At 53.7% G+C, this 56,501-nt stretch carries 57 protein-coding genes (1 of these 57 cut by a window edge); 36 read left to right on the top strand and 21 right to left on the bottom strand.

Annotation, left to right across the window (positions count from 1 at the left end; genetic code table 11):
• Positions 1–33: 33 nt before the first annotated feature.
• Genes EDF78_RS02005 through EDF78_RS01980 form a run of 6 tightly spaced genes read left to right on the top strand, consistent with a single transcriptional unit; the run spans position 34 to position 7,929 of the window.
• Positions 34–1,284 carry an efflux RND transporter periplasmic adaptor subunit gene (locus tag EDF78_RS02005; RefSeq protein ID WP_133822391.1) on the top strand — a complete coding sequence of 417 codons (1,251 nt, stop codon included), beginning with the start codon at positions 34–36 and terminating at the stop codon, positions 1,282–1,284.
• 58 nt (positions 1,285–1,342) lie between these two features.
• Positions 1,343–2,059, top strand: a complete 717-nt coding sequence (locus EDF78_RS02000) for an ABC transporter ATP-binding protein (protein ID WP_037033254.1) — start codon at positions 1,343–1,345, stop codon at positions 2,057–2,059.
• Position 2,060: 1 nt separating this feature from the next.
• Positions 2,061–4,490, top strand: coding sequence for an ABC transporter permease (locus EDF78_RS01995; RefSeq protein WP_095925393.1), 2,430 nt, complete (start codon positions 2,061–2,063; stop codon positions 4,488–4,490).
• A 47-nt stretch (positions 4,491–4,537) separates the two neighbouring features.
• The gene (locus EDF78_RS01990; RefSeq protein ID WP_095925392.1) at positions 4,538–5,950 is read left to right on the top strand and encodes a sigma-54 dependent transcriptional regulator; all 1,413 of its coding nucleotides are present in this window, start codon (positions 4,538–4,540) and stop codon (positions 5,948–5,950) included.
• Positions 5,943–7,256 (top strand): ATP-binding protein, encoded by a 1,314-nt coding sequence (locus tag EDF78_RS01985; RefSeq protein ID WP_133822390.1) that lies wholly within the window; start codon positions 5,943–5,945, stop codon positions 7,254–7,256. The genes EDF78_RS01990 and EDF78_RS01985 overlap by 8 nt, the downstream gene beginning before the upstream one ends.
• Positions 7,213–7,929 carry a 4'-phosphopantetheinyl transferase superfamily protein gene (locus EDF78_RS01980; RefSeq protein WP_133822389.1) on the top strand — a complete coding sequence of 239 codons (717 nt, stop codon included), beginning with the start codon at positions 7,213–7,215 and terminating at the stop codon, positions 7,927–7,929. The genes EDF78_RS01985 and EDF78_RS01980 overlap by 44 nt, the downstream gene beginning before the upstream one ends.
• Here EDF78_RS01980 and EDF78_RS01975 read toward each other — a convergent pair.
• Genes EDF78_RS01975 through EDF78_RS01960 form a run of 4 tightly spaced genes read right to left on the bottom strand, consistent with a single transcriptional unit; the run spans position 7,909 to position 10,376 of the window.
• Entirely contained in the window at positions 7,909–8,565 is a 657-nt protein-coding gene (locus tag EDF78_RS01975) for a DUF2807 domain-containing protein (protein ID WP_095925389.1), read from the bottom strand. The two genes, EDF78_RS01980 and EDF78_RS01975, sit on opposite strands and share 21 nt — an antisense overlap.
• A 15-nt stretch (positions 8,566–8,580) precedes the next feature.
• A complete protein-coding gene (locus EDF78_RS01970; protein ID WP_242675622.1) occupies positions 8,581–8,982 on the bottom strand; it encodes an LLM class flavin-dependent oxidoreductase in 402 nt (133 codons plus the stop codon).
• Positions 8,948–10,093 (bottom strand): diaminopimelate decarboxylase, encoded by a 1,146-nt coding sequence (locus tag EDF78_RS01965; RefSeq protein ID WP_243839407.1) that lies wholly within the window; start codon positions 10,091–10,093, stop codon positions 8,948–8,950. The genes EDF78_RS01970 and EDF78_RS01965 overlap by 35 nt, the downstream gene beginning before the upstream one ends.
• Complete coding sequence (locus tag EDF78_RS01960; RefSeq protein WP_095925371.1) at positions 10,074–10,376, bottom strand: hypothetical protein; 303 nt, start codon at positions 10,374–10,376, stop codon at positions 10,074–10,076. The genes EDF78_RS01965 and EDF78_RS01960 overlap by 20 nt, the downstream gene beginning before the upstream one ends.
• Before the next feature lie 281 nt (positions 10,377–10,657).
• Here EDF78_RS01960 and EDF78_RS01955 point away from each other — a divergent pair, with 281 nt between their 5' ends.
• The 3 genes from EDF78_RS01955 (at position 10,658) to metQ (ending at position 13,678) form a co-directional block, all read left to right on the top strand.
• Positions 10,658–10,993, top strand: a complete 336-nt coding sequence (locus tag EDF78_RS01955) for a multidrug efflux SMR transporter (protein WP_095925370.1) — start codon at positions 10,658–10,660, stop codon at positions 10,991–10,993.
• A gap of 423 nt (positions 10,994–11,416) precedes the next feature.
• The gene (locus tag EDF78_RS01950; RefSeq protein ID WP_133822388.1) at positions 11,417–12,628 is read left to right on the top strand and encodes an MFS transporter; all 1,212 of its coding nucleotides are present in this window, start codon (positions 11,417–11,419) and stop codon (positions 12,626–12,628) included.
• Between the two features lie 237 nt (positions 12,629–12,865).
• Complete coding sequence (gene metQ, locus EDF78_RS01945; protein WP_095925368.1) at positions 12,866–13,678, top strand: methionine ABC transporter substrate-binding lipoprotein MetQ; 813 nt, start codon at positions 12,866–12,868, stop codon at positions 13,676–13,678.
• A gap of 71 nt (positions 13,679–13,749) precedes the next feature.
• Here the strand turns inward: metQ and EDF78_RS01940 are convergent, their stop codons facing one another.
• The 3 genes from EDF78_RS01940 to EDF78_RS01930 all read right to left on the bottom strand — a co-directional run bounded on the left by EDF78_RS01940 (position 13,750) and on the right by EDF78_RS01930 (position 14,885).
• Positions 13,750–14,109 (bottom strand): hypothetical protein, encoded by a 360-nt coding sequence (locus EDF78_RS01940; protein WP_131694344.1) that lies wholly within the window; start codon positions 14,107–14,109, stop codon positions 13,750–13,752.
• Positions 14,110–14,244: 135 nt separating this feature from the next.
• Positions 14,245–14,580: a nuclear transport factor 2 family protein gene (locus EDF78_RS01935; RefSeq protein WP_095925366.1), complete on the bottom strand. Its 336-nt coding sequence runs from the start codon at positions 14,578–14,580 to the stop codon at positions 14,245–14,247.
• 125 nt (positions 14,581–14,705) lie between these two features.
• Entirely contained in the window at positions 14,706–14,885 is a 180-nt protein-coding gene (locus EDF78_RS01930) for a DUF2158 domain-containing protein (protein WP_095925365.1), read from the bottom strand.
• A gap of 135 nt (positions 14,886–15,020) precedes the next feature.
• Between EDF78_RS01930 and EDF78_RS01925 the strand changes: the two genes are divergently transcribed.
• The 20 genes from EDF78_RS01925 to EDF78_RS01830 all read left to right on the top strand — a co-directional run bounded on the left by EDF78_RS01925 (position 15,021) and on the right by EDF78_RS01830 (position 34,993).
• A complete protein-coding gene (locus EDF78_RS01925; protein ID WP_095925364.1) occupies positions 15,021–15,452 on the top strand; it encodes an OsmC family protein in 432 nt (143 codons plus the stop codon).
• A 281-nt stretch (positions 15,453–15,733) separates the two neighbouring features.
• On the top strand, positions 15,734–16,609 hold the full coding sequence (gene nifH / locus EDF78_RS01920) for a nitrogenase iron protein (RefSeq protein ID WP_133822387.1): 876 nt from the start codon (positions 15,734–15,736) through the stop codon (positions 16,607–16,609).
• A 73-nt stretch (positions 16,610–16,682) separates the two neighbouring features.
• Positions 16,683–18,131, top strand: a complete 1,449-nt coding sequence (nifD, locus tag EDF78_RS01915; RefSeq protein WP_133822386.1) for a nitrogenase molybdenum-iron protein alpha chain — start codon at positions 16,683–16,685, stop codon at positions 18,129–18,131.
• Positions 18,132–18,187: 56 nt separating this feature from the next.
• Positions 18,188–19,756 (top strand): nitrogenase molybdenum-iron protein subunit beta, encoded by a 1,569-nt coding sequence (gene nifK / locus EDF78_RS01910; RefSeq protein WP_133822385.1) that lies wholly within the window; start codon positions 18,188–18,190, stop codon positions 19,754–19,756.
• Between the two features lie 75 nt (positions 19,757–19,831).
• Entirely contained in the window at positions 19,832–20,047 is a 216-nt protein-coding gene (gene nifT, locus EDF78_RS01905; RefSeq protein WP_119825839.1) for a putative nitrogen fixation protein NifT, read from the top strand.
• A gap of 14 nt (positions 20,048–20,061) precedes the next feature.
• Positions 20,062–20,736: a NifB/NifX family molybdenum-iron cluster-binding protein gene (locus tag EDF78_RS01900; protein WP_133822384.1), complete on the top strand. Its 675-nt coding sequence runs from the start codon at positions 20,062–20,064 to the stop codon at positions 20,734–20,736.
• Positions 20,737–20,908: 172 nt separating this feature from the next.
• The gene (gene nifE, locus EDF78_RS01895) at positions 20,909–22,282 is read left to right on the top strand and encodes a nitrogenase iron-molybdenum cofactor biosynthesis protein NifE (protein ID WP_119825843.1); all 1,374 of its coding nucleotides are present in this window, start codon (positions 20,909–20,911) and stop codon (positions 22,280–22,282) included.
• A gap of 49 nt (positions 22,283–22,331) precedes the next feature.
• Positions 22,332–23,717: a nitrogenase iron-molybdenum cofactor biosynthesis protein NifN gene (gene nifN / locus EDF78_RS01890; protein ID WP_119825845.1), complete on the top strand. Its 1,386-nt coding sequence runs from the start codon at positions 22,332–22,334 to the stop codon at positions 23,715–23,717.
• A complete protein-coding gene (locus tag EDF78_RS01885) occupies positions 23,704–24,168 on the top strand; it encodes a NifB/NifX family molybdenum-iron cluster-binding protein (RefSeq protein WP_119825847.1) in 465 nt (154 codons plus the stop codon). The genes nifN and EDF78_RS01885 overlap by 14 nt, the downstream gene beginning before the upstream one ends.
• Positions 24,169–24,321: 153 nt before the next feature.
• Positions 24,322–24,660, top strand: a complete 339-nt coding sequence (locus EDF78_RS01880; RefSeq protein WP_119825849.1) for a hypothetical protein — start codon at positions 24,322–24,324, stop codon at positions 24,658–24,660.
• 17 nt (positions 24,661–24,677) lie between these two features.
• Entirely contained in the window at positions 24,678–25,505 is an 828-nt protein-coding gene (nifU, locus tag EDF78_RS01875) for a Fe-S cluster assembly protein NifU (protein WP_119825851.1), read from the top strand.
• A gap of 58 nt (positions 25,506–25,563) precedes the next feature.
• On the top strand, positions 25,564–26,769 hold the full coding sequence (nifS, locus tag EDF78_RS01870) for a cysteine desulfurase NifS (RefSeq protein WP_119825854.1): 1,206 nt from the start codon (positions 25,564–25,566) through the stop codon (positions 26,767–26,769).
• A gap of 14 nt (positions 26,770–26,783) precedes the next feature.
• Positions 26,784–27,986, top strand: a complete 1,203-nt coding sequence (nifV, locus tag EDF78_RS01865; protein WP_119825856.1) for a homocitrate synthase — start codon at positions 26,784–26,786, stop codon at positions 27,984–27,986.
• Position 27,987: 1 nt separating this feature from the next.
• Positions 27,988–28,326 carry a nitrogenase-stabilizing/protective protein NifW gene (locus EDF78_RS01860; protein ID WP_119825858.1) on the top strand — a complete coding sequence of 113 codons (339 nt, stop codon included), beginning with the start codon at positions 27,988–27,990 and terminating at the stop codon, positions 28,324–28,326.
• Positions 28,323–28,766 (top strand): nitrogen fixation protein NifZ, encoded by a 444-nt coding sequence (locus EDF78_RS01855; RefSeq protein ID WP_119825860.1) that lies wholly within the window; start codon positions 28,323–28,325, stop codon positions 28,764–28,766. Before EDF78_RS01860 ends, EDF78_RS01855 begins: the two co-directional genes overlap by 4 nt.
• Complete coding sequence (gene nifM, locus EDF78_RS01850) at positions 28,763–29,557, top strand: nitrogen fixation protein NifM (protein ID WP_119825862.1); 795 nt, start codon at positions 28,763–28,765, stop codon at positions 29,555–29,557. The genes EDF78_RS01855 and nifM overlap by 4 nt, the downstream gene beginning before the upstream one ends.
• Positions 29,558–29,849: 292 nt before the next feature.
• Positions 29,850–31,337, top strand: a complete 1,488-nt coding sequence (gene nifL, locus EDF78_RS01845) for a nitrogen fixation negative regulator NifL (protein ID WP_119825864.1) — start codon at positions 29,850–29,852, stop codon at positions 31,335–31,337.
• A complete protein-coding gene (nifA, locus tag EDF78_RS01840; protein ID WP_119825866.1) occupies positions 31,334–32,890 on the top strand; it encodes a nif-specific transcriptional activator NifA in 1,557 nt (518 codons plus the stop codon). The genes nifL and nifA overlap by 4 nt, the downstream gene beginning before the upstream one ends.
• 193 nt (positions 32,891–33,083) lie before the next feature.
• Positions 33,084–34,478 (top strand): nitrogenase cofactor biosynthesis protein NifB, encoded by a 1,395-nt coding sequence (nifB, locus tag EDF78_RS01835; RefSeq protein ID WP_133822383.1) that lies wholly within the window; start codon positions 33,084–33,086, stop codon positions 34,476–34,478.
• Positions 34,478–34,993 (top strand): nitrogen fixation protein NifQ, encoded by a 516-nt coding sequence (locus tag EDF78_RS01830; RefSeq protein ID WP_133822382.1) that lies wholly within the window; start codon positions 34,478–34,480, stop codon positions 34,991–34,993. Before nifB ends, EDF78_RS01830 begins: the two co-directional genes overlap by 1 nt.
• Before the next feature lie 131 nt (positions 34,994–35,124).
• Here the strand turns inward: EDF78_RS01830 and EDF78_RS01825 are convergent, their stop codons facing one another.
• Both EDF78_RS01825 and nifJ read right to left on the bottom strand, forming a co-directional pair.
• Positions 35,125–35,658: a flavodoxin gene (locus EDF78_RS01825; RefSeq protein WP_119825872.1), complete on the bottom strand. Its 534-nt coding sequence runs from the start codon at positions 35,656–35,658 to the stop codon at positions 35,125–35,127.
• Between the two features lie 65 nt (positions 35,659–35,723).
• A complete protein-coding gene (nifJ, locus tag EDF78_RS01820; RefSeq protein ID WP_133822381.1) occupies positions 35,724–39,248 on the bottom strand; it encodes a pyruvate:ferredoxin (flavodoxin) oxidoreductase in 3,525 nt (1,174 codons plus the stop codon).
• 233 nt (positions 39,249–39,481) lie between these two features.
• Between nifJ and EDF78_RS01815 the strand changes: the two genes are divergently transcribed.
• Positions 39,482–39,706 (top strand): hypothetical protein, encoded by a 225-nt coding sequence (locus EDF78_RS01815; RefSeq protein WP_133822380.1) that lies wholly within the window; start codon positions 39,482–39,484, stop codon positions 39,704–39,706.
• A gap of 45 nt (positions 39,707–39,751) precedes the next feature.
• Here the strand turns inward: EDF78_RS01815 and EDF78_RS01810 are convergent, their stop codons facing one another.
• Positions 39,752–42,151, bottom strand: coding sequence for a phosphoketolase family protein (locus EDF78_RS01810; protein WP_133822379.1), 2,400 nt, complete (start codon positions 42,149–42,151; stop codon positions 39,752–39,754).
• Between the two features lie 160 nt (positions 42,152–42,311).
• Between EDF78_RS01810 and EDF78_RS01805 the strand changes: the two genes are divergently transcribed.
• Entirely contained in the window at positions 42,312–42,509 is a 198-nt protein-coding gene (locus EDF78_RS01805; RefSeq protein ID WP_095925362.1) for a hypothetical protein, read from the top strand.
• A gap of 51 nt (positions 42,510–42,560) precedes the next feature.
• Here the strand turns inward: EDF78_RS01805 and EDF78_RS01800 are convergent, their stop codons facing one another.
• Positions 42,561–42,833 carry a CsbD family protein gene (locus EDF78_RS01800; protein ID WP_095925361.1) on the bottom strand — a complete coding sequence of 91 codons (273 nt, stop codon included), beginning with the start codon at positions 42,831–42,833 and terminating at the stop codon, positions 42,561–42,563.
• 82 nt (positions 42,834–42,915) lie between these two features.
• Positions 42,916–43,515, bottom strand: coding sequence for a tellurite resistance methyltransferase TehB (gene tehB, locus EDF78_RS01795; protein ID WP_133822378.1), 600 nt, complete (start codon positions 43,513–43,515; stop codon positions 42,916–42,918).
• A 195-nt stretch (positions 43,516–43,710) separates the two neighbouring features.
• Here tehB and EDF78_RS01790 point away from each other — a divergent pair, with 195 nt between their 5' ends.
• Positions 43,711–44,952, top strand: coding sequence for a diguanylate phosphodiesterase (locus tag EDF78_RS01790; RefSeq protein WP_133822377.1), 1,242 nt, complete (start codon positions 43,711–43,713; stop codon positions 44,950–44,952).
• A 110-nt stretch (positions 44,953–45,062) separates the two neighbouring features.
• Here EDF78_RS01790 and EDF78_RS01785 read toward each other — a convergent pair whose 3' ends face one another.
• The 5 genes from EDF78_RS01785 to EDF78_RS01760 all read right to left on the bottom strand — a co-directional run bounded on the left by EDF78_RS01785 (position 45,063) and on the right by EDF78_RS01760 (position 48,071).
• Positions 45,063–45,320, bottom strand: coding sequence for a biofilm development regulator YmgB/AriR family protein (locus EDF78_RS01785; RefSeq protein WP_095925358.1), 258 nt, complete (start codon positions 45,318–45,320; stop codon positions 45,063–45,065).
• 86 nt (positions 45,321–45,406) lie between these two features.
• On the bottom strand, positions 45,407–45,685 hold the full coding sequence (locus EDF78_RS01780) for a biofilm/acid-resistance regulator YmgB/AriR (protein ID WP_232770914.1): 279 nt from the start codon (positions 45,683–45,685) through the stop codon (positions 45,407–45,409).
• 515 nt (positions 45,686–46,200) lie between these two features.
• The gene (ycgZ, locus tag EDF78_RS01770; RefSeq protein WP_095925355.1) at positions 46,201–46,440 is read right to left on the bottom strand and encodes a regulatory protein YcgZ; all 240 of its coding nucleotides are present in this window, start codon (positions 46,438–46,440) and stop codon (positions 46,201–46,203) included.
• A 160-nt stretch (positions 46,441–46,600) separates the two neighbouring features.
• Positions 46,601–47,128: a GNAT family N-acetyltransferase gene (locus tag EDF78_RS01765; protein ID WP_133822375.1), complete on the bottom strand. Its 528-nt coding sequence runs from the start codon at positions 47,126–47,128 to the stop codon at positions 46,601–46,603.
• A 28-nt stretch (positions 47,129–47,156) separates the two neighbouring features.
• On the bottom strand, positions 47,157–48,071 hold the full coding sequence (locus EDF78_RS01760) for a LysR family transcriptional regulator (protein WP_133822374.1): 915 nt from the start codon (positions 48,069–48,071) through the stop codon (positions 47,157–47,159).
• A 114-nt stretch (positions 48,072–48,185) separates the two neighbouring features.
• Here EDF78_RS01760 and EDF78_RS01755 point away from each other — a divergent pair, with 114 nt between their 5' ends.
• Together EDF78_RS01755 and EDF78_RS01750 are read left to right on the top strand one after the other, a co-directional pair.
• Positions 48,186–49,598, top strand: coding sequence for an MFS transporter (locus tag EDF78_RS01755; protein WP_133822373.1), 1,413 nt, complete (start codon positions 48,186–48,188; stop codon positions 49,596–49,598).
• Positions 49,570–49,959 (top strand): DUF4440 domain-containing protein, encoded by a 390-nt coding sequence (locus EDF78_RS01750; protein WP_095925352.1) that lies wholly within the window; start codon positions 49,570–49,572, stop codon positions 49,957–49,959. The genes EDF78_RS01755 and EDF78_RS01750 overlap by 29 nt, the downstream gene beginning before the upstream one ends.
• 56 nt (positions 49,960–50,015) lie before the next feature.
• Here EDF78_RS01750 and EDF78_RS01745 read toward each other — a convergent pair whose 3' ends face one another.
• The 4 genes from EDF78_RS01745 to EDF78_RS01730 form a co-directional block, all read right to left on the bottom strand.
• Positions 50,016–51,296, bottom strand: a complete 1,281-nt coding sequence (locus EDF78_RS01745; protein WP_095925351.1) for a cytochrome c — start codon at positions 51,294–51,296, stop codon at positions 50,016–50,018.
• Positions 51,297–51,302: 6 nt separating this feature from the next.
• A complete protein-coding gene (locus EDF78_RS01740) occupies positions 51,303–53,072 on the bottom strand; it encodes a GMC family oxidoreductase (protein ID WP_133822372.1) in 1,770 nt (589 codons plus the stop codon).
• 45 nt (positions 53,073–53,117) lie between these two features.
• On the bottom strand, positions 53,118–53,843 hold the full coding sequence (locus tag EDF78_RS01735) for a gluconate 2-dehydrogenase subunit 3 family protein (RefSeq protein WP_120163306.1): 726 nt from the start codon (positions 53,841–53,843) through the stop codon (positions 53,118–53,120).
• Between the two features lie 509 nt (positions 53,844–54,352).
• On the bottom strand, positions 54,353–55,387 hold the full coding sequence (locus EDF78_RS01730) for a LacI family DNA-binding transcriptional regulator (RefSeq protein ID WP_131693918.1): 1,035 nt from the start codon (positions 55,385–55,387) through the stop codon (positions 54,353–54,355).
• A 345-nt stretch (positions 55,388–55,732) separates the two neighbouring features.
• Here EDF78_RS01730 and EDF78_RS01725 point away from each other — a divergent pair, with 345 nt between their 5' ends.
• The gene (locus EDF78_RS01725; RefSeq protein WP_133822371.1) at positions 55,733–56,053 is read left to right on the top strand and encodes a PTS sugar transporter subunit IIB; all 321 of its coding nucleotides are present in this window, start codon (positions 55,733–55,735) and stop codon (positions 56,051–56,053) included.
• A gap of 122 nt (positions 56,054–56,175) precedes the next feature.
• On the top strand, positions 56,176–56,501 hold the beginning of the coding sequence (gene chbC / locus EDF78_RS01720) for a PTS N,N'-diacetylchitobiose transporter subunit IIC (RefSeq protein WP_095925346.1). The gene runs 1,033 nt beyond the window's last position; the window shows 326 of its 1,359 coding nt (coding positions 1–326); the start codon lies at positions 56,176–56,178; the stop codon falls past the right edge of the window.

Genomic DNA, 56,501 nt, shown 5'->3' with positions numbered 1-56,501 from the left:
CATCAGTAAGGAGTTATCAGAGAAGGTATTATTATGGACATTTCAATCCCGCAACCCGGGAATAAATTCATACTGAAGCGATACCGCAAATTTTTGGTTGCGGGAGCACTTTTTTTAGCCACGCTGGCGGCAATCTATAATTACCGGTTTTCGCCTTATCAGATTTCCCGCGGGAGTATCGCCGTCGGACAGGTGCAATATGGAAATTTCTCGGTAGAAGTGAGGGGCAACGGAGTACTGTTACCGCGTGATATCAATTGGGTTGCCGCCAATGTTGATGCCCGTGTGGAAGAGGTTATCTACAAACCCGGAATGAAGGTGAGTAAGGGGCAGTTATTGGTGAGAATGAGTAACCCTACGCTGGAACAGAAATTACAGGAAAACCTGCTCGAGCTGGATGCCCGCCGCGCTGAAACTGATGCGACGAATGCAGAATTACAAAATAAAATTCTGAGTCAGGAAGCGCTGGTTCTGGATGCAAAAAGCCGGCTACTCAGCTCTACAATGCGGCTTGCTGCGCAAAAGAAATATATAGCGGCAGTGCCGATGCTGGAATACGAAACAACCCGTATTAATACTGAACAATATCGTCAGCAGGTTGTGCTTGAGGAAAAACGATTAAAAACGCTCAAGCTGAGTATTGATGCTGATATCAAAGCCAGTGCGATGCGTCTTAACAAACTGGAATCGCTGGTGCTGCTGAGCCAGCAGGAAGTCGATTCGCTGAATGTGACCTCACCCATCGAGGGAATTTTGCAGGATGTGAAAGTCCAGGTCGGGCAGCGGGTCACCACCGGAACCAGTATTGCCCGTCTGGCGAAAGAGAAGGAACTTTATGCTGAACTCAAAGTGCCAGAATTACAGTCCCGCGATCTTGCCGTCGGGCAACAGGTGACCATTAACACCGGGCGCAGCCAGTTTGCCGGCGTGTTATCACGTGTTGACCCTGCGGTGACCAATGGCACCGTTAAAGTGGATGTGACATTTACTCAGCCGCTGCCGCAAGAAGCCCGTCCTGATCTGAGCGTGGATGGTTTAATCGCAGTGACAAAAATTAATGATTCCCTGTACGTTGAGCGCCCACCGTTCGCACAGAATAATTTACCTTCGATGCTTTACCGGCTCGATGACAAGGAACGTTCAGCCACTAAAATGAAGGTCAACTTTGGGCAAGGATCTGCGGATTATATTCAGGTGACCAGCGGGTTGCGTGCGGGAGATAAAATTATTCTCAGTGACGGCAGCGCCTGGCAAGGGGCAGATCAGATTGAGATTACTAAATGATGCCGGCTCACCTGCAAAAGACGCCTGCAAACTGTATAAAGCGATGGAGATAAAAATAATGGAATCACTGGTAGAACTCACTGATGTGAATAAAATATTTTTGACGGATGAAATTGAGACACACGCCCTGAGCAAGATCACGCTGAGCATTTCCAAAGGGGAATATGTGGCGATTTCCGGGCCGTCAGGCTGTGGAAAATCAACGCTGTTGTCGATTCTGGGGCTGCTGGATGTGGCCTCTACCGGTACTTATCAGCTGGCCGGGCATAATGTAGAGAATATTTCTAAAAAGCAGCGTGCTCTGGTAAGAAATCGCGATATCGGCTTCATCTTCCAGTCATTTAATCTCATCAGCGATTTAACCATTGAGGAAAATGTCTCCCTGCCACTCACTTACCGCAAGGATATCTCTAAGACTGAACGACAGCAGAGGGTGGCGGAGGCTTTAGACAAGGTCAATATGTCCCACCGTGGACGGCATTATCCTTCACAGCTTTCCGGCGGACAGCAGCAGCGTGTGGCCGTCGCGCGGGCTATCGTGGGCAATCCTTCCATTATTCTGGCGGATGAACCGACGGGTAACCTGGACTCCCACAATGCCGAGGCGGTGCTGAATATACTCGATAAGCTGCATCAGGAAGGGGCCACTATCTGCATCGTAACCCATGACCCGCGTTCAGCCGAACGGGCGCAACGCAGCATTGTGCTCTCTGACGGACAGGTCGTCGGAGACGGACATGTGGCACGGGAACTGACCCTGATAAAGGAAGCATAAAATGCTTTTTGATATCCGATATGCCTTACGCCTGCTACTCAAAAGTCCGTCATTTACCTTCATCACGGTGCTGATCATGTCCTGTGGTCTGGCACTGACGCTTTATATGTTTTCAGTGATTAATACCATCATGTTTACGCCACTTCCTTACCCGGACGGGAAAAACATGGTGTTAGTTAACCCGACAGTTAATGGCGTCAGTCTGAGTGATTCCGGGGTCAACTTCCTGGACTACAAGGACATCAAGGCGCGCAACACCACGCTCAATGATGTTGGTTATTTTTATGCGGAACGTGCCGATATCAGTGACGGTACGAAAGCGGTTTCCTATATGGCTATCCGTAATACGCCGGAGATGTTTTCTTATGCTGGCGTCCAGCCCTATCGTGGCAGGGTGCTGAACAGTGAAGATGTCCAGCCTGGCGCGACGCCTGTTGCTGTCATCAGCTATGGTATGTGGCAAAACTACTTTGCTGCCGATGAACAGCTTATTGGCCGGGATGTACTGGTTAATGGCATACATACACGCATTGTGGGGATCATGCCCGCCAATTTTGCCTTTCCCTTCTTTCATGATCTCTGGCTGCCTTCTAAGCTGGATCCCTCACAGTATCTGGTGCGCAAAGGCGCGCCGGAAGTGTCGGTTTATGCCCGCCTGAAACCCGGTGTTCCGCTCGCTGACGCTGACCGCGATCTCGCTCAGGTGATGCAGTCGCTGGCCTCTGAGTATCCTGAAAGCAATAAAGGGCTATCGGCTCAGGTACTGACATTCCAGGAAAATTTCATGGGTGAAGAGACCATGCCGATATTCATCGTCATGCTTTTTGCCGTCGCTTTTGTTCTTGTGCTGGCGTGTTGCAATGTCGGCAACTTGTTACTGGCCAGAACCACAGAGCGTTCAAAAGAAATCGCTATCCGTGTCGCCCTGGGGTCACCTTCCGGTCGTCTGGTCATGCAAATGATGTGGGAAAGCTTATTTATCTGCACCTTCTCGGGCGTCATCGCCGTTCTGCTTGCGGCGTGGGGACTGGAGATCACCAATACATTACTCCCGACTTTCGTGCCGAACAAAATTCCGTTCTGGTGGCACTTGTCACTGGATAACGTCATGATCCTCAATGCCTTAGTGCTGGTCATCATGACCGCTGTCGTCACCAGTGCGTTGCCTGCCTGGAAAATCACCCACGGCAATTTCAACGATGTGCTGCGGGACGGAACGCGTGGCGCACAAAGCCGCGGAGCGGGCAAGGTTTCCCGTATTCTGGTGACGTTTGAAGTCGGATTATCCTGTTCCATTTTGTGTATCAGTGCGTTGCTGGCGCTGCTGGTCTACCAGGCAACCCGGGCCGATTACGGGGTGGTGACGCAGGGCTATCTAACCGGTCAGATTAATCTCAATGCCAACCAGTATCCTGATGATGCGAGCCGGATCCTGTTCTACCAGCGACTGCAGTCGTCCCTCAGCGGGATACCTGGCGTTGAAAAAACGGCCATCACTACCAGTGCCGTCGGACAATTTACCGTTCCCCGTCAGGTGGATATCGATTCGTCGGGTAACAACAGCAAAGACCGCTGGTCTTATCCTCTCGTCAATGATGTACAAGTGATGCCGGGAAGCCTGGTGGGAATGGGCATCACGCCGGTAGCCGGAAGGGAGTTTGCCAGCAGTGACACGCAGGACTCGCAACCCGTTGTGGTGGTCAGCCAGTCGTTTGCGGAGCAGTTCTGGCCCGGTGAGCGGGATGTGATCGGTAAGCGTCTGCGTTTTCGTGATTCGGATGATCAGCGCTGGTTCACGGTTATCGGTGTGGTGCCTAACGTTATTCATGGCCGGCCTTTCAGCGCGTTTCGTCAGCGGGTCACGGTTTATCGCTCGCTGACGCAAATACCGGCGGCTTCATTAACGCTGGTGCTCGGCGCTCAGAATCCTGATACGTTAGGCCCTGCGCTGATCAATGCGGTACGTCAGATTGACAGCACGCTGTCGGTCAATCAGGTGCAAACGCTAAATCAGCGTCTGGCCAGAAATACCGCCGGGCTGCATTTCATCGCTAACCTCTTTATGCTGTTTGGCGTGGTCGCGGTAATACTGGCCGCTACCGGTATTTATGCGGTGATGCGCAATGTGATAAATCAACGTATTCAGGAGATCGGTGTGCGTATGGCCATGGGGGCCACGGAAGGGGTTCTGTTGCGGATGCTGATGCTGCAGGGCAGTAAGCAATTAGGCATTGGCCTGATTATCGGGCTGCCTCTGGCCTTCTTTGTCGCACCCAAGCTGACGCGTATATTGGGCAACGGGCATACATCCTTTGCACTGCTCTTCTGGGGCGTAGCCATTATGATCTCTTTGATTGTGGCGTTAGCGGTGTGGTTGCCTTCCCGACGCGCCATTCGTATGTCGCCTGCGGATGCCATTCGCTACGAATAATTTGACGCCGCGCCTGACGGGTGCGGCGGCACAAGCCGGATGCTTTAATGAACGAAAAAAAACGTATTCTTGTTATTGATGATGATGCAGGCATTCTGACCAGCCTTGACATGCTGCTCCGTCTGGAAGGGTATGACGTGACGCTGGAAACGCAGGCTGACCGTTTATTGTCACATTTGTCCGCAAAGCCCTTTGATCTGGTGTTGATGGACATGAACTTTCAGAAAGACACCACCTCGGGTCTGGAAGGTTTGCAACTGCTGGATGAGTTAAAGAAATTTGATGACTGCCTGCCTGCCGTGGCAATGACCGGTTGGGGAAGCGTTGACATCATCGTCAGCGCCATGCGGGCCGGCGCGGCGGATTTTATCCAGAAACCCTGGGATAACGAACGCCTGTTAAGCATTGTTCAGCAACAGATCGCATTGAGTCAGGCAAGACGTTCCGGGAATTGCCTCAGAGAAGAAAATAAGCTGCTGAAAATGGCGCTTGAAGATGACATGGGCAATGAATGGGTTGTCCGTTCTCAGGCCATGAAACAGTTGATCAACGTGGTTGAAACGGTGGCGGCTACGGATACCAGCATCCTGATCCTGGGTGAAAATGGCACCGGCAAAAGCCTGCTCGCCCGCTATATACATCAGTTATCCTCCCGCCGTGATCACAGCATTGTTGAAGTCAACATGGGGTGCATCAATGAGCAGTTGTTTGAAAGTGAAATGTTCGGACATGTGAAAGGCGCGTTTACCGATGCGCGGGAAAACCGCATTGGCCGCTTTGAACTGGCCGATAAAGGCACATTATTCCTCGATGAAATTGGCAATTTGCCGTTGTCCCAGCAGGTAAAATTACTGCGCGTCCTGGAAGAACGGCAGTTCGAACGCGTGGGTTCATCGCGCACACAAAGCACCCAATGCCGGATCATTGCGGCCACCAATACGGATCTTGAAAAAGCCGTGGTGGAAGGGAGATTCCGGCAGGATTTGCTTTACCGGCTGAATGTCATACAAATTCCGTTACCGCCGCTACGTGAACGGCAGGAAGATATTGAGCCGCTGGCCGAACGTTTCATGCAACGCTTTGCCCGCAAGTACAATAAACCTAAACCGATATTATCGGCGATGGCGCGGCAAGGACTGCATGAATATTCATGGCCGGGCAATATCCGCGAACTGAGTCATCTGCTTGAGCGAGGTGTATTGCTTTGCCGTAATAATACGATCGACCTGGCGGATCTTTGCCTGCCACTGCCGGTGAAGGAGCAAAATACGGGTCATGCGTTACAGCATAAGCCGGTGACGCAACTCGAGACGGGCACGCTGGCAGAAGTGGAAGAAACGGTGCTTTTACAACGCCTGCGTCACTATGACGGAAATGCAGTGAAAGCGGCAGAATCGTTAGGGCTGAGTCGCAGCGCTTTTTACCGACGACTGGATAAATTAAAAATCTGTCATGAGTAAACTTTTTCGATCCTTTGAGACGCGTCATTTAATCCTGTGCAGTTTGTCCCCGCTCGGGGGCGTTGTTGCCTATCTGCTGCTGTGGTGTTTCCCGCAGCAGTCTTTCTACCTGAAATGTCTCACGCTCTTTATCCTGTGCGTCACGTTAGTGTATTTTTCCTATCACTTTTTCCAGCAGCTTCTCTATAAAATCAATGTGATTTCTAACCTGTTAGAAGCCGTTGAGCAGGAAGATTTTAGCCTTCGCGGTGTGACCAGCGGGGAAGGGGTGTTTGAAGGCGTCATTGAACAGATCAATGCGATTTCTGGTCAGTTATCACGCCACCGCCAGCAGCAAAGAGAAATGGATTTTCTGCTGCAAAAAGTGATTTCCAATATCACTGTGGCCATTTTCGCGATTGACGGCAATAACCGGCTGGTCTGGTGTAACAATGCGGCCTCGCGGATGCTGGGTACCTCGCTGGAAAAGCTGATCGGCGAGAAATCCAGCCACTGGCAACTTGATACGCTGTTGCAAAATGCCAACCGGGAACAACCGGTGGAGTCTCATCATGAAGGGCGTCCGGGGCGTTATAAAGTGTCCAGTGATACCTACATGGTTGACGGGATCCAGAACGTGTTGCTGTTTGTCAGTGACGTTGATGACATGCTGCGTCAGGAAGAACAAAAAGCCTGGCAAAATCTGCTGCGCGTGATCAGCCATGAAATAAACAATTCACTGAGCCCGATTGCCTCTATCAGCCAGATGCTCCAGCAGCACTATCGCCGCCATACAGAAAACCTGCCGGAGGGCTTTGCGGAAGGTATCGATCTTATCAACCGCCGGGCTAAAGAGCTTATCGCGTTTGTCAGCAGTTACCGCCAGCTAAGCAAGCTCGCGCCGCCCGTTAAAGCACCGCTTGATGTCGCCGCCCTGATTGCGGAACTGCCGCTGTTGTTCGCGCACCGTAAAATTACCCTGAAAGGCCCCGCGCCGCTGATAGTGGATGTCGACCGGGTGCAAATCCACCAGTTGCTCATCAACCTGATTAAAAATGCCGATGAGGCAATGAGCGATACCACGGCGCCGGTTTGCATTGAATGGTCAGAGGAAAAAGGGCGGCTGTTTGTGACTATTCTTGACCAGGGGGTCGGGCTGACCAACCCCAAAAACCTGTTTGTTCCTTTCTATACCACCAAACCCAACGGCAGTGGCATCGGACTGATTTTGTGCCGGCAAATCGCTGAAAGTCATGGCGGGTATCTGTCTCTGGAGAATCGCCATGATCGCACCGGTTGCCGTGTTACCCTCAATTTACCACGGTGATCCCCTCCCTGAACTGAAGACAGGCGAAGGATTTTGCCTGATCCGTCACTTTGCGCCTTCGCTGTCGGGAAAACTGCTGCGACAGCAGGCGCATTGCTGGCTGCGTCAGATACTGACGAGCTGCTTACCGGTGACCGATACGCAGTTAATTATCGCAAGAACCCCTGAGGGTAAACCCTGGCTGCCTGATTTTCCTCAGTGGCACTTTAACTTATCCCACAGCGGAACATCGGCGGCGATAGTGCTGTGTCGCGGGGCCGAGGTCGGGGTCGATCTGGAAAAAGTCAGCGGCAAAGTGGAGGTGAAAAAAGCCATCGCCCGCCGGTTTTTCCACCCAGATGAACAGCGCTGGCTGGCAGAAGATGAGGCCAATTACCTGCTGCGGTTTACCCGGTTGTGGAGTGTGAAGGAAGCCTGGCTCAAAGCGCGGGGAACCGGACTTACGCAGTCGCTGGCCGGTTTTTGTGCCATCCCTCAACACTGCGGCATTGCGCAGGTGTCCGGTGCGCATCAGGCACAAACCGGCCTGTTACATCACCAGCTGATTGAAAACGACGGCGTATATTGCCTGGCGTATGGTGCCTGTTCTGCGCAAAAAGACCTGCCGGTCAGATGGCAGGTCTTTGTTTATCTGGCAGACGTTAAGCCGTCATTACGCGCAGCCGGAATTTGAAATCTCGCTGGCAAACGAGCTGGCAGCGCCGGTATCCACCTGCGCAGAGGCGCTGACGGAAACGCGTGCGCCTGCCGCCAGCGTGCCCTGAATTTTGGGAATATGACACAGCGAAGATTCCGCGCCCATGCTCATGCGCACGTTAGCCGATTCCGCCGTAAAATCCTGCGGCTTCTTGTTAAAACTCCCGCCCATGGCCAGATCCAGATTCAGCTCAGCCGTTTTGCCTTCAGCCCGGATGTCCGTGCCCATGCTGCCGGAAACGGCCAGTGTTTTAGGATCCACCGCACAGGCCGGCACCGCTATTTTAACACCGGCTTTTCCGGCCAGGCTGTTCAGCGGGCCGCTGGTGTACAGGGTGATATCCAGCGTATGCGAGATAAAACGATCATTTTCGGCGGCGTCATTGACCAACAATAACGCGTGACTGTTATTGGTGACTTTCAATTTATTCAACGAGTCTTGCGAACCGGAAACCACCATAGACGGTGTCGCGGCACACTTAATGGTGAGATTAATGCCCTGTCTGGCTTCTACTGCGCTAAAAGCTTCCAGGGGAAATGTTTTGTCTGCGGCGAAGGCAGAATTGCTGGTGACACAGACGAACAGGGTAAGCGCCAGGAGGGTCTTTTTCATCATAATTCCTTGATTTCATAATAATGTAGCAAGTGTACGAAGCGTTTGTTCCACACTTGATTGAGGCATTCCAAAATCCATCAGGCACGCAACTTCATCGATGCCTTCCTGCCTGAGCCGGGCAAGCTGATCCGCGCATTCTTGTGCCGAACCAAATAAACCGCAGTGGTTGAGATATTTCTCCACTCCCCATTTCAGTGTGTAGGCTTGCTTCTTCTCATTTTGCTCCGCATCGGTGGCCGGTGATTGACTGAGATTGTCGGAAAGCGCCATAAACGCCCGCAGATATCCGGTGAGTGCCGGTCTGAGGCGTGGCAGCAGTCTCTTTCTTTCTTCTCCGGCCTGCGTGTGCAACATCAGCGTGACGGTGCCTTGTGCGGGATCAAAACCCGCCTGACGGCGTGCGAGACGATACACCGCGCAGTTCTCCATCAGTTTTTTCACCTAATAAATCGGTGGGTGTACACAGCGGGCCGGTCACCTGATACCGATGTTGTGTACCGGCAGGGGTTTCACCCAGACGGGCCATCGGGAAATTACGCCGGATCAGCGAGTTGATGCCTGCCGCACTGCCGTGACAGTTGGCTCCGCCATCACATACCGCGAACCATTCATCACGTGAGGGTTTGAGATAATTAACGCGGGTGACAAAAATGCCTGCGCGGGCAATCAGGTATCTGCCCAGTTCGACGATGATCTTACAGCGCGGAAATTTGTCATGATAATTGTGGATAACCGGAGCCAGTGCCTCACCCAGCGCAACAATATCCAGCGGCTTTTCTTTATCGAAATACCTGACGCCGAAACCGCCGCCGACATCGACAAAATCAAAATCAATCTTGTAGATATCCTGCAAAGATTCAGCCAGTGACAGAATATTCAGCGTATTTTTGGCCAGCGCCTGCCAGTCGAGGATCCGTGTACCGAGATAAATGTGGATCCCTGCAAGTCGTACATTGCTTTGCTGCCCGACACAGGCAAATGCCTGCGGCAAAAGTTGTTCATCTATGCCAAATTGCCGCGGTTTGCCACTCATCACCAGTTTGGCTTTTTCGCCAGTAAAGTCAGGATTGATACGCAGGGCGATGGTTTGTATGACGCCCATGCTGGCAGCGATATCATTAAGAAGCTTTATTTCTTCAATGGATTCGATGACGACAGCTTTAATACCAATGCGACAACATTGGGTTAATTCAGCAATATGTTTACCGGGACCAACAAAAATAATATCCCCCGCGGGGATCCCCTGACGTATTACTGTTTCCAGTTCCGCCAGGGAACACACTTCACAACCCGTTCCTTCCCGGCTTAACAACTGAACGATTGTTTTATTGGGATTGGCTTTGAGCGAATAGAAATAATGAATCTCATCAGGAAGTGATTTTTTTAAAGCTGCAAAGTCTGCCTTTATTTGCGAGGCACTGTAGGCATAAAACGGCGTCGGAACCTTGTCAGCCAGACGCTGATAAGGAATATCGTCGATATTTTCTGCGCTAATAAACTGGCTATCAGGAGGAAAAGCTGACATCGCTAAACCTCCGGAATAACAGGGATTCAATCTGATGAATATTGCGGAAGTTTTCGAAAAGATCGCCATCGAGGATATCGAAAAAGCTCTCAGAAGCATTGCTTCTGGCTTCCAGCCATTCGCCCATCTCTGCGATAAAACCCACCAGATGGATCGAATCCAGCAGCCCTTCAGGCCCGTAGATTTCAGCGCCTTCTGCAATAGCTGCCAGCTTCCTATTGTCAACACCCACTTTTTCTAATGAGGAGAGTATAAAATCTTTCGTCGCCGATGAAATAGTCATTAGTTTCGCCACGTTAAAAACTTCGTGCCGACATCTTATCCGGCCTACTCAGAAAGATTTGCTTGAAATTGCGTCCGCAATAAAAGAAGAAATTAAGGGACGGGATAAGTTCACCTGTGTCATGACGGCTCACTGACATAATAATTGGGGGGATTCGAGGAATTCGTATTCGGTTATTTTATGAAGACAGTAAAATCAACCATGATTGCCGTCAGGACTATTTAATGTAAGACTCTGCGGGGTAAAGCTTTATTTTTCAAATCTCATATTCAGAAGGTCATATGTTCAAAATATATCTCATCCTTGCCGTTTCTATCTGCGCCGAAACGCTGGCGACCACGATGATGAAAGCCTCCAACGGATTTACCCGCCTGATCCCGAGCATTATTGTCGTCGTGGGGTATTCAGTCTCGTTTTATGGCCTTTCTCAGGTCGTCAAAGTGATGAATATCGGTATCGCCTATGCTATCTGGGCGGGGATGGGGATTTTCCTGGTCTCTGCCATGTCATTCTTTTTCTACAAACAACGGCTGGATACGCCCGCGCTGATCGGCATGGCGTGTATCGCCATCGGCATCATCATTATTCAGCTCTGTTCCAAATCGGTAACACATTAACATTTCCTGATATTACTCCCCGCAAAATGATCGCTGCCGGCCTGACGGCCGGTTTCTTCACTGCGTAGCAACTTAGTTACAACATACCTAAATGTGGAAGGATTTTCTGATCGGCGTTATCTGTATGTGCCTTTTTCGTTTGCGGCGCCGGATGCCTCTGTAGCCCGCATCGCAGGCGGGGACTGGCTTATTCGTCCGACAGATAAGAAATACCCTAACAGTCATTATGAAAATGCCTTGACCCTGTGATAGTGATCACGTTTATTACGTTCTAATAACAAAACAACATACCCGAAATAATTCGAATTGCAGGAAGGCGGCAAGCGAGTGAATCCCGATGAGCTTACTAAAGTAAGTGATTCGGGTGAGCAAGTGCAGCCAACGCATCTGCAATTTGAAGAATGAAGGGGATAAGGATAATAAATGACTGAGTGCACATCAGCTGACACCCGGCCAGACACGTCTGCTTTCCGCCGCTGGCTGGCGGTCTTTTCACTCGCTTGCGGCACGTTCGTGCTGGTTAATACTGAATTTCTGCCGATCGGCTTGCTTTCGCCGATCGCGCAGTCTCTGGGCGTAACCGAAGGTCACGCCGGGCTGGCGGTCATGCTGCCCGGCATCATTGCGGCGATTTCCGCCCCCCTGATTATGCTGTTCGCCAAAAAAATGGATCGCCGTACCTTGCTGTTGCTGCTTTCAGCCACGGTGATCCTGGCAAACGGGATTGCGGTGATGGCGGAGTCGTTCAACATTTTGCTGATCGGACGCATTATTCTCGGCGTCGGGGTCGGCGGCTTCTGGTCGTTTGCCATTCCGTCAGGGCGGCGGCTGGTGGCGGAAGAGCAGGGCGCACGCGCCATTTCGCTGATCACCGCAGGCGTGGCCGTCGGCACCGTCGCGGGGGTGCCGGCAGGCGCCTTTATCGGCGATCTGTTCGGCTGGCGGATGGCGTTTACGCTTAACGCCATGCTGGCGCTGGTGTTCTTCATCCTGCAATGGCTGGCGCTGCCTTCGTTACCGGCGCAGCAATCCATCGGCCTGCGTGCCATGCTGGGCGTCACGAAAGTGGCAGGGATCCGCTATGCGCTGATCATCGGCGTCTTTATGGCGGGCGGCCATTTCGCGGCCTACACCTACCTCGAGCCGTGGCTGCGGTTCAACCTGCAACTCTCTGCCAGCAATATTTCTCTGCTGCTGATGGGGTACGGCGTCGCCGGGCTGATCGGCACACTCACCACTGAAATTACCGTGCGGGAATTCGGTGTGAAGCGGGCCTTTATGCTCAACATGCTGCTGCTCAGTCTCTCGGTTCTGGTGCTGTCGCTGTTTAACGTGCCGTTGCCTCTGGCCAGTGCGCTGGTGATTTTGTGGGGACTCGCGTTTGGCGCACTGCCGGTGTGTCTGAATATCTGGACGTATCAGGCGTCGCCTGCCTTATTTGAAACCGGTTCGGCGCTGCTGGTGTGTGTGTTTCAGACGTCACTGGCGCTGGGCGCGCTGTTTGGCGGGATCCTTGCGGACAGCGCCGGTGTCAGCAGCGCCTTTTTGCTGGGAGGAGTACTGACCCTGCTGGCGGGCATCACGATTTTCCTGTCGCGCCCGCAACCGGTCACCCTGCACGGGGCGAAAGAATGATCTGACGGACGATCAGGAAATCTTTCCACATATCAATATTTGTCCTTCTGAAGCCCGCGCATTGCGGGCTTTGTTGGATATCAAACTCTCTCTTTCGCATAGTGCCGGTAAATAACGCCATTTTTTCATTAGGTTATTTCTTTTTCGTATTTGCTCAACGTGTAGTGCTTTGAAACACTGGGGTCTTTGTTGAAGCGACTTCAACGTTTTCATTATTCACGGAAAGAGTAAACCTGTATGCGCATAGCAATAAAACTTTCAGTTCTGGCGTTATCTCTGGTTGGCGCACTGGCGCTGAGTGGTTGTGATCAAAAATCTAATGAGCATCACATCAAGGTCGGTATCAGTGCCGGTATCGATCAGCAAATGTGGGAAACCATCAAGAAAACCGCCAAAGACAAATACAACCTCGATGTCGAAGTGGTCACCTTCAACGATTTCGTGTTACCTAACTCTGCGCTGAGCAGTGGCGATATCGACGTCAATTCTTTCCAGCATCGTCCGTACCTGGATAAGCAAGTCAAAGAGCGCGGCTACAAACTGGTGGAAGTGGGGAAAACCTTCGTTTATCCGATCGCCGGTTACTCCCGCAAAATTAAATCCCTCGACCAGTTAAGCGATAACGCGCAGGTGGCGGTGCCAAATGATCCGACCAATCTCGGGCGTTCGCTGCTGTTGCTGCAAAAAGTCGGGCTGATCAAACTGAAAGACGGCGTTGGCCTGCTGCCTACTTCGCTGGATATCATCGAAAACCCGAAACACCTGAAGATTGTTGAAATCGAAGCGCCACAACTGACCCGCGCCATCGACGACGACAAAATCGAGCTGGCGATCATCAACACCACCTATTCAGGCCAGGTCGGGCTGACGCCGGGCAAAAACGGATTGTTTGTGGAAGACAAAGATTCGCCGTATGTGAACATCATCGTGGCGCGTGAAGACAACAAAGACAGCCAGACAGTGAAGGAACTGGTTGAGGCTTATCATACGGACGCGACAGTCAAAGCGGCGGATGAAATTTACCACGGGGATGCGGTGAAGGGCTGGTAAGTCGGGCAGGATTAAAGGGCTATCATTGAATCCTGAGATTTTATAATCTCAGGATTCAATGTGAGATTTTATCAGATATCGTTCAACATCTGCGAACGCTGATTCATGTTATTGAATACGGCGCTTTTCACACGGGCACAAATGAGTGTCTGCTTATCTTTTAATTCAAGCGCAAACATCTCTTTGGAATCTTTGTTAATCAGCGAGGCATTGGTTTTGTAAACGGCGTACGCCTCATTGAGCTGACTAAATTGTTGCTTATAAACACTGAAAGCCTGTTTATCCAGCGTTTGAAGCGCTTTGAACTCAGTGTAGCAACGGTTGTTAAGCGCTGACGGGTCCTGCTCAGCGGTCCTGGCCGTTGGTTGCGCGCACCCTGTTAAAAAGGCCGCAGCCAGAAACACTGACAGACACGCAAAATGCTTATTCATTATGGCCGGTTCCTTCATCCGATTATTCTCAGTTAATTCCGACTACTATATTCAGAAGTTTACATAATTGGAAATTATGATTACAGATAATCAATCATTACCGGTGAATAATTTAAGTCGCGTGAAACTGCATGTTTATTCAAAGTAGAACCACGCCGTTTTAATCAGCCCATTTTCCACTTCAAATACAGCGATGCTGTTCACCGGCTGGTCATAAATCCCGTAAATCATTTCATGATCGAAGACTTTGTTGCCCAGGACGGTGCGTGAAACCAGTTCAGCGCGCAACGCCTTATTGTTGAACCGGTGGTTTTTATAAAACATTTCGAGCGCTGCTTTACCTTCCAGTGAAGGCGACAAATTTGGCATTCGGTATGCGACAAAGTCGTCACTGTAGCAGGCCACAAAGGCAGCCAGATCGTGTTGATTATAAGCCTGGAACTGCTTTTCTACCGGGATAACGGCGTCCATTTATCATCACTCATTATGAATTATTATCTATTAATAACGCATATTAATTCATATAAAGAGGCGTGGCAATCGAGGGGAAACAAAAAAGGCCGCCGTAGCAGCCTGACAGGTAAACGATGCGGCGATCAGCACACGCCAAAATCACCGTCTTCATGATAGAGATCGACGGAATCCGCAGGGACTTCGATTTCCTTTTGGGAGAAATCGTCTGCGCGGGCGCACCACAAGGTGTCACCTTCAACACGCAGTACCAACATCTTCGGGCCGCCGGTTTTTGACTGAACGAGATCTTGCGGTTTAAACATCTTTTATTTCCTCTGTTTTCAATGGGTTTCTAATTTTGGGAAAGGGGTCGTGCAGGCCGCATAGCCCGGCCATCCTCGCGGTTCACTGATGAGAAGCTATACTTAATATCAATGTAATACAAACCGGAGGAAAACATGACCATTCATAAGAAAGGACAGGCGCACTGGGAAGGCGATATTAAACACGGGAAAGGTTACATCTCTTCTGAAAGCGGTGCCCTGAAAGATCAGCCGTATGGATTCAACACCCGATTTGAAGGCAAACCCGGCACCAACCCGGAAGAACTGATTGGCGCGGCGCACTCCGCCTGCTTCTCTATGGCGCTCTCCCTGATGTTGGGCGAAGCGGGACACACGCCGGAAAGTATCGATACGGTCGCAGATGTTTCACTGGATAAAGTGGATGGCGGCTTCGCGATCACCAAAATCGCGCTCGACAGCAAAGTGAAGCTGCCGGGGATCGACAAAGACAAGTTTGATGAAATCATCAAAAAAGCCAAAGCGGGATGCCCGGTTTCGCAGGTACTGAAAGCGGAAATCACGCTGACCTACCAGCTGGAAAACTGATCATCAAGTAAAAGGTGAGTTTCTAAAAAGCATAAAAGCCACGCGATGTTTGCGTGGCTTTTATGCTTTTCTGGGGCAGCCAGGCCGCTAATTTCTCCCGAAACCCGCCATCGGTTTGTTTGTTTTATAACAATCTGTACGCAGATTGTTTTCTCTGCTTCTAACATTTCCAGCTCATTAAATTTAAAACGCATATTTTTCAATGTGTTTACAGCTTTGGCATGGTGGTACAAACACTGCAATAGCCTGTATGTCAACTGGACACTACAGGAGAGAAAACAATGGCAATGCGTCAATGTGCAATCTACGGGAAAGGGGGTATTGGGAAATCCACCACCACCCAAAACCTTGTAGCGGCTCTGGCCGAAATGAACAAAAAGGTCATGATCGTCGGCTGTGATCCTAAAGCTGACTCAACCCGCCTCATTCTGCATGCGAAAGCACAGAATACGATTATGGAAATGGCTGCCGAAGTGGGCTCCGTGGAAGATCTGGAGCTGGAAGATGTGATGCAAATCGGCTACGGCGGTGTGCGCTGTGCGGAATCAGGCGGTCCGGAACCCGGTGTAGGTTGTGCCGGTCGCGGGGTGATTACCGCCATCAACTTCCTCGAAGAAGAAGGCGCGTATGTACCGGATCTGGATTTTGTGTTTTACGACGTATTGGGCGATGTGGTGTGTGGCGGTTTCGCGATGCCAATTCGTGAAAACAAAGCGCAGGAAATCTACATCGTGTGCTCCGGTGAAATGATGGCGATGTATGCCGCCAACAACATTTCCAAAGGCATCGTGAAATACGCGAAATCGGGCAAAGTTCGTCTGGCCGGGCTGATCTGTAACTCCCGCCAGACAGATCGCGAAGATGAACTGATCATCGCGCTGGCTGAAAAACTCGGCACGCAAATGATCCACTTCGTGCCACGCGACAATATCGTGCAGCGCGCTGAAATTCGCCGCATGACGGTCATCGAATATGACCCGACCTGCGCACAGGCCGATCAGTACCGCACACTGGCGAACAAAATCGTCAACAACACCAAAATGGTGGTGCCGACACCGGTCACCATGGACGAGCTGGAAGCCCTGTTAATGGAATTCGGCATTATGGAAGAAGAAGACCTGACCATCGTGGGTCGAACCGCCGCCGAAGAGGCGTGATTTCTTCCCCTTTATCCAGAGATGCACAGACCTGCGGGAATGTGCACCTTTTCAGGCAATCAGCGGAGTCTTTATGACCAGTGAAACACGCGAACGTAACGAGGCGTTGATCCAGGAAGTGCTGGAGATCTTCCCCGAGAAGGCGCTTAAAGATCGTAAGAAACACATGATGACCACCGACCCGGCGATGGAATCTGTCGGCAAATGTATTGTCTCAAACCGCAAATCACAGCCGGGCGTGATGACCGTGCGAGGCTGCGCTTACGCCGGGTCCAAAGGCGTGGTCTTTGGCCCGATCAAAGACATGGCACATATCTCCCACGGCCCGGTTGGTTGCGGACAGTATTCCCGTGCCGGACGCCGTAATTATTACACCGGCTGGAGCGGCGTGAACAGCTTCGGCACCCTCAATTTCACCAGCGATTTTCAAGAACGGGACATCGTATTTGGCGGCGATAAAAAGCTCGACAAATTGATCGACGAACTGGAGATGTTGTTCCCGCTGACCAAAGGCATTTCGGTACAGTCGGAATGTCCGGTCGGTCTGATCGGCGATGACATTTCTGCCGTCGCCAAAGCCAGCAGCGCCAAAATCGGCAAGCCGGTCGTGCCGGTACGCTGCGAGGGGTTCCGCGGTGTGTCGCAGTCGCTCGGCCATCACATTGCTAACGATGTCATCCGCGACTGGGTGCTGGATAACCGCGAAGGCAATGAATTTGAAACCACGCCTTACGACGTGGCGATTATCGGCGACTACAACATCGGCGGTGACGCCTGGGCCTCACGTATTCTGCTTGAAGAAATGGGATTGCGCGTGGTAGCGCAGTGGTCTGGTGACGGCACATTGGTAGAGATGGAAAACACCCCGAAAGTCGCGCTCAATCTGGTGCACTGCTATCGCTCGATGAACTACATCTCCCGTCATATGGAAGAAAAACACGGCATTCCGTGGATGGAATACAACTTCTTTGGCCCGACCAAAATTGCCGAATCTTTGCGCGAAATCGCGACGCGTTTTGATGAAACCATTCAGAAAAACGCCGAAGCGGTGATCGAAAAATATCAGGCGCAAACGCAGTCGGTGATCGACAAATACCGCCCGCGCCTGGAAGGGAAAAAAGTGCTGCTGTATCTCGGCGGGTTACGTCCGCGCCACATCATCGGGGCGTATGAAGACCTGGGGATGGAAATCATCGGTACAGGCTATGAATTTGGCCATAACGATGACTATGACCGCACCTTGCCGATGCTCAAAGAAGGCACCTTGCTGTTCGATGATCTGAGCAGTTATGAACTGGAAGCGTTCGTGAAAGCGCTGAAACCGGATCTTGTCGGGTCAGGCATCAAAGAAAAATACATCTTCCAGAAAATGGGCGTGCCGTTCCGCCAGATGCACTCCTGGGATTATTCCGGTCCTTATCACGGCTACGACGGTTTCGGCATTTTTGCCCGTGACATGGACATGACGCTGAACAACCCGGGCTGGAGTCAGCTTACCGCCCCCTGGTTGAAATCGGCCTGACAGAGACGACAAACATTCCGTCAGTTCACAGATTTGTGGCACGGAAGGAGAGAAACATGAGTCAAGATCTTGGCACCCCAAAATCCTGTTTCCCGCTGTTCGGGCAGGATGAATACCAGAGTATGTTCGCCAACAAACGCGCGCTGGAAGAAGCACACGATGAGGCGAAAGTGCGGGAAGTGTTTGAATGGACCACCACGCAGGAATATCAGAATCTGAACTTCTCGCGTGAAGCGCTGACCGTTGACCCTGCGAAAGCCTGCCAGCCGTTAGGTGCGGTGCTTTGCGCACTGGGCTTTGCTAACACGTTGCCGTATGTTCACGGTTCACAAGGCTGCGTGGCGTATTTCCGGACCTATTTTAACCGTCACTTCAAAGAGCCGGTGGCCTGTGTTTCCGACTCTATGACCGAAGATGCTGCTGTTTTCGGCGGAAATAACAACATGAATACCGGTCTGGAAAACGCCAGCGCGCTGTATAAGCCGGACATTATTGCCGTCTCCACCACCTGTATGGCGGAAGTGATCGGCGATGACTTGCAGGCCTTCATCGCTAACGCCAAAAAAGACGGATTTGTGGATGCCGGTATGCCTGTCCCGTATGCACATACGCCGAGCTTTTTGGGCAGTCACGTCACCGGCTGGGACAACATGTTCGAAGGTTTTGCACGCACCTTTACCACCGACGCCACAAGGGAATATCAGCCGGGCAAACTCGCCAAACTGAACGTAGTAACGGGTTTTGAAACCTATCTCGGCAACTACCGGGTGATTCACCGCATGATGGCGCAGATGGGGGTCGAATGCAGCGTCTTGTCCGATCCGTCGGAAGTGCTGGACACCCCGGCTGACGGTCATTACCGCATGTATGCCGGTGGCACCACGCAAACTGAAATGCGCGATGCCCCGGATGCCATCGACACCTTGCTGCTGCAACCGTGGCAATTGCAAAAAACCAAAAAAGTGGTGCAGGGCGACTGGCATCAGCCGGGCACCGAAGTCAGTGTGCCGATTGGCCTGGCGGCGACCGATGCCTTGCTGATGACGGTAAGCGAACTGACTGGTAAACCGATAGCTGACGCGCTGGCGACTGAACGTGGCCGTCTGGTGGATATGATGCTCGATTCCCACACCTGGCTGCACGGCAAGCGTTTCGGTTTGTACGGTGACCCGGATTTTGTGATGGGCATGACCGCATTCCTGCTGGAACTGGGCTGTGAACCGACCACCATTCTCAGCCATAACGGCAACAAGCGCTGGCAGAAAGCCATGAAGAAAATGCTGGCTGATTCGCCTTACGGACAGGACAGCGATGTGTATGTGAACTGCGATCTGTGGCATTTCCGCTCGCTGATGTTTACCCGTAAACCGGACTTTATGATCGGCAACTCTTACGGAAAATTCATTCAGCGCGACACGCTGGCCAAAGGTGAGCAGTTTGAAGTGCCGCTGATCCGCATCGGTTTCCCGATTTTCGACCGGCATCATTTGCACCGTCAGACCACCTGGGGATACGAAGGGGCGATGAGCATTCTGACGCAACTGGTGAATGCGGTGCTCGAACAGCTTGATCGCGAAACCATGAAGCTTGGCAAAACCGACTACAGCTTCGACCTGATCCGCTAAAACCCCCGCCCCGTCACCAAACCGTGTCGGGGCACTTCTTTTTACCGCCAGGGCGCGTGGCGCCGGGAGGGGCTTATGCCGATGGTTATTTTCCGGCTGCGTAATGACAGTCTTTATTGCTATATCGCGAAACAGGATATGGAGGCCAGAGTAGTAGAACTGGAGCATAACCATCCGCAGATGTGGGGCGGACGTGTCTGTCTGGAAGGAGGGAAAGCGTATTACGTGGCACCTCAGCCGGGCATTCCGGCGTTTCCCGTCAGCCTGCGGGCAACCCGTTCAGAACTGTGAGAGGAGTGAATCCGATGTCAAAAGACGATCTGCTGTTCTGGCGTTTATTCGCCGTGGTGCAATTATTCCCGGAAATCCCACCGCCGGAGATTCTGGTCTGGCTGACACAGGGTAGCCGTGAAAATGATGACAATATCGGGCTGGTGCATTTGCAGGCCATGAGCCTCGAAGAACTGGAGGCGACATTTCCGGGTGACGCCGGAAAAGTGACGATCAGCCGCTGGCAGTCGCTGATGAGTTGCCTGCAAGGGCAATTGCCACCGCATCTGAGTCCGACTGAAAACTGCCGCCAGCCACAGCAGCTAAGGGTCGCTTTTTCATCTCTGGATGGCATCACGGTCAACGGCCATTTCGGGCAGTCGCATCTGTTTTTCATCTATGCGTTCGACAGCGACGGGCCGTATCTGATGGCGCTGCGCCGTACACCGGTTTCACCGGACGGAGAAGAGTCGAATGAAACCCGCGCGCGGCTGATCAACGACTGTCATCTGCTGTTCTGTGAAGCCATTGGCGGCCCGGCGGCGGCGCGGATCATCCGCCACAATATCCATCCGGTCAAAGTGCTGCCCGGCGTCAGCATTGCCTCACAGCTTGACGCGCTGCAACGCATGCTGACCGAAAACATGCCGCCGTGGCTGGCGCGCCGTTTAGGCAAAAGCAATCCGCTGGAAAACCGTCTGTTCAGTTAACATTCCTTTACGGGGCGTGGTCTGCGCCCCCGACATCCGTTGCCTCCTTTGTTTTCTTTGTGTCCTTTGTCATAAATACGACAAAAAAATCACCTTAAAAAACAGTGTGTAACCCACTGGCCTGCTCCTTGCAACATTCAGCCTGATACTTATCTGTCATGACGAGGTTGCGATGAAGGCAAAAGAGATTCTGGCACTGATTGATGAGCCAGCCTGTGAGCATAACCACAAGCAGAAGTCGGGTTGCAGCCTGCCGAAACCGGGCGCAACGGCGGGCGGCTGTGCGTTCGACGGCGCACAGATTGCGCTGCTGCCGGTAGCGGATGTCGCGCATCTGGTTCACGGCCCTATCGGCTGTACCGGCAGTTCGTGGGATAACCGTGGCAGCCGCAGCTCCGGCCCCGCCATCAACCGCATGGGCTTTACCACCGACATGAGCGAGCAGGATGTGATCATGGGGCGCGGCGAGCGCCGCCTGTTTCACGCCGTGCAGCACATTGTCAGTCATTACCATCCGGCGGCGGTGTTTATTTACAACACCTGCGTACCGGCGATGGAAGGGGATGACGTCGAAGCCGTATGCCGCGCCGCATCGGCCGCCGCCGGGGTGCCGGTCATTGCCGTCGATGCCGCCGGTTTCTACGGCAGCAAAAACCTCGGTAACCGCATTGCCGGGGACGTGATGGTCAAAAAAGTCATCGGCCAGCGCGAACCCGCACCGTGGCCGGTAAACTCACCGATCCCCGCCGGGCATCGTCACAGCATCAGCCTGATTGGCGAATTCAATATTGCCGGTGAATTCTGGCACGTTCTGCCGCTCCTGGATGAACTCGGGATCCGCGTGTTGTGCAGCCTCTCCGGTGATTCCCGATTTGCCGAAATCCAGACCATGCATCGTGGCGAAGCCAACATGCTGGTGTGCTCGCGGGCGCTGATCAACGTCGCCCGCAAAATGGAAGAGCGTTATCAGATCCCCTGGTTTGAAGGCAGTTTTTACGGTCTGCGTTCAATGGCCGATTCCCTGCGCACTCTCGCCGCGTTGCTCAACGACCCGGATTTACAGGCACGTACGGAGCGTCTGATTGAGCGCGAGGAGGCGGCGACAAATCTAGCGCTCGCGCCTTACCGAGCAAGGCTCAGCGGACGCAAGGCGCTGCTGTATACCGGAGGGGTGAAATCCTGGTCGGTGGTTTCGGCGTTACAGGATTTAGGTATCACGGTGGTGGCGACCGGCACCCGAAAATCGACTGAAGAGGACAAACAGCGTATTCGCGAACTGATGGGCGAAGATGTGCTGATGCTGGACGAAGGCAATGCCAGAACCCTGCTCGATACCCTCTATCGTTTCGGCGGCGACATCATGATCGCCGGGGGACGCAACATGTATACCGCCTACAAAGCCCGCCTGCCGTTTCTGGATATCAATCAGGAGCGCGAGCATGCCTTTGCCGGTTATCACGGCCTGATAAATCTGGCAGAACAGTTGTGTATCACCCTGGAAAGCCCTGTCTGGGCGCAGGTCAACCGTCTGGCACCGTGGCGCTGAACTGACCGGCTGTCAGCGCTGTTTTGACTCATTGTTTCGGAGACTGTGTATGGCCCAAATTCTGCGTAATACCAAGCCGCTTGCCACCACGCCTGTTAAAAGCGGGCAACCCCTCGGGGCGATCCTGGCCAGTCAGGGGCTGGAAAATTGCATCCCGCTGGTTCACGGTGCACAAGGTTGCAGCGCTTTTGCCAAAGTATTCTTTATCCAGCACTTTCATGATCCGATCCCGTTGCAGTCCACGGCAATGGAATCGACCACCACCATTATGGGCTCGGACGGCAACGTCATTACTGCGCTGACCACCCTGTGCCAGCGCAGTAATCCGAAAGCCATTGTGATCCTGAGCACCGGACTGTCGGAAGCGCAGGGCAGTGATTTGTCGATGGCGCTGCGTGAGTTTCGCGACAAAGAACCGCGTTTTAACGCTATCGCCATTCTGACCGTTAACACGCCGGATTTTTACGGCTCGCTGGAAAACGGCTACAGCGCGCTGATGGAAAGCGTGATCACTCAGTGGGTGCCGGAAAAACCGCCGGCCGGTATGCGTAACAAGCGCGTGAACCTGCTTGTCAGCCATCTGCTGACGCCGGGGGATGTGGAATTACTGCGCAGCTATGTCGAAGCCTTCGGCCTGCAACCGGTGTTCCTGCCGGATTTATCGCAGTCGCTGGACGGGCATCTGGCGAATGGTGATTTCCATCCGGTCACACAGGGCGGCACGTCGCAACGCCAGATTGAACAAATGGGACAGAGCCTGACCACCATCACTATCGGCAGTTCGCTTAACTGCGCCGCCAGTCTGATGGCAATGCGCAGCCGGGGCATGGCGCTGAACCTGCCGCACCTGATGACACTGGAAAACGTCGACAGCCTGATCCGCCATCTGCATCAGGTGTCAGGCCGCGAGGTCCCGGCATGGATTGAGCGTCAGCGCGGCCAACTGCTGGACGCGATGATCGACTGCCACAGCTGGCTGCAATCACAGCGGATTGCGCTGGCGGCAGAAGCCGATTTGCTGGTGGCGTGGTGCGATTTCGCGCAGAGCCAGGGGATGCGTGTCGGGCCGGTGATTGCGCCGGTGAATCAGCAGTCTCTGGCCGGGCTGCCGGTCGGACAGGTGGTGATCGGCGATCTGGAAGATTTACAAACCCGGCTCGACAGCCAGCGGGTGTCAATGCTGGTAGCGAATTCCCACGCCGCACCGCTGGCGGAAAAAAACGGCATTGCGCTGGTGCGTGCCGGGTTCCCGCTTTACGACCGCCTCGGGGAGTTCCGCCGCGTGCGACAGGGCTACGCGGGCATTCGCGACACCTTGTTCGAACTCGCCAACCTGATACAGGAACGTCATCACATGCTGGCGGCGTATCACTCACCGCTCAAACAGGCGTTCTGCCTGAACCCGGAAGCGGAGGTCAGCCATGAGGCGCTCTAACCGTTATCTCGACACCGTCAGTGCCACGCAGTGGCCGATGCAGGTGGCATTCGCCAGTTCCGATTATCACCACGTTGACCAGCATTTCGGTGCCACCACGCGGCTGGTGGTGTACGGCGTGAAGCAGGATCAGGTGCAACTGCTGCGGGTAGCGGAGTTCAGCGCTGAATCCGGCCATCAGCAGGAAAAAATAGCCAGCCGGATGGCGGCGCTGGAGGACTGCGTGACGCTCTATTGCCTGGCGATTGGCGATTCAGTGTTCCGTCAGTTGCTGGAAATTGGCGTGCGGGCGATCAAAGTGCCGCAAGACACCGACATCGCACATCTGCTCAAACAAACACAGCAACACTGGTCTGCGGCAGAACGTCAGGTGACGCGGCGCAACCGTGATCCCGGCCGCTTCGACAAACTGATGGCGGGGGAAGAGTGGCAGGAGGAAGACCGTCCGTAAGCTTGTGTCATCTGTATGACAAACCTGACAAACATCGCGACATCGTTGTGGGAATTACGTGCAGCAGCAGGGCCTATGTGATTGATATAAGGCTAATAATGTGACTGGCATCACAATTGCTCAGTAATAAGAAACCCGTACAGAAGGCGACACATGATGGTAATTGAACCCGCCGTTTTTGACCGTTTACTGGCGTTACAACGACAACTGTCCCCGCAAGGGGGGGGACTGCGCATGACATTAGGCGGTGACCCGTGCGGTGGCTGGAAAGTCGGGCTGCACTGGAGCGCGGCCTTTCAGCCGCGTGACCACGTGGAAATGATCAACGGCTTACGTCTGCTGGCCGATCCCCTGCACTGGACGCTGTTACAAAACGCCACGTTGTCTGCCGGTGAGCAGAACAGCCGCGCCGGAATTCGGGTGGTGTTGCCTGCGGTATCCGCCTGTCAGTGCGAAAGTGGCAACTGTACGACATCACCCGAACTGGGTTAATCAAAGGGGTTAAAGATATGTGGAATTATTCAGAGAAAGTGAAAGAGCATTTTTTTAATCCGCGTAACGCCAAAGTCGTGGATGAAGCGAACGCCATCGGTGATGTGGGTTCACTGAGCTGCGGCGACGCACTGCGTCTGATGCTGAAAGTGGATCCTGAGACGGAAATTATTCTGGATGCCGGATTCCAGACCTTTGGCTGCGGTAGCGCCATTGCGTCATCGTCGGCGCTGACAGAACTGATTATCGGCCGCAGCCTCACACAGGCGCAGCAGGTGAGCAATCAGCAAATTGCTGACTATCTCGACGGTCTTCCACCGGAAAAAATGCACTGTTCAGTGATGGGACAGGAAGCACTGCGTGCTGCCATCAATCATTACCGGGGGGAAGCGCCGGATGAAGATCACGAAGAAGGGGCGCTTATCTGCAAATGTTTTGCCGTCGATGAAGCACAAATCCGCCGCGCGGTGCTCGCCAACGGTCTGACCACGCTTGAGGAGGTGATCAATTACACCAAAGCCGGCGGCGGTTGCACCTCATGTCACGAAAAAATCGAGTTGTGTCTGGACGAAATCATCAAAGAGCATCCGGAGAAAATACCGGTGGCGGCAAACGTCAGGGATGAAAACTGGCTGGCGGTGGAAGAAGTGGTGGCGTCTTTGCGCCCGCACATCAGGGCCGACGGCGGTGATATGTCGCTGGTGCGTGTCGAAGGACAGGACGTCACCGTGGCGCTTTCCGGCAGTTGCAGTGGCTGCATGATGACTGACATGACGCTGGCCTGGCTGCAACAAAAACTGGTTGAACGCATGGGCCGTTATATGCGTGTAGTTTGCGCCGCCTAGTCTGTGCCACCTGGTGCGCACAACAGAACGACATCCGCCCGGTAATGAGGAACAGACAATGAAAAATGTGTATCTGGATAACAACGCCACCACCCGTATTGACCCGATGGTGCTGGAAGCGATGATGCCGTATCTGCGCGACTATTACGGCAATCCCTCCTCGATTCATGATTTCGGTGAGCCGTGCCGGGCGGGCCTCGAACGCGCCCGCGAACAGGTGGCGAGCCTGCTGGGCGCGGCTTACACCAGCGAAATTATTTTCACCTCCTGCGCCACCGAAGCCACGTCGACGGCCATTTACTCGGCCATTGCGCTGGCACCGGAGCGCCGCGAAATTATCACCACCGCCGTGGAACACCCGGCCACCCTGGCCGTGTGCGAACATCTTGAACGTCAGGGTTATATGATCCACCGCATTGGTGTCACCGGGGAAGGTGCGCTGGATACCGCCCATTATTACGATGCGCTCAGTGAAAACGTCGCACTGGTCACTATGATGTGGGCCAACAACGAAACCGGCGTGCTGTTTCCTGTCGCCGAAATGGCCACCGCTGCGCATGAACGCGGCATTCTGTTCCACTGCGACGCGGTGCAGGCGGTGGGCAAAATCCCGATTTCACTGCGTGCCACCGATATCGATATGCTGTCGTGCTCGGCGCATAAAATTCACGGGCCGAAGGGCTGCGGCTGTCTGTATCTGCGACGCAATACCCGCTTTCGTCCGCTGGTGCGCGGCGGTCATCAGGAACGCGGACGCCGCGCAGGAACTGAGAATATTGCCGGAATTGTCGGCATGGGGGCGGCCTGTGAACTGGCGGACGTGCATCTGCCCATGATGGCTTCAGTACAGGAAATGCGTGACCAGCTGGAGACTGGCCTGCTGACCTGCATTCCTCACACCCTGCTGATGGGCGCGAACCAGCCGCGCACGCCGAATACCGTCAATATCGCCTTCGAATACATCGAAGGTGAAGCCATTCTGCTGTTGCTCAACCATTGCGGTATTGCCGCTTCCAGCGGCAGTGCCTGTACGTCGGGTTCGCTCGAACCGTCGCACGTGATGCGCGCCATGAATATTCCTTACACCGCCGCGCACGGCAGTATCCGTTTCTCCCTGTCCCGTTTTACCCGCGAAAGGGAAATTGAATGGACGATTGAACAGATGCCGGACATCGTGGCCCGCCTGCGCACGCTGTCACCTTACTGGCAGCAGGATAAACCGCAAATTGCGCAGGGCGGCCTGTTTGCGCCGACCTACGGCTGAAACAGGAGGCAGCGATGGCGGCTTCAGAAGCGACACAGACCGGTGCCGGCAACAGGCCACTGGCGGTCACAATCAACGACACCACCTTGCGCGATGGCGAACAAAGTCCGGGAGTGGCATTTCGGGCCAGTGAAAAACTGGACATCGCCCGGGCGCTGGTGAATGCCGGGGTCCGCGAGCTGGAAGCGGGGACCCCGGCGATGGGTGAAGAAGAGTGTGTACGGCTGGCAATTTTGCGCCGACAACTGCCGGACACGGTGATGATGTCATGGTGCCGGATGAATGCAGCAGAAATTCACGACTCCGCGCGGGTGGGTATGAACTGGGTGGATATCTCGGTTCCGGCATCCGATTTGCTGCGCGAGCAGAAACTTCATCAGCCATGGCCTGCGGTGATTGCCTCACTTAAACCGCTGGTACAACTGGCGCGGCGTCTGGGTATGCGGGTCAGTCTGGGATGCGAGGATGCTTCGCGTTCTGCCGATGAAACCCTGCAAATGCTGGCGGAAGTCGCGGCAGATCTGGGCATTGAGCGGATGCGGTTTGCCGATACGCTGGGTATTCTCGATCCGTTCAGCACCTTTGCACGCGTTTCGGCGCTGCGCCGGCACTGGCACGGCGAACTGGAAATGCATGCGCATAACGATCTGGGCATGGCCACTGCCAATACACTGGCGGCGGTCAGGGCGGGTGCGACGCATGTGAACACCACGGTGCTCGGACTCGGCGAACGGGCGGGCAATGCGGCGCTGGAAAGTGTGACGTTGTCACTTGACCGTTGCCTGCATCTCGACTGTGGTATCGATTTCACCGAACTGCCGGAGTTGTGCCGCATCGTCGCAGCAGCGGCGGGGAGAACTATTGACCTGCAGCATCCGCTGGTTGGCGGGCAGGTTTTCACTCACGAATCCGGTTTGCATGTGGCGGCACTGCTGCGCGATCCGCGCAGTTATCAGGGCATCGATCCCTCGCTGGTCGGACGGGAATTTAATCTGGTGCTTGGCAAACACTCCGGCAGGCAGGCGGTGAGCGGCATCTGCGCGCGTCTGGGGTATATCCTCAGCGAGACACAAACCCTGTCGATGTTGCAGGAAGTGAAACGCTTTGCCGAGCATCTCAAACGCAATCCGGGTGAGGAGGAAGTGATCGCTATGTGCCAGATGCGCATGGATGATCAGATCCCGTTCGAAGGACAACTTCAGGCACAGGGAGGCTGATATGGACTGGTTTACCCGTATTGAAGGCGTTGATGAGCTGGGATCGGCGCAGTCGTTTTTCGATTTTTTCGAACTGGAGGTGGACCCGCTCCTGTTACGCAGCCGCCATCTGCACATCATGGCGCAGTTTAACCAGCGGCTGACGGCAGCCGTGCCGGTACACGTTGTCAATGAGGAAGAATCTGACCGCGCTGACTGGCGCCTGGCCCGGCGTCTGCTGGCCGAAAGCTACCAGCACACCGTGGCCGGGCCGCTGAATACGCAGTCCGTGCTGGCGGTGTATCAGCGTAATAACGGCAGCTTTATCGACTGGAACGAGTTGCTGGAGGTAAGGCCATGAAACCGGTATTTGAGGTCGACCAGCAGGTGAGAGTGACACGCATCGTACGCGATGACGGTACGTTCGCGGGTAAAACGCGCGGCGACTTACTGATCCGCCGTGGCAGTCTGGGATACGTACGTGAATGGGGGGTATTTTTGCAGGACACCATCGTGTATCAGGTGCATTTTCTCGACGACGACCTGATTGTCGGCTGTCGCGAACAGGAGCTGATCGCCGGTGATGCCCCCTGGCTGGCGGGTGCTTTTCAATACGGTGACCGGGTCAGTTCGCGTCGCAGTCTGGTTATCCGTGGTGAAGTGGTGGTGCCGCCGGGTGGCATGGGCCGCGTGATGGGCTGTGAACCGCTGGACAGCATTTTTCATTATCAGGTTTTGTTTGCGCAGCGGATATTTCAGGTGCCCGAACATGCGCTGAAGCTCGAGGAGGAGCTGGCATGAGTATCCCTGTGTGGCACCGCTACAGCCGCCGGAAGCTGGCAAAACAGATGAACCTGAGTGAAGAACTCAGCCCGGCGTCAGCACAGTATCAGCAGTTTATCGAAGCCTGGCAGCGTCAGCAGGTGATAGAAGAAGCCGTGACGCAGGCGGCGCTGGCGAGATCTCTCACTATTGAACCGCAGTCGGTAGACGTGACGCGGCAGGCGCTGGCGGCCGAGCTGCCTGAGCTGGGACTGACTGTCACCGAGACCGAAGAACTGGTGTTACATCAGACGCTGTTGCGCGAACAGTTAAACTGGGTGCAGCAACAGGCACCGCTGCCGGATGATGCGCAGGTGGAGGCATGGTATCGCGGGCACGCGCAGCATTTTATCCGTCCAGAACAGCGTTACACCCGCCATCTGTTACTGACCGTGGAAGGCAATTCTCCGGCGGTTCATGATCAGATTGAAGCCATTGCGCACCGTGTGCGTGACGGGCATGAGCTGTTTGCCCGCGAGGCGCTGCGATATTCTCACTGCCCGAGTGCGATGGGCGGCGGTGTGCTTGGCTGGGTGGGGCGCGGCATTCTTTACCCGCAGCTTGAAGATGTGCTGTTTCGCCTTGAGGCCGGACAACTCAGCACCGGTATTGAAACCGAACTGGGCTGGCATCTGTTGTTGTGCGAACAAATCCGCCTGCCGCAACCTTTGCCAAAAGCCGATGCCTTATTGCTGGTGCGTCAGCAACTGACCAGCCGCCAGCAGAAACAGTTTCAGCGCCATTGGATCCGGCAACTGATCAGCGCCTGAACCGGTATTTCCCTGCCAGTTTCATTGCCCGCTTTGCACAACAATCGTTCATTTCCGTCCTGCGCTGCCTTATAACGGCGCAGGGGGAACCCTTCTCCTGCATGATGCCGCGCCGCTGTCTGCCTGCTTTGTGGCAAAAAAGATTCAACTTTGCGTCTTAACCCTGAAAACACCCTGTTCAGATCAACCTTTGTTCAGATGAGTCCGCGAAAGGCCTGCATATTGCAGGGTTATTACGGGTGGTTCAGGTGTGATTTGGGTTCCGGCATTGCGCAATAAAGGGGAGAAAGACATGAGCATTACGGCGTTATCAGCATCATTTCCTGAGGGGAATATCGCCAGCCGTTTGTCGCTGCAACATCCTTCACTGTTTTATACCGTGGTTGAACAATCATCGGTGGCGATTTCGCTGACCGATCCGCAGGCGCGCATTTGTTATGCCAATCCGGCATTCTGCCGCCAGACGGGTTTTGCACTTGAGACGCTGATGGGGGAAAACCACCGGCTGCTGGCCAGCCAGCAAACGCCGAAACATATCTATGACGAGATGTGGCGCACGTTATTGCAGGGTAAACCCTGGAGCGGCCAGCTGATCAACCGGCGTAATAACCGTTCACTTTATCTGGCGGATGTCACTATCACGCCTGTTTTAGGCGCGGACGGGCAGGTGGAGCATTACCTCGGCATGCACAAAGATATCAGCGAGAAATACGCGCTGGAACAGCGGTTACGTAATCACATCACCTTATTCACGGAAGTACTGAATAACATTCCCGCTGCCGTGGTGGTGGTGGATGAACAGGACAATGTGGTGATGGACAATCTGGCCTACAAAACATTGTGCGCTGACTGTGGTGGTAAAGAACTGCTGGCCGAAATGGGCTATCCGCAACTCAAAGAGGAACTGAACAGCGGCGAACCGGTGCCGGTTTCGATGCGCGGCAACGTACGGTGGTTTTCTTTCGGTCAGTGGACATTGCAGGGCGTCAATGAAGAGGCCAGCCGCTTCTTTACCGGCATTACCGCGCGCGGAAAACTGATTGTTCTCACCGACTGCACCGATCAGCATCACCGTCAGTTGCAGGGTTATCTTGACCGTCTCAAGCAAAAACTTACCAACGGCAAATTACTGGCGGCCATCCGCGAATCCCTCGATGCCGCGCTTATCCAGCTTAACGGGCCTATCAATATGCTGGCGGCTGCGCGTCGTCTTAATGGCGAAGAAGGCAATAACATGGCACTGGAATTTGCCTGGCGTGAGGGTGAGCAGGCGGTAAGCCGGTTGCAAGCCTGTCGTCCGTCACTGGATTTTGAACCGCAGGCCGAATGGCCTGTGAGTGAATTTTTCGACGATCTGAACGCGTTGTACGACAGCCATTTTCTCAGTGAGGGCGAATTGCGTTGTGTGGTCACACCGGCTGATTTGCATGCCTTCGGGCAACGAACGCAAATCCTTACCGCCCTTAGCTTATGGATTGATCACACGTTGTCACAAGCGCAGACCATGCCGTCTCTGACGCTTTCGGTGAGTATTGTGGCCAGGCAGGACGCTGGCTGGCTGTGTTTTGACATTACCGATAACGTGCCGCGTGAGCTGGTACGTTATGCCCGTCCGGAAGCGGCGTTTTCCCGTCCGGGGAATGGTATGGAACTGCGTCTTATCCAGACGCTGATCGCCCATCACCGTGGTTCTTTAGATCTCTCGGGCCGCCCGGATGGCGGTACTTCTCTGACGCTACGCCTGCCGGTACAGCAGGTTATCTCCGGAGGCTTAAAATGACCCAGTCACCTACCGCCGGGCCGGTTGTCCGGCGCTTTGATATGTCTGCCCAGTTTACGGCTCTTTACCGTATCAGCGTGGCGCTGAGTCAGGAAAGCAATACCGCGCGCGCACTGGAGGCGATCCTCGAAGTGCTGCACGAACATGCTTTTATGCAATACGGCATGGTGTGTCTGTTCAATAAAGAACGTAATGCGTTGTTTGTGGAGTCGCTGCACGGTATCGACGGCGAAAGGAAAAAAGAGACCCGCCATGTCCGTTACCGCGTGGGAGAAGGTGTGATTGGTGCAGTGATGAGCCAGTGTCAGCCGCTGGTGTTGCCGCGCGTTTCAGACGACCAGCGTTTCCTTGACCGCCTGAATATTTACGATTACAGCCTGCCGCTGATTGGCGTGCCAATCCCCGGTGCGGATAATCAGCCTGCGGGCGTGCTGGTGGCACAGCCGATGGCGCTGCATGAAGACCGTCTTCCGGCCAGTACGCGTTTTTTAGAAATGGTGGCGAATCTCATCAGCCAGCCGCTGCGTTCCGCCACGCCGCCGGAGTCTTTGCCAGCCCAGACGCCGGTGCGTTGCAGCGTCCCGCGTCAGTTTGGTTTCGAGCAGATGGTCGGTAAAAGTCAGGCGATGCGCCAGACCATGGACATTTTACGTCAGGTTTCCAAATGGGATACCACCGTGCTGGTACGTGGCGAAAGCGGCACTGGTAAGGAGCTTATCGCCAATGCCATTCATTACAACTCGCCACGAGCAGCCGCGCCGTTTGTGAAATTTAACTGTGCGGCACTGCCGGATAACTTGCTGGAAAGTGAGCTGTTCGGCCATGAAAAAGGGGCGTTTACCGGCGCTATACGCACCCGAAAAGGGCGCTTTGAACTGGCGGACGGCGGCACATTATTTCTCGATGAAATTGGTGAATCGAGCGCGTCGTTTCAGGCCAAACTGCTGCGCATTTTGCAGGAAGGTGAAATGGAACGGGTCGGCGGCGATACCACGCTGAAAGTCGATGTGCGCATTATTGCTGCCACCAACCGTAATCTTGAGGAAGAAGTGCGTGCCGGGAATTTTCGCGAAGACCTGTATTATCGCCTGAACGTGATGCCGGTTTCGCTGCCTGCACTGCGTGAAAGGCTGGATGATATCGCCGATCTGGCGCCGTTTCTGGTCAAAAAGATTGCGCTGCGTCAGGGGCGGGAACTGCGCATCAGCGACGGTGCGGTGCGTTTGCTGATGACCTACAGCTGGCCGGGCAACGTGCGTGAACTGGAAAACTGTCTCGAACGGGCGTCGGTAATGACCGATGAAGGGTTGATCGACCGCGACGTGATCCTGTTCAATCACCACGAATCCCCGGCGCTGTCCGTCAAACCCGGCCTGCCGCTGGCGACAGATGAAAGCTGGCTGGATCAGGAACTCGACGAACGCCAGCGGGTGATTGCCGCACTGGAGAAAACCGGCTGGGTGCAGGCCAAAGCGGCCCGACTGCTGGGCATGACACCGCGCCAGATTGCCTACCGAATCCAGATTATGGACATCAACATGCACCGTATCTGATCTGATATCCTCACACGGTGGCGTGCCGGCCTTGTTGCTTTTGAAACAATGTCGGCACAACGCCGTGAACCTGACAAAAAAACCGCGCACGAATAAGTTTTAATATGCTAATAAATAACGGTTTTTATCATTTTTTTCGGCGGTATAACCTTTGCAGATATTCAGAACCTTCTGCTGATTAAGGTTTACCGCTATGACATCCTGTCCTTCCTCTGCGGGTTGCTCCGGCCAAAGCCAGCCCCGTGTTAATGAACAACTGGCCCGTAAAGCGGCGCAGCATCCGTGTTATTCCGTCAGCGGACATCACCGCTTTGCCCGTATGCATCTGGCCGTCGCCCCGGCCTGTAATCTGCAATGTAATTACTGCAACCGGAAATACGATTGCAGTAACGAATCACGTCCGGGCGTCGTGTCGGAATTGTTGCTTCCCGAACAGGCTGTCGCCAAAGCCCGTCAGGTGGCAGCGGCGATCCCGCAACTTTCCGTGGTCGGTATTGCCGGGCCAGGCGATCCGCTGGCCAATATCGGTCGCACGTTCCAGACCCTCGAACTGCTGCGCCAGCAATTGCCGGATCTCAAACTGTGTCTTTCCACCAATGGCCTGATGTTGCCGGATGTGGTGGACCGGCTGGTGGATATCGGTGTGGATCACGTGACAGTGACGATGAATGCGCTGGATCCGGCTGTTGCTGAAAAAATCTATGCCTGGCTGTGGTATGAAGGTGAGCGTTATACCGGGCGGATGGCGGCAGACTTACTGATCGAACGGCAGGCTGAAGGCATCAGAAAGCTGATTGAAAAAGGCGTGCTGGTGAAAATCAACTCAGTGCTGATCCCGGGGATTAACGACCAGCATATGCAGGCGGTCAGCCAGCAGGCGGGCGAATGGGGCGCGTTTTTGCATAACATCATGCCGCTGATTTCACGTCCGGAACACGGCACCGTTTTCGGGCTGAACGGGCAGGCGGAACCGGATGCCGCTATGGTGGCCTCGGTGCGAAAATCCTGCGGTATTTCGATGCCGCAGATGACGCACTGCCATCAGTGCCGCGCAGACGCCATCGGCATGCTGGGTGAAGACCGCAATGCAGCTTTCCCGCTGGCATCCGTGCCGGTTAATCCGCCGCCTTACTTACCGGTGCTGCATCAGCGCGCGCAGCTTCACGCAAGTATTGTATCGCAGGGCGGATCCGAAGAAGCGGACGCCTGTCTGGTGGCGGTCGCAACGTCACAGGGGCAGGCTGTTGATCAGCATTTCGGTCACGCCGATCGTTTTACGCTGTACAGCCTGTCGGCGGCAGGTGTGATGCAGGTCGGGCAGCGTTTTACGCCACGCTATTGCCGCTCGCCGGATGACTGCGAGCCGGAAGATGCGGCGCAGAACATGGATGCATTGCTGGAACTGCTGGCCGATGTCAAAGCGGTATTCTGTGCCCGCATTGGCCTGACACCCTGGAAACGCCTGGAAGCGGCGGGCATTGAACCGCAGGTCGACGGCGCCTGGCAGCCGGTTGACACCGTGCTGGCGCAATGGTGGCAGCAACGAAAGCTGGCCGGGAGTGAAATCAGCATTCGCGGGGTGGCGTAATGAACGGTGCGCAGGGGTGGTTAAGCCGGTTGCTGTCACTGCACCTGACCGGGCGCTCACGTTTTCCGCCACAGATGGGCCTGGAAGACGCCGCCTGGCAGGCTTTACTGCAACATACCGGACGCATCGCACCGGTGCTTTCAACGTTACAACTCGAGCAGCAAAAACTGCTCGGGCTGTTGCAGCAGGCACGTAGCTGTGAGCGGAAACAACTGGCACAGTGGCTCGCACAGTCACTGGTGCCGGAGGCCGCGCCGATGCATGAACTGATTGCCACAGCCTCGATGGGGTTTGACCATCTGTGGCAGGATCTGGGGCTGGATTCCCGCGCCGAACTGCGCGACCTCATGACCGATTGCTTTCCTGAATTGGTCAGGCTCAATCATCAGAACATGCGCTGGAAAAAGTTCTTCTACCGCCAGCAATGTCTTGGGTCGCTGGGCGAAATCGTCTGCCGCTCGCCAAGTTGTGACGAATGCTGTGAATGGAATGCCTGTTTTGCGCCGGAAGATTAGGCGCATCGTCTCAGATTCTGCTTGTTTCACCTGCAATGACCAGAGACAGTATGCGAAAACCGGATACCCGCCAAAAAACCAAAACCAGCCTGATGGCTGGTTTTATATTTAGAGCGGGCATCACAACGGGGTCAAAGCACAGCTTGTTTAAGCTTCTCCAGCCAGCTGTCAATACGCTCTTCTGTCAGGTCGTATTGATTTTCCTGATCCAGTGGCAGGCCGACAAACTCATTGTTTTCCAGCAGTGCAGCGGAAAACGAGAATTTATAGCCTTCACGCGGCCAGTTACCGACAACACTGGCACCACGCGCAATGACCAGGTCATAGAGGATCCGCATTGCGCTAACAAAATTTTTGGAATAGTTAAGCTGATCGCCCAGCCCGAATAATGCCACCGTCTTACCGCTCAGATCAGCTTCAGACAGCGTGTTGGTGAACTCCTGCCAGGAGTCGTACTGACTGCCTGCATCCACACCAGGTAGCTCCCCATCGCCCAGCGTTGGCGTACCTAACAGCAAGACCGGGTAGGATAAAAACTGTTCGCGGGTTGCGCGCCGGACATCCAGGGGCGCGTCGGCAATCCCGTCCAGTTTCTGGTGGATAAGCTTCGCAACTTTTCTTGTTTGTCCGGTATCAGACCCAAAAAAAATACCGATGGTAGTCATAATCATCTCCTGATATATCACATGTTTATTAAAAGATTAATGCCATGACGACTCGCCGTTTTCTCTCAGGATGACGCGAGTTTTTTATAGCCTTCAAGTCTTTCGCGTGCATCGTCTTCGGTCTTTTTAAACAGAGACTCGGCAAATTCCGGATACAGCTTTTTCAATGACGAGTAGCGCACTTCGCCTGCCAGAAATGCCTGGAAATCCTCTTCAGGTTCCTCAGAATCGAGAATGAACGGGTTTTTACCGGCTTCTTTCAGTTGCGGGTGATAACGGTAATTAGCCCAATATCCTGCTTCGACAGCGCGTTTCGCTTCGCGCTGGCTGCATCCCATACCGATACGCAAACCGTGGTTGATACAGGCAGCGTAAGCAATAATGAGAGACGGCCCCGGATAGGCCTCGGCTTCAGCAATCGCCCGTAAGGTCTGATTTTTGTCGGCCCCCATCGCGATCTGTGCGACATACACATAGCCGTAACTCATCGCCATCATGCCCAGATCTTTCTTTCGGGTTTTCTTGCCGTTAGCCGCAAATTGCGCAATGGCGGCCGCAGGCGTCGATTTAGACGACTGACCGCCCGTGTTGGAATAGACCTCGGTATCAAACACCAGAACATTGACGTCCTTACCCGATGCCAGCACATGATCTAATCCTCCGAAGCCGATATCGTAGGCCCAGCCGTCACCGCCAAATATCCAGTGAGAACGCTTTGCCAGATAATCGCGGTGGGCATAGAGGGTGTCTGTGTGCGGATTTTTCCCTGGCGTCTGCGAAGCCAGAAGTGTCACCACTTTTTCCGCCCGCTCACGGGTGCCTTCGCCCTGATCTTTATTTGCCAGCCAGTCACGCAGGCACGCGGCGAGTTCCGCATCCAGTGGCACATCCGGCGCGTTGTCGAGCGCCGCTTTAACCTGTGTGGCGAGGGTATCGCGGATCGCATCCACACCCAGCAGCATGCCAAGGCCAAACTCGGCGTTATCTTCAAAAAGTGAGTTGGCCCAGGTCGGCCCTTGCCCTTTGTGGTTAGTGGTATAAGGAATAGAAGGTGCGCTCGCGCCCCAGATCGATGAACATCCGGTCGCATTGGCAATCATCATTCTGTCGCCAAATAACTGAGTCACCAGTTTGGCGTAAGGTGTTTCACCGCAACCCCCGCAGGCACCGGAGAACTCCAGCAGAGGTTGTTCAAACTGGCTGCCTTTGACAGTGAATTTGTTTTGCGGATTGGCTTTGGGTGTCAGGCTGAGCGCATGTTCCCACAGGTCAATTTCATGTTCCTGCGATCCCAGCGACTGCATGGCCAGCGCCTTGCCTTTGACCGGGCAGACATCTGCACAGTTACCACAGCCGGAGCAGTCGAGCGGAGAAATGGCGAGACGATACCAGGCATTTTCTGCTCCGCTGGCCAGTCTGGCGCTGAACCCTGCCGGCGCAAGTTGCCTCTCTTCCTCAGAAATCAACACGGGACGGATAGCCGCATGCGGGCAGATAAAGGCACATTGATTACATTGGGTACATTTGTCCGGCTGCCACACCGGCACGTCAATCGCCACACCGCGTTTTTCATAGGCCGCCGTGCCGGAGGGGAATGATCCATCCTCGATGCCGTTAAAGGCGCTGACGGGTAACGAATCGCCTTCCTGCCGGTTCATCGGGATCAGAATATTTTTGATAAATGCAGGTAACGCTTTAGGCGACACAACCTTGTCTTCAAGATGGTTCCACGCCACGGGTACATTGACCTGCAACACAGACTCAATGCCGCTGTCCACCGCCAGATTGTTCATTTCAACCACCTTCTGGCCTTTATTACCGTATGTATGTTCAATGCTCTGTTTAAGATATTCCACTGCCTGAGCCGGAGGAATGATGTCTGCCAGTTTGAAGAAAGCAGATTGCATGATCATATTAAAGCGCCCGCCCAGCCCCAGTTTCTGGGCGATCCCGATGGCATTGACGATATAAAACTGGATATTGTTTGCGGCAATGTAACGCTTCATGGCAACAGGCAGTTTTTCGTCAAGTTCAGCGACATCCCAGTTACAGTTGAGCAGGAAGGTTCCGCCCGGTTTCAGCCCCGCCAACAGGTGGTATTTGCTGACGTAAGATTGCTGAGAACAGGAAATAAAATCGGCTTTGTCGATTAAATACGGGGATTTGATAGGGCTATGACCGAAACGCAGATGCGACATCGTGACGCCACCGGACTTTTTAGAGTCATAAGCGAAGTAGGCCTGCGCGAACATGTCGGTGTTGTCGCCGATAATTTTGATGGCACTTTTGTTGGCCCCGACGGTACCGTCTGAACCCAGCCCCCAGAATTTGCAGGCCGTCGTTCCGTTGGAGGACATATCAGGATGACGGTCTGAGGGAGGCAATGAGGTGAAGGTAACATCGTCGTTGATCCCCACAGTAAAACCATCGCGCGGACGTTCAGAAGCCAGGTTATCGAAGACGGACATAATGTGTGAAGGCAAAATATCTTTGCCGCCCAGTGCATAGCGACCGCCGACAATTACCGGACGCCAGTCGCTGTTATAGAACGCACTTTTCACATCGAGATAAAGCGGTTCTGCCAGTGATCCGGGTTCTTTAGTCCGGTCCAGAACGGCAATATTGCTGACACTCTTCGGAATATATTTGAAAAAATGCTGCAAGGAAAAAGGCCGGTAAAGGTGGACTGTCAGAACGCCGACTTTCTCGCCGCAGGCATTGAGATAATCCACCGTTTCCTGAATAGTTTCGCACACCGACCCCATAGCAATAATCATCCGCACCGCATCCGGCGCACCGTAATAGTTGAACAGGTGATACTCCCGACCGGTGAGGGCGCTGATTTTTGCCATATATGACTCCACCATTTCCGGCAGAGCCATATAGAATTTATTTGATGCCTCACGCTCCTGGAAATAAATATCCGGGTTTTGCGCCGTACCCCGGATAACAGGATGATCCGGATGTAAGGCGTTCTGGCGAAAGCGTGCAACGGCCTCCCGGTCCAGCAAGGCGTCCAAATCTTCATAATCGAGAACGTCGATTTTCTGGATTTCGTGAGAAGTACGAAAACCATCAAAGAAATTGATAAACGGGATACGTCCTTTTATGGCCGTCAGATGTGCCACTGCGGCAAGATCCATCACCTGCTGGACGCTGCTTTCTACCAGCATGGCGCAACCGGTCTGACGAACAGCCATGACGTCCTGGTGATCCCCAAAGATGTTTAACGAGTTGGTTGCCAGAGCACGTGCACTGACATGAAAAACTGCAGGCAGCAGTTCACCGGCAATCTTGTACATGTTAGGCGTCATTAACAACAACCCCTGCGAAGCGGTATAAGTGGTCGCCAGAGCGCCGGCCTGCAAGGCGCCGTGTATTGCCCCGGCGGCACCAGACTCGGACTGCATCTCCATGATTTTTACGGTCTGACCAAACAGATTTTTTTTACCCTGCGCCGCCCATTCATCAACACTTTCTGCCATCGGCGTCGAAGGTGTTATGGGGTAAATCGCGGTGACATCCGTGAAGGCATAAGACACATAGGCTGCCGCCGTATTCCCGTCCATGGTTTTCATTTTTCTCGGCATGACTCACTCTCCCGCTCGACGTTGCTCAATTCAAAGGTTGAATGAGGTATCAAGCATGGGACATGCCAAACTGATGGGTTCGTTTAATTCGTTGAATTAAAAAGGGGAATAATGATTTGGCGCGAAGGGAGGTTGTCAGAATTGACTGTTTCGGCACACAGTTGTCAGCCACTTGTCGTGACACTGACATTCCCCGTACCTTCAGCATCGTAGAGGATTTTAACCGTGAGGCTGTGTCCCTTAAATTGAACCGGTTATCCCGCGCAACATGTCGCCCGTGTGCGGGACAGGACAGTGTTACAGCGTGGATATCCGTATGTGAAATCACGCAGCTAACCGCGCTCAAACTCGGCGAGCTGGCGCAGGGTATTTTTCCGGCGGGCATACTCTATGTGTTTTCCGGCGAAGGCCATCCGGCATGTGATGATGAAACGCTGAGCCTGACGCCTTTACGCTAAAAAACGCTGCACACCTTTCGCGTGCAGTGTTTTTTGCTGCCCGAATTACTCCGGCGCGCCGTCGCTTCCCTGTTGTGACGGCCATTTCCAGTTGCGGACTTCCGGTAAATCCTCGCCATATTCCCGTACGTAACGATGGTGAGCGGCGATTTTCTCCTGCAAATCATCCAGAATGTCATCCGCTTTGCCTTGCAGTTTCTCCGTATGCACAATGGCTGCCTGCGCCAGATGGAAGCGATCCAGCTCGTTGAGGACCGTCATATCAAACGGCGTGGTGGTGGTGCCTTCTTCCATAAAACCGCTGACGTGGAAATTGCGGTGATTATTACGCTGATAGGTTAACCGGTGGATCAGGCTCGGATAGCCGTGGAAGGCGAAAATCACCGGTTTGTTCTGCGTGAAGATATCGTCGAACGCCGCCTCGCTCAGTCCGTGAGGGTGCTGTTCCTCTGTCTGCAATGCCATGATATCCACCACGTTCACCACCCGCACGCTGAGATCCGGCAGATATTCCCGCAACAGATCGACGGCGGCCAGCGTCTCCATGGTTGGCACATCCCCCGCGCAGGCCATCACCACATCGGGTTCGGTGCCGTCCTGCTCATTGCCCGCCCACGGCCAGATGCCCATACCGGTCGCACAATGCGCGGCGGCTTCTTCCGCCGACAGCCACTGCGGCGCAGGTTGTTTACCGGCCACAATCACGTTGATGCGGTCCCAGGTTTGCAGGCAGTGATCCGCCACCCACAGCAGCGTATTGGCATCCGGCGGCAGATAAATCCGCACGATGTCGGCTTTCTTGTTAGCGACGTGATCCATAAAACCCGGATCCTGATGGCTGTAGCCGTTGTGATCCTGCCGCCAGACATGGGAGGAAAGCAGATAGTTGAGCGACGAAATCGGCTGTCGCCACGGCAGTTTGCGCGTCACTTTCAGCCATTTGGCGTGCTGGTTAAACATGGAGTCGACAATATGAATAAAGGCTTCGTAGCAGTTGAACAGCCCGTGCCGTCCGGTGAGCAGATACCCTTCCAGCCAGCCCTGACACTGATGTTCACTGAGAATTTCCATCACCCGGCCATCCGGTGACAGCTGCTCATCGTAAGGTTCGATGTCTTCCAGCCAGGTGCGGTCAGTGACATCAAACACATCGCTGAGCCGGTTAGAGGCGGTCTCATCCGGGCCAAACAGGCGGAAATTATCGTGATTGAGGGTAAAGATATCCGCCAGATAGCGGCCGAGCATTTCCGTCGATTGCACCTGCGGTTCGCCGCGCGAGGTGAGCGTTACCGCGAATTTCGCCAGTTCCGCAGGCACCAGTTCGCGCCGCAGCCTGCCACCGTTGGCGAAAGGTGATGCGCCCATGCGTTTATCGCCCTGTGGCGCCAGCGCGCGCAAATCCGGTTGCAGCCGCCCCTGCTCATCGAATAAATCCTCAGGGTGGTAGCTGCGCATCCAGTCCTCAAGAATTTTACGGTGCTCGTCGTTTTCACGGCAGGAGGAAACCGGCACCTGATGCGCACGCCAGAAACCTTCGACTTTTTTGCCATCAACAGTTTTTGGCCCGGTCCAGCCTTTCGGACTGCGCAGAACGATCATCGGCCAGCGCGGCACGCCCTGGGTCGGCGTACCGGCACGGGCGCGCTGCTGATGATCTTTAATGATATCCAGCGCAATGTTCAGCGTCCGCGCCATCTGAATATGCATCTGTTCGGGTTCGTGGCCGCTGACGAACAACGGCTCGTAGCCGTAACCGGAAAACAACTGGCGCAGATCTTCATCGCTCATGCGTCCGAGAATGGTCGGGTTAGCGATTTTATAGCCGTTAAGATGCAGCACCGGCAGCACCGCGCCGTCGCGTACGGCATTGAGGAATTTAATCCCATGCCAGCTTGAGGCCAGCGGGCCGGTTTCGGCTTCCCCGTCGCCAATGACGCAGGCGGCAACCAGATCCGGATTATCAAACACCGCCCCGAAAGCATGCGACAGCGAATAGCCTAACTCGCCGCCTTCGTTAATCGAACCGGGGGTTTCAGGTGCGGCATGACTGGGAATGCCACCGGGAAACGAAAACTGCCTGAACAGTTTTTGCATGCCGCTGGCATCCTCGCTGATATCGGGGTAAATCTCGCTGTAGCTGCCTTCCAGCCAGGTATTGGCCACCATCCCCGGTCCGCCATGTCCGGGGCCGCAGATATAAATGACATCCAGATCCCGCTGACAGATAGCCCGGTTGAGATGGGCATAGATAAAGTTCAGTCCCGGCGTGGTGCCCCAGTGACCCAGCAGCCGTGGTTTGATGTGCTCAGGTTTGAGAGGTTCGCGCAGCAGCGGGTTATCCATCAGGTAGATTTGTCCGACAGAGAGGTAATTTGCCGCCCGCCAGTAGCGGTCAACTTGTCTGAGTTCCGCTTCTGCGGACTGCGGTGAAGAGGGTTGCGTCATCGTTTTCCTCCGGTTTTTCTGCTGGGGGTGTCTTTTAACCCTAATAGAAAAATGCGATCCCGGCCAAGTTGACGGGGGTGTGAACTCTGACAACTCGCGCAAGATCAGCTATAGATACTGTGCATTGCCTTAAAAACTAAAATAATTTACCGGGGTAAAAATGAAGGACGAAAACGAAAAAACAGGATTAATCGGACTGGCCATCGGTGCCGCCGTGATGGGACTGATTACCAGCAGAACGATGATCTGCCGCGAAAGCATTGTTGAGGAATTACGACGACTCGGACGCAAAAAAGGGGACGGGCTGGAGGATGAAATTTTTGTGCAGGCGGCGCTGCTGGTGAGCAAGGGACTGTGAAAAACGGCAGGGGAAACAAAGAAAGCCCGGACAGGGCTTTCTTTGCTGAGGTTACTTGCGACCTAAAAGCAGGCCCAGCACCACGCCAATCGCACCGGCGGCAATCAGTCCCGACAGCGGATTCTCTTTGATCTTATCCGCCACATCAGAAACCACTTCACCCGCCTGCGCGGAATATTTGCGGGCAGCACCTTTCAGCTGGTGTTTAGGAGAATCGACAAAATCTCCAAATTGCTTTTGTGCCTCACCGGCGAACTGGTTAACCGTGTTTTCTACTTTATCTTCCACACGGTTAGGATCTTTATCAAAGTCTTGTGATGACATATCGCGCTCCTTTTTGGGTGGAATTTAAGTCTAGCCGAAAAGTCAGGATCTGCATGGCCTGCCAGCCGGATGCCGGCAGATATCAGACTTTTCTTGCCAGCAGCGTCGCAAAGCGTAGTTTGTAACGGTCGCCGTTTTCGTCACGTTTATGCAGTTCGCCCACTTCTTCGTTGTATTTCACAATCTCCCAGCCTTGATAATAATTACGCAGTTCTTCCGGCCGGAAGGTAAACGGGAAGGGCAGCGGACACGGATAATCCGGGCTGTCCATCGCTGCGACAATCAGGTTGTAGCCGCCGGTTTTGGTGGCGGCATGCATATCGGCAATGATGTGCGGAATGCTGTCACGTTGCAGGAACATCATCACCACAGTGGAAAAGATAAAATCGTATTCGCCACCGAAACGATGGGTGTTCAGATCCTGTTCGCTGATATGGATATGTTGCAGGGATTCGGCCGCAATAATCTCATTCACTTTTGCGACGCTTAACGGGTTGTTATCCCAGCCCGTGACATCAATGCCTTTCAGGTTGAGATACAGCGAGTTACGCCCGCTGCCACAGCCCAGATCCAGCGCCTTGCCGGGCTGAACATACTGTGCGGCGTGGAGGATTTCAGAGTGGGTACGGGTCAGGCCGTATTTTTCGGTGTAATAGTCTTCTGGCGCAAGTGGCTGAGTCATTCCGTGGTTTCCTAAAAAGTGAATCGAATACCGCGATTATCCTCCAAACTGGCGTCAGCGCCATGACTCTTAAGTGTCAGCCGGCGGGTTATTCTGAACCGTATTGGAAAGGGAAATTTATCCATTGTGCTTTTTTCATAAGTTAAATTTCTGTTATCGTGAAGGTTAACACTCAGCCTGTCCTGGAAAACCTCAATGCTTTTAACCCTCGTTTACCGCAGCCACATCAGTGAGTCTGTGCGGCCTGCCTCGCTGGACGATATGGTGTCGCGCGCCAACGTTAAAAATGAAATATCCGGCATTACCGGTATTCTGCTTTTTGATGGTACGCATTTTTTCCAGTTGCTCGAAGGGCCTGAAGAGGCCGTTGATGTCATATATCAGACGATTTGCCGGGATCAGCGCCATAATAATGTCGTCACTCTTATGCGCGATTACGCGCCCTCACGCCGCTTCGGCAATGTGGGAATGGAAATTTTTGACCTCAGACACCATCACGAAGATGTCGTCCTGCAGGCGGTTCTGGATAAAGGAACGTCCAAATATCGGCTGACTTATGAAGACCGTGCGCTTCAATTTTTATGTACCTTTGTGCAGGCGCGGGAAAAGGAAAATTATCTCGAAATCCTGCCCGCCAGTACGTGGTCTTTCATCGCCGATGAGCCACTGAAACCGGAGGCAGGGTTACTCTTTCCTGAGATGCAGGATTACAGCTTCACATTTCAACCGGTCGTTGATCCGCTAAGCCGCGAGATTATCTCCTGGGAGGCCAATCTGTGCGGTCCGGGGGGGCGTTCTCCGATGGAATATTTTTCCACGCTTTCCCGCACCACCATTTATGAAGCCGATCTGAAATCTAAAAAGCTGGCTTTTGCGCTGGCACAAAAGATGGGGATCAGCGATAACACGCTGTCCATCAAACTTTTGCCGATGACGTTATCCCGATTGCCGGATGCGGTGGATTTTTTGGTTGAGGAAATCACGGCGCATGGACTGGTGCCGGAGCAGATCGTGGTGGCAATCACAGAGAATGGCGTCGTGACCCGCGAAGAGAGTTTCACCCGTGCGCTGAAGCAGCTAAAAGCCTCAGGAATGCGGCTGGCGATTGATGACTTCGGCGCAGGATCGGCGGGGTTGCTGCTGCTGACCCAGTGCCAGCCTGACAAAATTATGATTGATCGCGAGATGATTTGTGACATCCACACCAGCGGTTCGAAACAGGCCGTGGTTCAGGCCATCATCAGATTTTGCTCTGCATTGGAAATTTCAGTGATTGCGACGGGTGTAGAAAAGCCGGAAGAATGGATGTGGCTCGATGCGGCAGGGGTGTGTAATTTTCAGGGCGCGTTGTTTGCTGCGCCAAGGCTCAATGGCGCGCCGGTGGTGACCTGGCCGGAAGTTAAATCGGAATATCCGTCCGGCATCCTTAACCTGTAATATCCTTATTATGATGAAGGTATTCTGAGTAGCATTATATAAATCAGTCCGCTAAACAGGCTCTGTTTGCGGACTGATTCACAAATTCCTGTCCCCACGCCGTTGATAGCTTAAATCGTATCATCGTCCGGCGTGCGGTAAACCACGTATTCAAGGGCTTCTAAGTAAATATTCTGCTTGCTGTCGTCACTTTCCTGCTCAATTCTCTGGATTAAACAAAGAATAATGTCTTTATGGGTGACCTGTTGTTTATGCTTTTTTAAATTATTATAAATACGGATGACGGTTTCATTGCCGAGCAGAAGTTCCGGATCTTCCGTCAGAATATAATCCGCCAATTTCACATGAGTATAAGACACATCTTGCATTTTAATACCCTCCGCACTTGCTGTTGATGAGAATGCACGCCAGATTTAACACTGAGCGTGAAGATGATTAAATGAACCCGCGGTTATCAGACAGTGAAATCATCGGGCGTCATGCCCACCACCATTTCCAGTGCACTGCGCAGAATATCTAATTGCACGACATCCGTCGTGCATTCAAGCCGGGTTATCAGATGTAAAATAATGGCCTTATTAGTAACTGTGCCTTTCTCGGCCAGAATCTGACGAATAGCGGCACCTAATACTTCTGTTTCGCTTAAAAAGAGTTCGCCTGCTTTGCTAAAATATTGATACACGTCTGAATTACGCACAGAGTCTGTCACTGACTGTGAGGGGTTTAATGACATCGAATCGCTATGGCTTGTGGCATATACGTTTGATGTATCAATGTTTTTTCTTGTCATCGGACGGCCCTTCAGCATTGAAAAAGTGTCGTACATTGTCGACGTCCCGCACCTCGTAACTGATTCGCGCACGCTTATCAGCCAGATCATGGCGGATCTCATTAATAATCCGTTCGCAGGCACTTTTTCGATTTATGTTGTCTGCGCTTACAGCCATAAACTGTAATTGCGCAATGAGTCGGTCGGTGGATATTGGACTCTTTGATTTAAGCAAGGAAATAACAGCCTCACCTATCAGCTTATCAGTCAGTCTTTCTTCATTACTTCTATACATATTAGCAGCCTCTGAATATACGCCGGCCAAAGGTCTTGGGCAGATTAGCTTCAGGTTCAGAGTAAATATTCTACGCCTTCAGGCATAAAATAGGGGTAGGCCGTGAATGAATCATGCCCGCATAATATGTCGAACTGAAATGCTATGAAGCCAATCGTTGCACTACGAAATTAATTAAAGAGGATCATGAATCTCGCTCAAGAACCATACGGATAAGCTTCATATAATGCTTTTCCTCTTCTTCACTGCCAGCGGCTTCAACACGATTTAAAAGTTTTGAACATAACGCTTTGCGATTAAGGTTTTTTCCTGCCTGCAGAATTTCAACGACAACGCGCCCCATGGTTTCCTCTTCAGAAAATACCTGATTGTATAAGGAAGGTGACATGTCCGCAGACATACCGTTGTGTCTGTTCTGACGCATAATTAACCCTTATGTTAATAGATGTGTGAGTAATGATTACCAGTGTGATTATAAAGTTATACAAGATGGGCGAAGTTGTACAGGTATTTTCAGGAAAAAAAAGCCGGTGATGCCTGAGACTCGGATTTATCTGAACTCAGGCCGGAGGGCGTCCTGAGATTCAGCGCAGCAGGCGTCTGTCGGTCTGCCGGTAAAGATAGCTGCCGATGCCGTGGAGCGGGTCGCCTTCGAAACCGACTTTCTCCATACCGATTTTTTGCAAGACGCGCTGTGATGCCAGATGATTTTCACGCACCGTGGCGGAGATCCGCGTGATGCCGAGTTTCTCAAAACCGGTATTGAGTGACGCACTGGCAAATTCCGTCGCCAGCCCTTTTCCCCACGCGGATGTCGCAAAACGATAACCGAGGAACACCCGGTGATTTTCGTAGCCTTCACGCACGCCAAGACCGCCAAAACCGATAATTTCCTCCGGCTTATGACTCCGCGCAATCGCCCAGTGTCCGAAACCGTGATCCCGCCATTCCTGTAACCAGCCGTTCAGTTTTTCTTGTGCCGCTGCCCTATCCGCAAGCGGGCCACGCGGATTAAACAGATGGGTTTGCGGATCGCCGTAAATGGCAAAAAGTGAACCGACATCTTCAGCCTCCACCGGCCTGAGCCGCAACCGCGATGTTTCGATGATCATAATGAACATTTCCCTTACGTTAGCTGAATTAAATCTTAGCCTGAGCGGGGAAGAGTGCCAGCCTGCTTTGCAGAAAATCAATAAACCGCCGCACCTTTTCCGGAACGTGGCGGGTGTTGGGATAGAGCGCAAAAATGCCCTGTGGCGGAAAACGATGATCGGGCAGCAAAGGGCATAAACGTTGCGCGTCGATTTCCAGCTGCACCAGCCAGTCCGGCAGCAGGGCGACGCCTGCGCCTGCCAGCGCAAACGCCAGTAACGCCGAGGCGCTGTCCGCTACAATGGCGGGCGGAGTGGTCACGCGAAACGGGTTTGGTTTTCCCGCCCTGTCGGTTACCGGCCAGTTCATCGGCAGCGGCAGGCGGCTGTGGGCGATCCATCTGGCCTGCGCCAGTTGCGCCAGCGTTTCAATTTTTCCTGCCTGCTGTAAATACTGTGCAGAGGCCACGGGGCGTATTTCAAAACTGCCCAGTGTGGCGGCATGGTGACTTGAATCGGCGAGCTGGCCGAGACGGATCGCCAGATCAAAGCGTCCGGCGATCAGGTCATCGTGCTGTGAAGACGCGACATGCTGAATGCGCAGTTGCGGATGCAGGGCAGCAAAGGCCGCCAGCGCCGGAACCACCACCCGCGCGCCGTATTCCGGCGTACTGGTGATCCTCAACTGGCCGCTCAGTCCGCCGTGATCGCGCCGCACGTCGTCCAGTACCGCTTCGGCTTCCTGCAATAAATCCTGACAACGCTGATAAAAACGTTCGCCCGATCCCGTCAGCGCCAGCCGCCGGGTGCTGCGGGTCAGCAGGGCGACGCCGGTTTCACTTTCCAGCTGCTTTACATTAAAACTCACTACCGCTTTGGTCAGCCCGAGCGAGGCCGCCGCGCCGGTAAAACTGCCTGCGTTAACCACCGCGACAAAAATCTCCAGCCGTTGCAAATTCAGCATGTCACGCTTCCTTACTGTCAAAATTATTTTGACAGTGTAACTGCGCCGCGCCCGTTTATCCCGGACATTATCTCCGGTAGATTGCCCGCCTTAACCAACCGTGGATGAGTGCAGATGAGTCACAGGGCGCGGGTTGCCGCGGTGTATTTGCTGGGTTTTTTCGTTGATCTGATCAACATGTTTATCGCTAACGTTGCGTATCCCGGTATCGCGCGGCAGTTTGCTGCGCCGGTCAGTGCGCTGGCCTGGGTCAGTACCGGCTATATTCTGGGCCTGACGCTGGTTATTCCGCTCAGCCGCTGGCTGGCTGTGCGTTTTGGCGCAAGGCGGATATTCACCTGTTCGCCGATGATTTTTATGCTTGCGTCAGCGGGCGCGGGAAGTGCGCAGAGTCTGGTTTCGCTGATCAGCTGGCGTATTGTGCAGGGGATCGGTGGCGGGCTGCTGATCCCGGTCGGCCAGACGCTGACCTATGCGCTGTACCGCAGCCATGAACGCGCCCGACTTTCGTCGGTGATCATGCTGGTCGGGCTGCTGGCTCCGGCGCTTTCCCCGGCCGTCGGCGGCATTATCGTGGACAGCTTTAACTGGCGCTGGGTATTTCTCGCCAGTCTGCCGCTGGCATTTCTGGCGTGGATCCTGGCGCTTTGCTGGTTGCCAGAAACGCCGCGTGAACCGGCAGGGCGGTTCGATCTCAAAGGATTTGCGCTGCTGAATGGCGGGCTGGCGCTGGTGTTATGGGGGCTGACGTCGCTGGGTGACAACAGTGAATGGCAGACCGGCAGCGTTTTATTGCTGGCGGGTGCCTGTCTGATGACGATGTTTGTGCGGATATCGCGAAAACACCCTGCGCCGTTGCTGGATCTGACGCTGATGAAAGATCCGCTGCTGCGCACCGGTATGCTGATGTATCAGTGCATTCCCGGTGTGTTTACCGGCGTCAGCCTGATCGCCATGCTGTATCTGCAAAATGAGCAGCATTTCACGGCGGCGCAGTCGGGCGCGCTGATGTTGCCGTGGTCGCTGGCGTCGTTTGCTGCCATCAGTTTTACCGGCAAAATGTTTAACCGGATCGGGCCGCGGGCGCTGTTTATTCCCGGCTGCCTGATTCAGGGCGCGGGCATTGGCTTGCTGGCGCTGCTCAGCGGGTTTCCCGCACAATCCTGGCTGGCGATCGCGGCGTTCACGCTGATGGGGGCGGGCAGCAGTTTGTGCAGCAGCACGGCGCAAAGTGGCGCGTTTTTGCATATTCCGACGCAGCAACTGGCCGATGCCAGCGCGTTGTGGAACATCAACCGCCAGCTGAGTTTTTGTCTTGGCGTGACGCTGGTCAGCGTGATGCTGAATATTTTGCAGATTTACCTGCCGCAATCGGCCTTCCGGCTGGCGTTTATTTTTGCCGCCGTCAGCGTTATGGTGCCGGTCGTGTTGTGTCTGCGGCTGCCGGGGCGTGACATTGTGCAGGAACGGCATCAACAGAACTTCAAAAGGAAAGAACATGAATCGGTTTGTGAAAGAAGTGTTTGATGCGCATGTGTTAATTCAGCGCTGGTTCTCAGACGCCGCGGCACCTCAGCAGGTTTGTGACCAGTTGCTGGCGCGGTTTAGTCCGGCCTATTCGATGGTGACCCTCACCGGCCACCGGCTGGATCATCCGGCACTCTGTGCCTTTTTCGGGGCGCAGCGGGGCGCTAAAAGCGGGCTGAAGATTGATGTTGAAGCACCGGTCGTTATTGCAGAAAGTGAGTCGGGCGCGGTCATTGCCTATCAGGAACGCCAGCAGTTGCCCGGCCAGCCGGAAACGTTACGTTATTCGACGGCAGTGTTTGAGGTGGACGCACAAGGGAAAATTCTGTGGCGTCATCTGCATGAAACACAAGCCGCCTGATCGCGTTTAAAAAAACGGCCTTCCGTGAGGAAAGCCGTTGTAGCCTGCAAAAGTGATTACTTGGTCAGGGTTTTTCTCACTTCGCTGACGTCTTTGGCCGTGACCGCCGGTGCATTGTTGCTCCAGCCCTGACGGATGAAGGTCGACAACTGCGCCGCTTCTTCGTCGGTCAGACGGTTGGCAAAGCCCGGCATCACCAGCGTTGACGGTGCCCGCGCGGTGGAGGGTTGCTGAGCGCCCGCAAGGATCGTGTGGATCAGCCCGGTCGGGTCTTTCGCATTCACAATCGTGGCCTGATCGAGTTGCGGGAACACGCCCGGTGCGCCTTTGCCGGTGACAAAGTGGCAGGCACCGCAGTTATCCAGATACAAACGCTCGCCTTCACTGAGGTTTTTCGCCGCCGTCAGTCTGGCTTCAGTCGCGCTGGCTTTCTGCGTATCCTCTGCCGGAACCGGCGGATTGCCGCCCAGGAACTTGATGTAAGCGGCGATGGCTTTCAGGTCGTCGTCGGTCATGTGGGCGGTACTGTTTTCCACCACAGACGTCATTTCACCGCCAACGGCCGCCTTGTCATTACGCCCTTTGCCGAGATAATCAACGATCTCCTGCTCGTTCCAGTGCGCCACGCCGCGCAGGGAAGGCACATCCCAGTTATTCAGGCTGCCGCCCGCCAGGAAATCAGAGTCGCTGCTGTCCAGCGCCTTTTCGTTCATGCCGAATCCGCGCGGGGTATGACAACTGCCGCAGTGCCCGAGACTTTCCACCAGATACGCGCCGCGGTTCACCTGCGCCGATGCGCCGCCGATCGGCTGGAACGGCTTGTCAGACGCGAACGCCCAGTTCCAGAACCGCATGCCCCAGCGCTGGCTGAACGGGAAACTCAGATCCGTTTCCGGTGGCTGCTCCGCGCTCGGTTTTACGCCCTGCATAAAGTAAACGTAGAGCGCGTGCATATCCTGATCGTTAATTTTGGCGTAATCCGGATAAGGCATGGCCGGATACAAACGGGTGCCGTCCGGCAGAACGCCTTTACGCACCGCATCCGAGAACTGCGCTTCGCTATAACCGCCAATCCCGTGGTCTTTATCGGGGGTAATGTTGGTGGAATAAATGGTGCCGAGATTGGAATTGATCGCCAGCCCGCCGGAAAACGCCGGTTTGCCCGCCACTGTATGACAGGCACCGCAGTCGCCCAGACGCGCCACATACTCGCCCTGTTTGATCAGTGCCGCGTTGTCAGGTTGTGCATTGGTGTCGGCCTGCGCATTCGCCATAAAACCTGCACCGAGCAGCAGGGCGTTAGCGATAAATAAACCTTTGAGTTTCATTGTGTTCATCTCCGCTTAAGCCTGAACCAACGGGCCGGGGTTTTTCAGATACTGATCTTTAATTGCCTGCGCCGCCATCAGGGTGATCGCACCGATGGTATCGGTCGGGTTGGCCTGGAAGTTTTGCGGGAAGGCGTTGCCGCCCGGCACAAACACGTTATGCACATCCCAGCTTTGCAGGAACTTGTTCAGCGCAGACGTTTTCGGGTTATCGCCCATCACCGCGCCGCCCACGTTGTGCGTCGACACGTATTTGGTCAGGTCAAAGTGCGCGTCCATCGGCAGGAAGCTTTCGCTGTAGCTGTCCGGATTCAGCTCTTTGGTGATATTGCCGACGATGCCTTTCAGGTATTGCTGCAATTTGAGCTCGTTCTGTTTCCAGTCGAAGGTCATACGCAGCAGCGGATAGCCATATTCATCTTTGTAGTTCGGATCGAGATCCAGATAAATGTCGCGATAAGACTGGCAGGTGGTGGTGATGCTGATTTTCATCGAATGGCCGTACCACTCTTCCATGCCTTCTTTCCAGCCGGTGCCCCACGCTGGCGTGCCTTTTGGCAGCGAGGTGCTGATTGGCGTGCCCGTGGCCTGCGAACTGTGGATTTTCGCGCCGCCGATAAAGCCTAAAGAAGGGCCGTCGAAGTTGCCCGGAGAGATGTCGTTGAACATCTGGCCGGTCGCGCCTGCGGTGGCGAACGGATTGAAGTTTTTATCTTTGAAGAACAGCGTTGAGCCGCCGTTGCTCAGGAACGCATAGTTACGGCCAATCACGCCTTCTTCGGTGATCGGGTTGTACGGTTTGCCGATCCCGGACAGTAGCATCAGGCGCACGTTGCAGAACTGGAAGCTGCTCAGCACCACGATTTTCGCTGGCTGGAAGCACTCGTTACCGTCTGCGTCCATGTAGATCACGCCTTTGGCGGTTTTCTTGTCATCATGCAGTTCAACTTTCAGCACGTTGGCGTGGACTTCATAAGAGAAGTTATCCATGCGTTTCAGTGCGTCCATGACGGCCGTCTGCGGCGACGCTTTCGAGTAGTTCAGGCACGGATATTTACTGCAATAACCGCAGTAGTTACACGGCGCGATCTGGTTGCCGTACGGGTTGGTCCAGGCGCGGGATACGCAGGCCGACGGGTTCGGGAACGGGTGGTAACCCATCTTTTTGGTGACTTCAGCAAACATGCTGCTGTTGAGCGTGTCTTCCAGCGCAGGCAGCGGATACGGCTCGGAACGCGGCCCTTCGAACGGGTCACCGCCTTCCATAATCTGACCGCGCAGGTTGCCGGTTTTACCGGACTGTCCGCAGATATGCTCAAATTGGGTGTAATAAGGTTCGATTTCATCCCAGGTGAACGGGAAATCCATGATCCGCATGTCTTCCTGCAAGATGCCCGGCTTGTAAGCCTCATCCGCGTAGGTTTTGAGTTTTAAATCGGTCGGTGTCGGGCGAATCAATACCGCCGTCCAGTGCAGACCGGAGCCGCCCACGCCCGTACCCGGCGCAAACGCGCCCCATTTACGGGTCGGCAGGGCCGTTTCACTCATGTTGTAACGCACGGTGACAGCGGCTTCTGCCGGTGTCGCCATCACTTTGTTGCGTACCGCGTAGGCGTATTCGTCCGCCGGTTTCGGGTAAGCGAATTCTTCGTAGCCGCGATCGCCGCCGCGTTCAAGCGCGCGAACCGTCAGGCCCGCCATCGCCAGCTCGATACTCATCAGCGAGCCAGCCCAGCCGAGGCCGACAACAACGACGTCGACTTCTGGTTTCGTTACTTTTGCCATCTTAAATCCTGTCAGTCATCAGAAAAGGGGAATAGGGCGAGGCACTCAGGCACGCGCGCCCTGCAGGCTCACGGGTCCCAGCGGATACGGGACGTTGTGCTGCTTAACCCACTCGGTGAAACTGGCGCGAGCGCCGGGGAATCCGATGGCAATCCACGCCTTCATCCCTTTGTTTCCGCCATAAATCGGGTCTGCCAGATAGCCGTGTTTGGTATCTGAAAGCAGTTCGCTGAAGAATTGCGAAGCGACGAGATTTTCTTCGCCTGCGTCCGCAAACTTAATGCCGTTTTTCTGAAGCTGAGTCAGGACGTTGTCTTTGTCCTGATCGTTCAGCTCATGGAAGGCTTTCTGATGATTTTGCTGACACCAGCTGTTCGCGATGCGAATGCCGGTTTTGTAGATTTGCTGCGGACGGAACGGGATCTGATATCCCATCGTCGCCGGCGCGTGCACATTGAACGGGCCTTGCATGTAGATTTCTTCGCCGAAATCGCCGTGCATCTGCTGATCGATAAAAATCGGCACGTTAGTTTCGAGTGCGCCCGGTGCTTTGCCTTTGCCGCCTGCGGGGATCAGACGGTCAGCGGCGGCCATAATGAACTGCCACTCATCGGCGCTGAAAAATATCGGTTTATAATCGAGTAAGTCCGGGGCAGCCATTTCCGCAGCTTGTGCCGCTGACAGCCCTTTCATCATGATGGTGCCGACAGGCAAAGCCATCAGCGACCCAAGTAAAAACTTGCGACGGGTTGTTTTTTTTTGAAGGAGCATAGAATTACGACTCTCACATGCCTGATGTTAAGTTTGGGTTAATTATTATTATTTTTGGGTACAAATTTATAATATCACCGCTACATCCAAAATAAATGAATAAATTCCATAGGGAGTGTGGGGTGGGCAATATTTGCGGGCAGGAAAGACATAAGATTTGATTTAAAATCATTTAAAAACAATGTGATGTGATTTTCACTCTCCTCTGTTATCAGCCGTGGAATTAGCATTGATTATCAAAATGACTTTTAAATTCTCAGGGTTAAAATTAGAACAATATAATTCCATGAGGAAAGTTCCTGTTATTTGTTGTTTGAAATGTTAGCTAACATTCACAACAAATAAGAATGAATTTCAATTTCGGATAATAACGCAGCCCTGCAGTTGCTGAGAAAGGGAGGATATTAGGGTCAAAAGTGAGTGCTGAAGTGTGCGCGGGTTTAAGTATGGGTGTGGTTTGCTAAACCCCCTCCCTGCCACCCGCTTCGCAGGGGGAGCAACTGAAAACCCTAAGCTGACTCCCGAATCACCAGCCGGTAACCCATATCGACAATCGGCTCTTCAACCGCGATGCCTTCAATTTTATCCGCCAGCATATCCGCTGCACGGATGCCTAAATCCCATTTTTCGACACTGACGGTGGTTATCGCCGGGCGGTTATGGGCGGCAAAGTTCAGGTCCGCGAAACCGATCACCGAGAAATCCTCCGGTACGCGCAAACCCTGTGCCTCTGCCTCCATGATCGCGCCCTGTGCCAGCGTGTCGGAACTGCAAATGATTGCGTCGAAAGGTGCGCCGGTGGCAAGCAGTTGCCTGAGGGCGTGGCGTCCGACTTCCATGTTCGCCGGACGGGAGACGATCACTTCTTTAATGTCGTGTCCGGAGATCGTCCGCAATACGCTGATGGCGCCGTTTTTCCGCACCATGGCGCGGCGGTCCGATGCACAGATGAAACCAAAACGCGTAAAGCCTTTATCGCGAAAATAGTCACCGATGGCATTGCCGACTTTTTCGTGTGAGAAACCAATCAGCATATCAATCGGCGTGGGCGTTAAATCCCAGATCTCCACCACCGGAATATTGGCGTTGAGGATGATGCGTTTCAGTTCCGAGGTGTGATGGATACCGGTCAGCACAATGCCATCGGGGCGGCGGGAAAGCAGGGTGGAGACGATGTCGGTTTCATCTTCCGGCTCATAGCCGACAATGCACAACAGCATGTGATAGCCGCGCGCGGCGAGCTGGTCGCTGATGGCCTGCACGGTATCGACAAACATGTTGTTGTTGATCTGCGGGACCACCACGGCGATGAGTTTGGTGCGGCTGGTTGCCAGTCCGCCTGCCAGCATATTCGGGATATAACCGGTGCTGCTGACCGCTTCCATCACGCGGGCAATGGTGGCCGGACGCACGACTTTGGGATTGTTCAGCGCACGGCTGACGGTCATCGGGGAGAGACCGGCGGCCTGTGCGACATCTTCGAGCGTGGCCGTACGGGAACGGCCTTTATGATTTTTTATTTTAGTATTCAAAACGTTAACCACGGCATTCTGGCGTCATAAGGGGAATGTTTGCGCAAACATTGTTAGTTTCTCATATTGTCCCCTGTCTGGGTAAGTGTAAATGTTAACTTCTTGTTGCGGGGCGCACCTTCGCCACTTATTTATTCGCGCGAATTATTTGCCCAAAACGTGAAGGGAGTCATAGCCAATGGTCAAGGAGAGACGATTTCTATAAGTTCGAAATTATCCTGTCCAAAAGTGTTGCCGTATACTCCTCTCAGGCAGAGACAATGGGTCATCTTCATGTATTTGCTCTGAGCACATTCTCACAGGTGAAGGAACAACCGTTGCCTGAGCTGCAATTTATCGGGATATGAGGGTTTCAACATGGAAAAGAAAGTCATCTATTTGTTTTGTTCCGCCGGAATGTCCACCTCCCTGCTGGTTTCTAAAATGAAAGTGCAGGCTGAGAAATATGAAGTGCCGGTCATTATTAAAGCATTTCCTGAAACACTGGCCGCTGAAAAAGGCGCGGCTGCCGATGTGATCCTGCTGGGGCCGCAAATTGCCTACATGCTGGATGAAATTAAAAAAGTGTTACCGGGCAAACCGGTAGAAGTGATTGATTCTGGCCTGTACGGCAAAATTGATGGACTTGGTGTATTGAAAGCGGCAGTCGCGGCGATCAAAAAAGCAGCAGCGCAGTGAATTAACGTTTAGCGTCAACTTTTGCATTACCCATTTTTTGTATTTTTATGTCAAAGAGAAATCCAGTCAAAGAGCGAATTTCATCCCTGGCCGCCGGAAGGCGGCATTAAAGGAAAATGCCCATGAGCAAAGCTATTGATTCACTTGAAAAGATACTTCTTCCTTTTGCTGTCAGAATAGGCAAACAACCTCATATTAATGCCATCAAAAATGGCTTTATTAAATTAATGCCGCTGACCCTTGCGGGCGCCATGTTCGTTTTAATTAATAACGTATTCCTGAACTTTGGTGCCGGTTCTTTCTTTTATTCCTTAGGCGTGCGTTTAGACCCGTCAACCATCGAAACCCTCGCGGGTTTAAAAACCATCGGCATCAATGTTTATAACGGTACGCTGGGGATTATGTCGCTGATGGCACCGTTCTTTATCGGCATGGCATTAGCGGAAGA

Origin of the sequence: Rahnella sp. BIGb0236 (assembly GCF_004364755.1) — a bacterium.
Taxonomy (GTDB): Bacteria; Pseudomonadota; Gammaproteobacteria; order Enterobacterales; family Enterobacteriaceae; genus Rahnella; species Rahnella victoriana.
This window is presented reverse-complemented; position numbering and strand designations above follow the sequence as displayed.

Excerpts from the sequence above, each read along its gene's own strand:
- EDF78_RS02005 (WP_133822391.1), top strand. The coding sequence starts at position 34 with ATGGACATTTCAATCCCGCAACCCGGGAATAAATTCATACTGAAGCGA.
- EDF78_RS02000 (WP_037033254.1), top strand. The coding sequence starts at position 1,343 with ATGGAATCACTGGTAGAACTCACTGATGTGAATAAAATATTTTTGACG.
- EDF78_RS01995 (WP_095925393.1), top strand. The coding sequence starts at position 2,061 with ATGCTTTTTGATATCCGATATGCCTTACGCCTGCTACTCAAAAGTCCG.
- EDF78_RS01990 (WP_095925392.1), top strand. The coding sequence starts at position 4,538 with ATGAACGAAAAAAAACGTATTCTTGTTATTGATGATGATGCAGGCATT.
- EDF78_RS01985 (WP_133822390.1), top strand. The coding sequence starts at position 5,943 with ATGAGTAAACTTTTTCGATCCTTTGAGACGCGTCATTTAATCCTGTGC.
- EDF78_RS01980 (WP_133822389.1), top strand. The coding sequence starts at position 7,213 with ATGATCGCACCGGTTGCCGTGTTACCCTCAATTTACCACGGTGATCCC.
- EDF78_RS01975 (WP_095925389.1), bottom strand. The coding sequence starts at position 8,565 with ATGAAAAAGACCCTCCTGGCGCTTACCCTGTTCGTCTGTGTCACCAGC.
- EDF78_RS01965 (WP_243839407.1), bottom strand. The coding sequence starts at position 10,093 with ATGTCAGCTTTTCCTCCTGATAGCCAGTTTATTAGCGCAGAAAATATC.
- EDF78_RS01960 (WP_095925371.1), bottom strand. The coding sequence starts at position 10,376 with ATGACTATTTCATCGGCGACGAAAGATTTTATACTCTCCTCATTAGAA.
- EDF78_RS01955 (WP_095925370.1), top strand. The coding sequence starts at position 10,658 with ATGTTCAAAATATATCTCATCCTTGCCGTTTCTATCTGCGCCGAAACG.
- EDF78_RS01950 (WP_133822388.1), top strand. The coding sequence starts at position 11,417 with ATGACTGAGTGCACATCAGCTGACACCCGGCCAGACACGTCTGCTTTC.
- metQ (WP_095925368.1), top strand. The coding sequence starts at position 12,866 with ATGCGCATAGCAATAAAACTTTCAGTTCTGGCGTTATCTCTGGTTGGC.
- EDF78_RS01940 (WP_131694344.1), bottom strand. The coding sequence starts at position 14,109 with ATGAATAAGCATTTTGCGTGTCTGTCAGTGTTTCTGGCTGCGGCCTTT.
- EDF78_RS01935 (WP_095925366.1), bottom strand. The coding sequence starts at position 14,580 with ATGGACGCCGTTATCCCGGTAGAAAAGCAGTTCCAGGCTTATAATCAA.
- EDF78_RS01930 (WP_095925365.1), bottom strand. The coding sequence starts at position 14,885 with ATGTTTAAACCGCAAGATCTCGTTCAGTCAAAAACCGGCGGCCCGAAG.
- EDF78_RS01925 (WP_095925364.1), top strand. The coding sequence starts at position 15,021 with ATGACCATTCATAAGAAAGGACAGGCGCACTGGGAAGGCGATATTAAA.
- nifH (WP_133822387.1), top strand. The coding sequence starts at position 15,734 with ATGGCAATGCGTCAATGTGCAATCTACGGGAAAGGGGGTATTGGGAAA.
- nifD (WP_133822386.1), top strand. The coding sequence starts at position 16,683 with ATGACCAGTGAAACACGCGAACGTAACGAGGCGTTGATCCAGGAAGTG.
- nifK (WP_133822385.1), top strand. The coding sequence starts at position 18,188 with ATGAGTCAAGATCTTGGCACCCCAAAATCCTGTTTCCCGCTGTTCGGG.
- nifT (WP_119825839.1), top strand. The coding sequence starts at position 19,832 with ATGCCGATGGTTATTTTCCGGCTGCGTAATGACAGTCTTTATTGCTAT.
- EDF78_RS01900 (WP_133822384.1), top strand. The coding sequence starts at position 20,062 with ATGTCAAAAGACGATCTGCTGTTCTGGCGTTTATTCGCCGTGGTGCAA.
- nifE (WP_119825843.1), top strand. The coding sequence starts at position 20,909 with ATGAAGGCAAAAGAGATTCTGGCACTGATTGATGAGCCAGCCTGTGAG.
- nifN (WP_119825845.1), top strand. The coding sequence starts at position 22,332 with ATGGCCCAAATTCTGCGTAATACCAAGCCGCTTGCCACCACGCCTGTT.
- EDF78_RS01885 (WP_119825847.1), top strand. The coding sequence starts at position 23,704 with ATGAGGCGCTCTAACCGTTATCTCGACACCGTCAGTGCCACGCAGTGG.
- EDF78_RS01880 (WP_119825849.1), top strand. The coding sequence starts at position 24,322 with ATGATGGTAATTGAACCCGCCGTTTTTGACCGTTTACTGGCGTTACAA.
- nifU (WP_119825851.1), top strand. The coding sequence starts at position 24,678 with ATGTGGAATTATTCAGAGAAAGTGAAAGAGCATTTTTTTAATCCGCGT.
- nifS (WP_119825854.1), top strand. The coding sequence starts at position 25,564 with ATGAAAAATGTGTATCTGGATAACAACGCCACCACCCGTATTGACCCG.
- nifV (WP_119825856.1), top strand. The coding sequence starts at position 26,784 with ATGGCGGCTTCAGAAGCGACACAGACCGGTGCCGGCAACAGGCCACTG.
- EDF78_RS01860 (WP_119825858.1), top strand. The coding sequence starts at position 27,988 with ATGGACTGGTTTACCCGTATTGAAGGCGTTGATGAGCTGGGATCGGCG.
- EDF78_RS01855 (WP_119825860.1), top strand. The coding sequence starts at position 28,323 with ATGAAACCGGTATTTGAGGTCGACCAGCAGGTGAGAGTGACACGCATC.
- nifM (WP_119825862.1), top strand. The coding sequence starts at position 28,763 with ATGAGTATCCCTGTGTGGCACCGCTACAGCCGCCGGAAGCTGGCAAAA.
- nifL (WP_119825864.1), top strand. The coding sequence starts at position 29,850 with ATGAGCATTACGGCGTTATCAGCATCATTTCCTGAGGGGAATATCGCC.
- nifA (WP_119825866.1), top strand. The coding sequence starts at position 31,334 with ATGACCCAGTCACCTACCGCCGGGCCGGTTGTCCGGCGCTTTGATATG.
- nifB (WP_133822383.1), top strand. The coding sequence starts at position 33,084 with ATGACATCCTGTCCTTCCTCTGCGGGTTGCTCCGGCCAAAGCCAGCCC.
- EDF78_RS01830 (WP_133822382.1), top strand. The coding sequence starts at position 34,478 with ATGAACGGTGCGCAGGGGTGGTTAAGCCGGTTGCTGTCACTGCACCTG.
- EDF78_RS01825 (WP_119825872.1), bottom strand. The coding sequence starts at position 35,658 with ATGACTACCATCGGTATTTTTTTTGGGTCTGATACCGGACAAACAAGA.
- nifJ (WP_133822381.1), bottom strand. The coding sequence starts at position 39,248 with ATGCCGAGAAAAATGAAAACCATGGACGGGAATACGGCGGCAGCCTAT.
- EDF78_RS01810 (WP_133822379.1), bottom strand. The coding sequence starts at position 42,151 with ATGACGCAACCCTCTTCACCGCAGTCCGCAGAAGCGGAACTCAGACAA.
- EDF78_RS01805 (WP_095925362.1), top strand. The coding sequence starts at position 42,312 with ATGAAGGACGAAAACGAAAAAACAGGATTAATCGGACTGGCCATCGGT.
- EDF78_RS01800 (WP_095925361.1), bottom strand. The coding sequence starts at position 42,833 with ATGTCATCACAAGACTTTGATAAAGATCCTAACCGTGTGGAAGATAAA.
- tehB (WP_133822378.1), bottom strand. The coding sequence starts at position 43,515 with ATGACTCAGCCACTTGCGCCAGAAGACTATTACACCGAAAAATACGGC.
- EDF78_RS01790 (WP_133822377.1), top strand. The coding sequence starts at position 43,711 with ATGCTTTTAACCCTCGTTTACCGCAGCCACATCAGTGAGTCTGTGCGG.
- EDF78_RS01785 (WP_095925358.1), bottom strand. The coding sequence starts at position 45,320 with ATGCAAGATGTGTCTTATACTCATGTGAAATTGGCGGATTATATTCTG.
- EDF78_RS01780 (WP_232770914.1), bottom strand. The coding sequence starts at position 45,685 with ATGTCATTAAACCCCTCACAGTCAGTGACAGACTCTGTGCGTAATTCA.
- ycgZ (WP_095925355.1), bottom strand. The coding sequence starts at position 46,440 with ATGCGTCAGAACAGACACAACGGTATGTCTGCGGACATGTCACCTTCC.
- EDF78_RS01765 (WP_133822375.1), bottom strand. The coding sequence starts at position 47,128 with ATGATCATCGAAACATCGCGGTTGCGGCTCAGGCCGGTGGAGGCTGAA.
- EDF78_RS01760 (WP_133822374.1), bottom strand. The coding sequence starts at position 48,071 with ATGCTGAATTTGCAACGGCTGGAGATTTTTGTCGCGGTGGTTAACGCA.
- EDF78_RS01755 (WP_133822373.1), top strand. The coding sequence starts at position 48,186 with ATGAGTCACAGGGCGCGGGTTGCCGCGGTGTATTTGCTGGGTTTTTTC.
- EDF78_RS01750 (WP_095925352.1), top strand. The coding sequence starts at position 49,570 with ATGAATCGGTTTGTGAAAGAAGTGTTTGATGCGCATGTGTTAATTCAG.
- EDF78_RS01745 (WP_095925351.1), bottom strand. The coding sequence starts at position 51,296 with ATGAACACAATGAAACTCAAAGGTTTATTTATCGCTAACGCCCTGCTG.
- EDF78_RS01740 (WP_133822372.1), bottom strand. The coding sequence starts at position 53,072 with ATGGCAAAAGTAACGAAACCAGAAGTCGACGTCGTTGTTGTCGGCCTC.
- EDF78_RS01735 (WP_120163306.1), bottom strand. The coding sequence starts at position 53,843 with ATGCTCCTTCAAAAAAAAACAACCCGTCGCAAGTTTTTACTTGGGTCG.
- EDF78_RS01725 (WP_133822371.1), top strand. The coding sequence starts at position 55,733 with ATGGAAAAGAAAGTCATCTATTTGTTTTGTTCCGCCGGAATGTCCACC.